Raw genomic sequence first — 48,173 nt, 5'->3', positions numbered from 1 at the left:
TCCCGGCTCCACGGACTCGCCACAGCCCTCGTGACCGAAATGCCGCACACCCTCGCCGCCCTCCAGACCGGACAGCTCAACGAATGGCGCGCCACGTTGCTGGTGAAGGAAACGGCCTGCCTGTCCGCCGAAGACCGCTGCGCCGTGGACGAGGAACTGGCCGCCGACACCGGAACCTTCGACGGCGCCGGAGACAAGACCATCATCACCGCGGCCCGGGCCGCGGCCTACCGCCGCGACCCCCGCTCCGTCACCCGGCGGGCGGCACGTGCCGCCGAGGAACGGCACGTCAGCCTCCGCCCGGCACCGGACACCATGACGTATCTGACCGCGCTGCTCCCCGTCGCCCAGGGCGTGGCCGTGCACGCGGCCCTGTCCCGGCACGCCGACACCCTCCGCAACGCCGGGGAGGAGACCCGGTCCCGGGGCCAGATCATGGCCGATGCCCTCGTCGAACGGACCACCGGCACCCCGGGCGGGATCACCGGGGTCGAAGTCCAGCTCGTCATGACCGACCGCACCCTGTTCCAGGGCGACGCCGAACCGGCACGCCTGCCCGGCTACGGCATCGTCCCCGCCGCCTGGGCACGGACAATCCTCACGGCGGGCGAACCCCGCCAGGACCAGGAACTCAAGCTCTGGCTCCGGCGGCTCTACACCGCCCCCGGAACCGGGGAGCTTGTCGCCGCGGATTCGCGGGCGCGGCTCTTCCCGGCAGGCATGCGGCGCTTCATCCAGGCCCGCGACGAGACCTGCCGCACCCCCTACTGCAACGCACCCATCCGGCACTTCGACCACATCATCCCCTGGCGGGACGGCGGCACCACCAGCCTGGCCAACGGCGCAGGGCTCTGCGAAGCCTGCAACCACACCAAAGAACTCCCCGGCTGGACAGCACAAACCCGCACAGCACAAACCCGGACGGCACAAACAAGCCCCGGGACACGGCACGAACTCGACATCCGCACCCCCACCGGCCATACCTACCAATCAACAGCCCCACCCCTGCCCGGAACCAGACTGACAAGAAGCACCGACCCGCCCGATACCGCGCCGTCACATTCCAAAGGCCACCGACGGCGACTACGTCACCAAGCCAAGGCGCTGAAATACGCCCATCTCACGGAACTCCAGGCCGCTTGAATCACTCGGCTGCGTCCTCAAGGGCGGCGGTTAAACTACTGCTTTCCTTCACCCGTCGGCCCGGAAGAGTGCCTCGGGGAATCCGTACAGAAGTCCGTACCCTCGGCTCGCTCGTGTCCACCGCCGGCGTGCGGACTCATGAACCCGCGGGCTTCATCCGTATCCTGCGCAGGGCGGCTACCGCGAACACGACGGCGAGCGGCAAGGCTACGACGACGGCGCTCAGCCATGCCCCCGTGCCCTGCCAGCCTTGGACGGCGGCGTTGAGTGCCTGTACGCCGGTCGCCGCGGCGCCGAGCAGGAAAGCCGCGGCTGCGAGCGACGGGACGAGCCCCGCCGGAAGCTGAGCTTCACGGGGCAGGAGCCGCCATACGAGCAGAAGGATAAGGCCCAGCACACCAAAGACCACACGGTATTCGACGACCTCGCCCCAGTGGTGCTCGGCGGCGGCCTGGGCACAGTCGAGGCCAGCATAGGGTGCCTGAAGGACCGCGCACCTGGCGGCCGTGTAGGCGACGCCGGGGAGATCGCCGGCCACGAAGCCCGCGCCCCAGATCCGGCCGAACAGCTCCGATACGACGCCGCTTACGCCGACGGCGATCGCGCCAACAGCCGTGAGGCCGACCAGGGGGCGCAAAAACGCGCGCAACGGCAGCCGGGGGACGTCTCGAAGGGCCGGGCGCAGGACCGGCGTCACGGTGCCGACTGGTCCGAAGCGGCGGACAGCCTCGCGCTCGGCGTCCTCGGGGTCCAGGCCCTGCCCACGCAGCCGGGCGGCGCATTCGCGCAGATGCGCCTCGGTCTCAGCGAGGAGTCTGCGCGCCGCAGCGGGGTCGCCGTCACGCGCGGCCACGAAGAGTTCGTCGAGGTATGCATCGATGGGCCCCTCTTCGGCCCCGGCGCCGCTCCCCGCGTTCACGACGCCGCCCCAAGAACGCCCTGCACCGCCACCGAGAAGCCTTTCCATTCCTCCACCATGCGGGCAAGCTCGGCGCGCCCGGCCCCGGTGATCGCATAGACTCTTCGGCGGCCGCCGGCGTCGTCCGCCCAACGGCTCGAGACGCACCCGGCTGCCTCGAGCTTGTGCAACGCGGGGTAGACCGAGCCCTCCCGAAGCTCGAGCCGCGCTCCGCTTCGCTCGTGAACGCGCGCGATGAGCGCGTAGCCGTGTGCTTCGCCCGCACCGAGCGAGCCAAGCAGCAAAAGGTCAAGCTGTCCATTCACTGAACTTCGTCCCATACCTAGAGAGTCTAGGTATGGCGGAGAGGGCTGACAAGCTACCCCTTGAAGACCGGTGCGCGCTTCTCCTGGAATGCCCGGAAACCTTCGGCGTAGTCCTCGGTCTTACAGAGTCGCGCTTGTTCCTTGTTTTCCTCAGCCATGGAGGCCCACAAGCCAAGCCGTTTGTCGCGGATATGGGCCACGAGCTCCTTGCTGGCCGTGAAGGCACCGGTGGCACCTGCCGCCACCCGCTCGACGATGATCCGTGTGGCCTCCAGCAAGGCGTCGTCCGGCATGACCCGGCTGAACATTCCCTCGGCCACAGCCTCGGCACCGCTGATCAGGTCCGCGGTGTAAATGAGGTCCAAGGTCCGGTGCATGCCCAGCCGCTCCGTGAAGTACCAGTGCCCGCCCGAGTCCAAGGTGGCGCCCAGCTTGGCGAACGGCGAGCCGAACTTGGCGGTTTCCGCCACGTACACCACGTCCGTGGCGAGCAACAGGCCGAGCCCGACGCCGAGGCACGCGCCATGCGCCGCGGCGAACGTCGGGGCGGGGAAGGCTGCCATCTTCTTGAGCAATGGCTCCACGAGCCCGTTCAAGTACTTCTTCGCGTCGTCGTTCTCCGGCGTCACGCCGGCAATGTCGCGTCCCGCGCAGAAGGCGCGGCCCTCTCCGCGCAGGAGCAGCGCCCGCACCATCCCCCGGGAGGCGGCGGCAGCGGCGTCGTCGTACGCTGAATCCAGTTCCACGAGCGCTGCCTCGTCAAGGGAGTTCAGTTTTTCCGGGGCATTGAGGACAATTTCGGCGATGCCGTTGGCGATGGAGAGCTCGATCATTCGTATATTCCTTAGACGTCGAAATCGACCGTGACAGATTCACTGGTGGGGTGGGACTGGCACGTCAGGACGTAGCCCTTGTCCAACTCATCCTGCTCCAAGGCGTAGTTCTCGTCCATGCTGACCGTCCCAGAGACCAGTTTGGCGCGGCACGTGCCGCACACGCCGCCGGCGCAGGCGAACGGAACATCCGGGCGGACACGCAACGCCGCGTTGAGAATGGACTCCCGCGCGTGGGTGGGGCTGGCGACATCGCCGGTCAAACCATCCAGCTTGAAGGTGATCTTGAACGTGTCCTTCGACTCGTCCTCCACAACGGGACGGCCGGCATTGCCCTCCGGGCGGTCCGGGCGGCCGGTGGTGAAGAGCTCAAAACGGACGTGCTCGGGCGCAACGCCACGCGCAGCAAGGGTATCCCGGCACAGCTGGACCAGCTCGAACGGCCCGCACAGGAACCATTCGTCCACGTCCTCCGCGTGGATGGCGGTGCTCAGCAATTGCTGGAGCTTCTCGGCGTCGATACGTCCCGTCATGAGCGGCGCAATACGCTGCTCGCGAGACAACACATGGTGCAGCGCCAGGCGCGAGGGGTATTTGTCCTTCAGGTCTGCCAGTTCCTCGAGGAACATGACGTCCATCGCGGCCTTGTTGGCGTAGATCAGGTCGAAGCGGGTCTCCGGGTTCGCGGCCAGCAGCGTGCGGGCGATCGCGATCACCGGGGTGATGCCCGAACCGGCCGCGATGGCCACGAACGATCCTGCGTCGCCGAACTCACCCGCCATGTTCTGCGGATTGTTCATGGAGTTCATGACATTCTGCTGGACAGTCTTGCCGTCCTTGCCATGCTTGGAGATGAACGCGCCCATGGGACTCATGACGTCCAGGGTGTCGCCGGCCTTGAGTTCCGCGTTCGCCCACGTGGAGAAGATGCCGCCCAGGTCCTTCTTGATGGCCACGCGGATCTCGCTGCTGCCGTCCGCGAAGCTGCGCGGCTCTGCGCAGATGGAGTAGCTGCGGCGGACCTCGTGCGGCTCCCCGTTCTCGTCAGGAAGCGTGGTCCGCAGCGCCACGTACTGGCCGGGAAGGTAGTCGTACTGGCCGGCGAGCTCCGGCGGAACATCGAAGGTGACCTCGATGGCGTCTTCAGTCAGGCGGCGGACTTCCGAAACGCTGAGGGAATGAAAAGACGCACGACGGCGGCCGGTGGCCTGCGCTTGTTCGGCTGCGGTCTGGCGGACAACGGGCATGTCGGATTCCTTACAGGACTTTGAAGTAGTCGAACGGTTCCTTGCAGTCCTGGCAGACGAAGAGCGCCTTGCAGGACGTGGAACCAAAGCGGGTGAGTTCCTTGGTGTTCAGCGAAGAACACTGGGGGCATTTCACTGCGAGGTTGAGCCGGACCTTGCCGGCATGTCCCCCGGCTGCTGCCCTGCCGCTTGGAGGTGCGATGCCGTATTCCTGCAGCTTGGCCTTGCCGTGCTCGGTCATCCAGTCCGTGGTCCAGGCCGGGGCCAGGACGAGCTCGACATAGACGCTCGGGTAGCCCTCGTTGTGGAACGCGGTCTTGAGGTCCTCGCGGATGGCGTCCATCGCGGGGCAGCCCGAGTAGGTCGGCGTGATGGTGACCTGGACCGCGGGGACCAGCCCGCCGTCGTCGAACAATGTCACTCCGCGAAGGATCCCCAAATCCTCAATGGTGAGGACGGGAATCTCCGGATCGCAAACCGTGGCCGCAATCCCCCAGGCCTTTTGCTCGGCGCTTTGCTTGGTCCTGGCGCTGGTGTCCTGAACGAACATGTCCACCACCGTCACCAGCTTGCACCGGGATGTTCGCGGGCAAGCACCTGCATCTCGGCGAGCATGTAACCCAAGTGCTCGGAATGCTTGCCCTGGCGGCCGCCACCCGAGGCTTGCGGGATGCGCTCGAGATTCAGTTCCTCATCGAGGCCGGCTTCGCTCAGGATCTCGCCCGTGAGCTGGTCGAAGTCCGCGCGGAGGCTGGAGGGCTGAACGCCTGCTCCGCTTTCCGCGAGGCGGGCCGTGAGCTCGTCGTCTTCGAAGAGTTCCTCCACATACGGCCAAACGAGCTTGAAAGCCCGGACAATACGACGGCGGGACTCTTCCGTGCCGCCGGCAAGCCTGAGGACCCATTGGGCGCTGTGGTCGCGGTGGTAGTCGACCTCTTTGAGGGCCTTCGCCGCGATGGCCGCGATGGTGGCATCCGTGGATCCGGTCAGCCGCTTGTAGAGCTCGAACTGGTAGTAGCTCACGATGAACTGCCGGGCGATGGTGACGGCGAAATCACCATTCGGCTGCTCGAACAGGTGGGCCGAACGGAACTCGTGCTCGCGGCGGAAGTACGCCAGGTCATCCTCGGACTTGTCCCACGCCGCACCGGCATAGGTGAGGAAGGAACGGGCATGGCCCAGCTGGTCAAGCGCGATGTTGCCCAAGGCGACGTCTTCTTCGAGCTCGGGGGCGCGGGAGATCCAGTGGCCCAGGCGCTGGGCGAGGATCAGGCCGTCGTCACCGATGCGCAAAGCGTATTCCGCAACGTCCTCGCTCGGCTTGACCTGGCCCTTGCGGATTTCGAGGGCGATGTCCTCCGGGCGCAGGGCGTTCCCGGGGGTGATGCGCGTGGCGCTGGCCGAACCGTCTCCGGAAGCACCTGCACCCTTGACGCCGACGGAGATGTCGCCGTGGCCCTCGATGGCGAAGTCTTTGGTTTCGTTTTCGGTGTTTTCGGGGGCGGTCACAGGTGCTTCACGCCTTCGCTCTTGGTGTAGTACGTCGCGTGGCGGTAGTCCTTGCCCTGCGGGGACTCGAAGAAGGAGCCCTTGGAATCCGGATCGCTCGAGGAAATGGCATCGGCCGGAACCACCCAGATGGACACACCTTCGTTGCGGCGCGTGTACAGGTCGCGGGCGTTGCGCAGAGCCATCGCCGCGTCAGGTGCGTGCAACGATCCGGCGTGGACGTGGGACAGGCCGCGGCTGGAGCGGACGAAGACTTCCCAGAGGCTCCAAGGAGTTTCGTGGGGTTCGTTGGCTGCGTTGGCCTCTGGCGTGGCGGGGGTTGCCGGGGAAGTTGTCATGCTGCGTATTCCTTTTCTGCTTGCTTGCGCGCGTATTCGGCGGCCGCTTCGCGGACCCAGGCGCCGTCGTCGTGCGCTTCGCGGCGGCGCTCAAGCCGCTGCGCGTTGCAGGGACCCTTTCCGGCGAGAACGTCTTTGAACTCGTTCCAGTCCAGGGGGCCGTGCTCCCATTTCTTGGTTTCTTCGTTGAAACGGATGTCCTTGTCCGGGAGCGTGAGGCCGAGGACCTTGACCTGCTCGACCATCATGCCGACGAAGCGGCTGCGGAGCTCATCGTTGCTGAACCGCTTGATGTTCCAGGCCATGGACTGCTTGGAGTTGGGTGAATCGTCGTCCGGCGGGCCAAACATCATCAGTGCCGGCGCGTACCAGCGGTTGACGGCATCCTGGGCCATCTGCTTCTGGGCGGGCGTGCCGTGCGAGAGTTCAAGGAGGATCTCGAAACCCTGGCGCTGGTGGAACGACTCTTCCTTGCAGATGCGCACCATTGCGCGTCCATAGGGGCCATAGGAAGCACGGCAAAGGGGAACCTGGTTGCAGATCGCGGCACCGTCCACCAGCCAGCCGATCGCTCCCATGTCCGCCCAGGAAACCGCGGGGTAGTTGAAGATGGACGAGTAGCGGGCCTTGCCGGCGATCAAGTCGCTGGTCATCTTGTCCCTGCTTTGGCCGAGGGTTTCCGCGGCCGAGTAAAGGTACAGGCCGTGGCCTGCCTCGTCCTGCACCTTCGCCATGAGGATGGCCTTGCGCTTGAGGCTCGGGGCCCTGGTGATCCAGTTGGCTTCCGGCTGCATGCCGATGATCTCCGAGTGCGCGTGCTGCGAGATCTGGCGGAGCAGGGTCTTGCGGTAGGCCTCCGGCATCCAGTCGCGGGGTTCGATGCGCGAGTCCTCGGAAATGATGCGGTCAAAGTACGCCTGACCGGCCTGTTCCCGCTCAAGCTCTTCGGGGGACAGCTCAGCGGGCACAGACTGCAGATTCTGCGATGCCATGGTTGCTCCTAAATATTTACCGACCGTTCGTTCAGAATATGCGGAAGGCGCGAGATGCGTCAAGCGTCCGGGTTGGTCGGGGTGCAGCGCGGGCGTGGGCGTCGACAGGACCCTCGCTCACATATATGGCCAACTGTCCCGACGCTCGCTCAGATATGTGCCCATCTACCACGACGCTCGCTCACGTATAGCGCCATATCGTGGAACGCCCGCTCACATATAAGGCCAACTACCGCGACGCTCGCATATAAGGCCAACTACCGGGACGCTCGCTCGCATATATGACCAAATGGCCGAACCCTCGCTCACATCATGTGAGCGAGCGTCCGGGATGGGCACGGCGCAAAGGCGGAACGACAGCCCGACGGCACTGCCGCCGTCGGGCACTAACGAACCGTTTGGGGGGCGAGCCGCGACGCTCGCTCACATATATGGCCAAAAGCCCCGACCCTCGCTCAGATCATCTGAGCGAGCGTCGGCCGAAAACGCCTCAAAGGTGAGCGAGCGTCCGAGGGGGGAACGACGTAAGGGCGGGACGACAGCGCGACGGCACTGCCGCCGTCGGGCACTAACGAACCGACGGCGGCGACCCGACTGGAACGCTCGCTCAGATCATCTGAGCGAGCGTCGGCGGAAAACGCCTCAAAGGTGAGCGAGCGTCCGCGGCGGGCACGACGCAAAGGCGGAACGACAGCGCGACGGCACTGCCGCCGTCGGGCGCTAACGGACCCCCGAGGCCGGTTCCCGGACCGGGTAACGCTCCCGCCGTGCAGGTAGCCCGCCGCGTAAAGTAGAGTACCCGCTACTCGTGACCGGCCCTAGAGCCAGCGGCTTCAATGGAACTCAGTTGGTCTCAAACGCAGTTCCTGGTCTCTGGGGGTAATCCGTATGTGTGTTTCCTACAGTCTTGTTGTGTCCTTTTCGCGTTCCGCAGCGACGGAGGCAGTCCGTTGAGCTCCGGGATGGAATCCGCTGCCACGTTCGCAGGTTCGTTGCCCGGGCTGATCCTGATGGATTTGGGCCAGGCAATGGTGGTGGTTTGCGTGTGTTTCGACATGGTCCGTGCCATGTCCGTGCCACGATCGCATCGGCGCTATGTGGCCAGCACCATTTTCAGGACCCTGGCGGTACCGTCGATTCTCGTAATGGGCATCAGCGTGCTGGCTAAGGCAATCCAGTTGTCTTGGGCGGACGTGGCCATGGGTGTTTTCGTGATGGTGATGATCATCTTCCGCTGGCACCACGACAAGGACGAGGACAACTGGTGGAAGGGCAAAGGCAAGAAGCTGGCCCGCTGGGCACGGAAGCAACTGGCGCCGCGACCGGCCTTCGCCCCAGTGTCGGCGTCGGCATAAGCGGCCAGCCGGACGCTCGACGCTCGCTCACACATATGTGAGCGAGGGTCTTGGGATTTGGTCATATATGTGAGCGAGCGTCCCAGTCGAGATGCCGCCTTAGTATGGGACCGGCCTTAGTACAGCGCGGACGCGTCCGTCCGTGAAGGATCCTGGGGCGGACCAGCCGGCAGCGCCACAGTGAAGGTGCTTCCACTGCCAGGCTTGCTGCTGCAGGAGATGCTGCCTCCGTGGCGTTCCACGATGGACTTGGTAATGGACAGCCCAAGGCCGACACCTGGAATCGCGGCCTGACGGGCAGCGTTGGTCCGGAAGAACCGGGTGAAAATCCTGGCCGACTCGTCCGTGGTCATGCCCATTCCCGTGTCCTTCACTTCAAGCTGGACCCATCCGTCGTTCCGCTCGGCCCTTACCGTCACCAGTCCGCCACCAGGGGAATACTTGATGGCGTTCGATACCAGATTGTCCAAGGCCTGCCCCAGCCTCAAGGGGTCGGCGTTCGCCCACAGGGGCGCCGGGACGTCGGCGACAAGGCCCACGTGGGCGGCGTCGGCCTGCGCCCGGGCAGAAACCAGGCTATTTTCAACCAGCCCTGCCAAATCCGTGCGCCGCAGATGCACGCTATCCACGGCCGCAGCTGACAAGAGGAGGTCGTCCACCAATGCCCGGAGCCGCTCGGCATTCCGCTCCGCAATCTCCAATCCGCTCCTTGTCGCTGGTGGGAGTTCCTGGGAGCCGCGCAGCACAAGATCGATGTTGCCGAGGATCGATGTCAGCGGCGAACCGAATTCGTGCGAAACGTTGGCAACTAATTCGTCCTTGGCCGCAAGGGCATCGACAACGTCCGTCACATCCTTGAAAACGATGACCGCGCCACCAAAGCCGCCGTCAATGTCGCTTTTCATACCTCGCGCGGCCGTAGATATGGCCCGTTGTTCGGTACCGGCGCCGAACCAAAGGAGATAATCGGAAAATGTCTCCCCCTGAATGGCCCTCCGAACAGGACCCTTTTCGGGCGGAACCGGCGTTCGGCGGTCCTGGCCGAAAACCAGCGGAACTTGTTCGGCGGGTCCCCGCGGGTCTTCCGCCGGCATTGCCACCCGCAGGAATGCCTTTTGTTGGTTGTTGATCAGGAGGGTCTCGCCCTTCGAATCGACGGCGACAATTCCGACGTCGATCGTGTCCAGGATTGTCTTGAGCAGCGTTTCCCGTTCCCTGCTGGCGGCCAACAATTGCCGCAGGGCCTGATCCCTCTGACTTACCCGTCGTTGCTGGAGACGGGCATTTGAGCCAGCCAAACGAATGGAGACTGCCATTGCGAACATCATGAGGGGCAAAAGCAGCACTGAAGAAATGTCTGATGAGCTGGGACGGGGCAAGTGGGAAACGACTGGCGGAACCGCGATGAGGAAAGGACCCACAAAGCTGAGGACCAGGCTTGTCTTGGAAAGCATGCCTGAGGCAGACAGCCAGATCACGGGAAAGATGGCTAATGTGATGAGTCCTGGAATCGCGCTGAAGGCGCCGTTCCGCGTGAACCAAAGGGCAAAAAAATCCAAAATAGGGATTGCCAGGCCTGCGCTCGGCGCCAATCGCTCCCATGGAACCAGCAGGCAGCCCAGGAACAGGACGCCGTGGAGCAGGACTCCCGTGACGAACAACCAATTTTGGATTAACCCCGGCCAAAGAGTGGGCGCCGCGATGGCCAAGCCCGCGATGATGAGGGTTAGTGGCAATTCACAGACTGCCAGCCGGGCGCGGGGCGTGAGCTTTCTGAAGAAGCGGGCGGCCGCGCGGAAAAATGGCTGCTCACTCAAAGTCGAGACCCTTCGTTGGAGATTCGCGAACCAATTACTGCTCCACGCGATTCCCGAAGGAAGCGCCCGGAGTCCACTATTCCCCCAAGGAACCACAATACGACGCCTCGAACGATCAAACTGGAAGTTCGGAGCAGCGCTTAATCCACATATTAGATGCCAGATGGCTTTAATGCTTGTATCGTGAGTATTTGGGTGGCATTTACCGCATTGCGCTGGGCTGTGCGGCGATGTGCACCCTCAAGGATGTCCAATGAGCGAGCCTGGGGTAGCTGTAGTCATTGAGGATGACGACGATGTACGAAATCTGGTTGACGCCATCCTCAAAGAAGCTGGATTTGTGGTGCATTCTGCCGCCACCGGACGCGAAGGCGTCGAAGTTGTTAGGGATCACCACGCCTCCGTGGTGACGCTCGACGTCGGGCTTCCGGACATGGACGGCCACGAGGTCTTGCGGCGAATTCGGCAATTCAGCGACGCATATGTGGTGATGCTGACGGCCAGGCGCGATGAGCCGGACACATTGACGGCTTTTCTCACCGGCGCAGACGATTACGTCAAGAAGCCGTTCCTGCCCCGCGAATTGCGGGCCCGGGTCACCGCCATGATGCGGCGGCCGCGCACGGAAGGCAGGCTTGCGTTGCCGGAGGAGGATCGCGGGGGCGGTTGGGGCGGTTACGACGGCGGTCCGGCCGGGGGCGGTTCGCGTGCCGGTTCAGCCGGGGCCAGTTCAGCCGGGGCCAGTTCAGCCGGGGCCGGTTCAGACACGGCCGAGCAAGCGGTGATCAAGCACAATGGCCTGGCCCTGAACTACAAATCACGCACAGTGACTCTTCAGGGTTCCTCCCTGACTTTGACGCGAAGCGAGTTCGATCTGCTCTTCGACCTGCTCCGGGCCAACGGGGAAGTACGGACGCGTGCTGACCTCGTGAGGGCGGCGCGCGGTGACTACTACGACGACGATGCGTACATCAGCGACGCCGACGAACGGGCTGTTGAGACCCACATCGGGAACCTCCGCCGAAAACTCCGCGAAGATCCACAATCGCCGCGCTTTCTACAGACTGTCCGAGGAGTCGGGTATCGACTCACTCCGAAAAGATCGGACTAAGCGTTTACGCCCGGCCGGCGAACGTCAATCGTTCCGGAGTACGTAGCTGTCCTTTAGTTCCTGGACCGTCAGGTGCCCGCATTCTGCAACTTCCTTTAGCAGCGGCCGGGCCTCACGCAATTCACTTTTTCGAATGCGTTCCTCCAGCTGTGCTGCCAGTACCGCGAGGCGAACTCCGCCAACCATGGTGGACGACGTCCGGAGGCTTAGCACCGCGTTGAGGGCAGCCGCGACGTCACCGCGCTCGACGGCGGTCGCCAGGATTTCGTATCGCCTCGCCCAGAGTTTCGCGAAGTCGCCCGCAAAGGTACGCGCGATCAGTGGATTGTCCACTTGATCTTCCAGGAGTTGGAATTCCGCGAGGTCCAGTATGGGATGTTCGGCCAGCGGGACAGCAGGCCGCGCGCTCGAGTCATCAGATGAGCCGGGATGGCTCGGATCTGAATCCTCGTTGACCTCGCTGGAACCTGAACTGAACATAGCCCAATGCTACTTTCTGAATTCCGGAAAAACCGAACTTATGCTTATCTTAAGGAAATCTTAGGCCTTTCTTGATTTAACTCTTTTCCTCGCGTACGGCCAATTCGGACAATGCGAGATTTGGCTCAGCCTCCGCTGAAGGTGGTTATAGCATTGATCACAGCCGGCCCCAGGATGGCGATGAACAGCACTGGGAAGATAAAGAGCAGAAGCGGGAAGAGAACCATCACCGGAAGCTTCATCGCCTTCTCCTCGGCCCGCTGGCGGCGCTTCACCCGCATCACCTTCGCCTGGACCCTCAGGACCCGACTGATGGCAATGCCGTAGGTATCCGCTTGAATTACTGCCTGCACGAAGCTTCGGATCTCAGGCACGTTAGTGCGTTCTGCCAGTGCCAGATAGGACTCGCGGCGGCTTCTTCCAACCTGCATGTCCTGCAGCGTCCGCACCAACTCCTCCGCGAGCGGGCCCTTTCCATTTTCTCCTGCGCGGGCCATGGCACCTTCAAAACCAAGGCCTGCCTCGACTGAGATCAGCATTTGGTCCATGGTATTTGCGAGTTCCAATTGCATGGCCTTTTGACGCTCCTGCCCTTTGCTGTACAGCATTAGGTCCGGAATAAAGTAACCAAGCAACGCAACAAAAATCCCCACGAGCTTAAGTATTCCGCTCGAGCTGTTGGCACTGATAAAAAGGCCAAAAAGTGCGCCGCACAATCCAAGGAAAGGCTTGGCCGCTAGGACGCGTCCCAAAGGGAGCGACGGCGGACGGCCGGCCAGTGCAAGCAGCCGATCCAGCTTCTGGACGTAGCTTCCAGGGGTCAGTCGGTAGCCGATGAACTCGAGTGCGCCGCCACGACTTTGTGGACCGGCGTCGGCAATGGTTTCGCCCCTTGTCAATAGCACCCGGACGGCACGTTGGGCTTTGCGGTCAACCGAAAGGAAGGACCAAGCAAGGTAGGCAATTGGCAGGGACACCAGCAGTAAGGACAACAGGAGTGAGGGATTCACGCGTCACCTCAAAACTTCAAGTCGATGATCTTGCGCATCCAGAGACCGCCGATGGTCATGAGAATGACTGACAGCACAATCATTCCCCAACCGAGCGGGTGGGTGAACATCACGTTCATGTAGCCGGGGTTGACAACCAAGAGCATGGCCACGATGCCGAAGGGAAGCGCCATCAGGATGTATCCCGAGAACTTGCCCTCCGCGGCCAAGGACTTGATATGTCCCTTGATCTCGCTGCGTTCGCGTATGGTCTCGTTGACTTGGTCCAGGACCTCCGCAAGGTTTCCGCCCACCTCGCGGTTGATTTGAATGGCTTGCGCTATCCACACAAAGTCCTCGCTCCGCATTCGATCCGCCGTATCGTTGAGCGATTCCTCGAGATCGCGGCCAAGACTCGTCTCTGTAATGATCCGGCGCATTTCCTCTGCCGTGGGGCTGGCCGATTCAGAGGCCGCAGCGTCGATGGCACGAAGTATGCTGTGCCCGGCCCGCAGGCCGCCGGAGAGTAGTTGGAGGGTGTCACCGAGCTGAGCATCGAATTTCCCGCGCCTTTTGCCGGCCAGAGAACCGAGGAAGAGCCGCGCCACGAAGGGTGCCGGGATAAAGAACAGAAAGGCCACCACCGGGCCGCCGACAATGAGCCCGATCAAGGCACCCACGAATGCGCCGGCAATCACGAGAATGAAGAATTCCGCTTGGCTCATTCTCAGTCCGGCATTCTCCAGTTCCTCACGGTTGAAAAGCCGGACGTTGCGCCTGGTCAGGACCCCATGAAGTACCTCGGCGGTAGAACCAGCAAAGCGCGTCAGTTGGGAACCGGAGCCTTCTTGGTAGGGCCGTCTCTGATCCAGCGGAACTTCCGGGGTTTTCGGCAGGATCACGGCCACCCCGAAGAGCAGGATGGCTGAAAGCATCATGGCCGTTCCGGTCAAGAGGATCATGTTTCCTTCACGTCCTTGCTGCTGTTGCCAAGGGAGCGGCAAACACCCCGGGAGAAACGCGAATGCCCAAGTCATCGAACCGGTCGATGAACCGCGGACGGATACCCGTCGGGACGGGCCTTCCAAGAAACATTCCGTGGGCGTCGACACCTGCCGAGTAGTCGAAAACAAAAGCGTCCTGGAGGGTGACGATGTCGCCTTCCATGCCTTGAACCTCCGTCACATGCGTAATTCGGCGCGTTCCGTCCCGTAACCGGGAGATTTGGATGATGAGATTCACGGCGGACGCTATTTGCTCTCGGATTGCTCGCAACGGCAGGTCCATGCCCGCCATGAGCACCAGGGTTTCGAGGCGCGCCACTGCGTCGCGAGGGGAATTTGAGTGCACTGTAGAGAGGGAACCGTCGTGACCGGTATTCATCGCCTGCAGCATGTCGAGGGACTCTCCGCCGCGGACCTCGCCGACGACGATCCTGTCCGGGCGCATACGAAGGGAGTTCCGGAGCAACTCCCTGATGGTCACTTCGCCCTTGCCCTCGGTGTTCGGCGGCCTGCTCTCAAGCCTGACAACATGTTGCTGTTGGATCTGCAGTTCTACGGCGTCTTCAATCGTGACGATGCGGTTGTCTTCCGGAATGAAGGAAGAAAGTACATTCAACAACGTGGTCTTGCCGGTTCCGGTACCTCCGGAAACAATGATGTTCAGTTTCGCCTTGACGCAAGCATTGAGGAGCTCGGCCATCTCAGGCGTGAGCGTGCCGAAATCGATCAGGTTCCTGACGGTCAACGGTATTTTGCTGAATTTTCGGATGGTCAGCGACGAACCGCCCACAGCCAGCGGAGGGATCACGGCGTTGACACGGGACCCGTCCTCAAGTCGCGCGTCAACAAGCGGAGATGACTCGTCGATCCTGCGCCCCACCTTCGAAACGATGCGTTCAATGACCCTCCTGAGATGGTCCTCGGAGCTGAATCCGGAGTCCGTGAGGATCAGTTTTCCTTTTCGTTCGACGTAGATCTGGTCCATCCTGTTAACCATGATTTCGGTGACCTCTGGGTCGTCCAGCAATCGTTGGAGCGGCCCATAGCCAAGGACGTCGTCCGCCACGTCCGCCACGAGCCTGCTGCGCTCGTCCGCGGACAGCGGGACCTGCTCTGCGTCGATGATCCGGATGAGTTCTTCCCGGGCAGTTGACCGCAACTCCTGTTCGCTGACGCTCGAGTCGTTGAACCTCGCCCCGAGCCGCTCGAACAATGCGGTGGCGGCGCGCCGCTTGAGGGCAGCGAAGGCGTCCACCGGTTGCTGGGCTCGAGGCTTTGGCGAGTCCGGTAGGTCGGACAGCTTCATTGACGTGTGGGACTTTGAGACGCTGCCAGGCTTTGGCCTCACTTGCTGAGTGGACTCAGCGAAGGTCGGTTTAGGAGACAGCGCGCCAAGCCCAGGGTTTCCGGAGGACGCTTCGGCCTTGTCCTCGGCAGCATGCAGGCGTTCGGACAGCTTCATCAGACCACTACCCTTCTGTGCAATTTGCGCTGCGCCGTGGCACGCCACGTGGGATTGAAGCGCTCTACGAGTTGCTTGAGTCCTTTGACGGCCGGATCCTTCACCGCGTCCTGGAGCACGGGAATGCCGCGGTTGGTGGAAAACGCCACGGCTTTCGATCGAGGGATGCTCACGTCAACCGGAGCACCGACGGTCGATTCGACGTCCTGCACCGAGAGACCGGACTTGGAATCAGCCATATTGAGCACCACGTGCCGGGTTTCCGGCAAGAGGTTCAGCCTACGGAGAATGTCCAGGCCGGAACGGAGGCCTCGGACGCTTGGAACGTCCATGCCAGTCACCCAGACGGCGTCCGAGCATTGTTCGAGGGCAGCGAGCCCGATCTCGGGTAGCCCGGGCGCAGTGTCCACCACCACGTACTGGAACTCCTGGGCCAACTGTTCGAGGAGCCGGCCCACCTGTTGCGGCGTGATTTCGTCTGCTTCGACCGGGTCCTTCGGCGCGCACAGAGCATAGATGCTTGCCGGGTGGACCGTCAGGAAGGCCTTGAGTACAAGAGAGTCCTGGCTGGCCGACGGCGTGACGGCGTCGGTAACGGTGTGTTCCGGATTGAGGTAGAGCCCGGAGGCGACGTCGCCGAATTGCAGGTCCAGGTCCACGATCACCACGCTCATTGGCGCGATCTTTCCCAGCCCCACGGCGATGTTCGTGGCGATAGTCGTTTTGCCCACGCCGCCCTTGGGCGAAAAGACGCCGATCACCAAGCCTTTCGGGGAGCCTGCTTGCTTGGGTTCCATGGTGCGCTGACGGCTGGCGAAAGACTGGCACGCGCGCTCAAGCATGACCCGGATCTGGGCCACATCCGCTGCCGGGCTCATGATGTCGCGAATGCCGGACCGCATGGCTTGGAGGACGAATGCGGGATCCAGTTCACTGACAAGGATCACGCTCAACTCCGGCAACTGCACATCAAAAACCGTGGCCAGGCGAAGAGCATCCTCCACGGGCACACCGGGTCCCAGAATCAACACCTCAAGTTGCTCCTGACTGAGCGCCCCGAACAGTTCTGCCGGATCAGCCGGCAAAATGCTCGTGAAGAAGGTCTGCACGCTTCCGGGCAGGCCGCCCGCAACAGCTTGGCGCAGCCGTTGATCAAAATCGGTGTTGGGCGTTATCAGGACAAAACGGCTCACCTGTATACCCCGCTCTGCTGGATAACGGTGGGGCCGCTGTCTTTGGCATCCAACGGCTCTTTGCTCAGCCAGATCTTGGCGTACTCGGCGGCGAAGACAATCTTGGCTGCGTCCACATCACTTACCGCAACCGTGAGCAAGAGGGCACCGGTGGGAAGGCTTGTATCGCCGGAGTTGGCCGCGGCACCAGACCCGGGAGCCGGCGTCGGCTGCGGGCTTGCGGTCGCTTGGGGAGCGCGCTGGACCGCGGTCAGAAGAACCTTGGGGATGGTCAATTGAGTGGTCCCTTTGTCCGTCTTCGAGTCACTTCCGCCGCTGGATATGGAGATGAAGATGCCAACATGGTCGCCAGGAACGAGTCGTCCGCCGACCACCCGCTGGGGTTCCAATTGGAACGAGACCTCCTGTAGCCCTGCCGGCACCTTGACATCCCCAGGAGTCTTGAGCGCGTCCGGCGCCACCAGTCTTTCCGAAACCAGCGTCTCGCCAGGGACGAGGTCGACGGCGGCCACCTTGCCGGTGGAGTCGGCCAGAGTGTGCAGGGCTGACTGCGGGACGGCCGATTGCGGAAGCTGCTGGGTGGCCAGGGAATCCTTCATGGCATCCACAGAGGTGCCAGCCGGGATGGCTGTCTTGACTACCAACACGTCAACCGGCGTCAGGTTCTGGACTGCCCGTTGATCCGCGCCTTGAGCGTAGGAGAAGACGAGAATCACCCCGACGACGGCGAGCAGTGCCGCTGCCGATCCGGCCAACAAGCGTGACTTCACTTACTACTCCTGTGCTCGAAGAATGGATGAAAACTAGGGGGTGAGGCGCACAATGGTGGCCCCGTAGGCGTCGACCGGGCCCAGCGTGTAGCCGTCGGCCAGCGAGACATACTTGACGAAGCTTCCGATGATTCCACGGCAATTTCCGGTGCAGGCAAGAGCGTTGGAGACATCGGAATTCGTGTTATGGAAGCTGTCCGGAAGACTGTTGTTGCCGCTGAACTTCCACCCCGTCACTTTGAATGCGGCGAAGGACACCAGATGGTAAACGGCCCCGCTTCCGGTACCTGTGACGGCGTCGAACACCGGAAGCAGGACCACGACGTCGCGCCCAGCGGTGATGGTGTCGGCCCACTTTTGAAGAGTGGCTGAACAGTTACCCGGTGCACTGTTACCCGGAGCGCTGCCGCTTTCGCTGACCGCAAGGTTAACCGTGCCTCCGCACGCTCCCGCATCCTGGGTGATCCAACCGTAGCCTCCTGCTACAAACGCGCCCGAGGGGCCGTACAAGCAGCCGGGGTTTGCGTTGGAACCGTGATCCTGAAGGAGCTGGAGGGCTCCGCCAAGGAACCCCTTCACCTGGCAGACGGAATAGGCGATGGGAAAAGGGGTCCGTCCAGCGAGGGCGCTACCCCACTGGACACTCGAGGTGGTCACAACATCGGTTGTGGCAAAGCCAAGGACGCGGGCGAAGAAGAGCGAGACGGCGTTCGGCGCGCCACCCGACTGCTGGGCTCCGGCGGTCACACTTACTTTACGGTTGAGCAGGTCCAGGCTGATCGATTTGATATTGCCCAGGCCGTTGTTGGCGTTTTTGTTTGCCAGGTCAATAGCTACCGGCGACGTGATCGAGCAATTCAGATCACTCGTGTTCGCGGCGCATTTCTGCGCGATCGCGAGGGCGGCGGCGTCGGATCCGTTCTGTACTTGAGCCCTCTTCGAGTACAGCATTCCTGCATCCACGGCGAGGGCGGCAAACCCGAGCAGCACCACCAGCGAGAGAGCGACAAGGACCGCGACCGCACCGCGCTCGCCGTCGTCCCCGCTCCTCAGCCGCTGCATACCATGACTCCTACTCCTTGCATGGGGAAAGGCCCCGCGATTCCCGTGAGAGTGCTGAGGGTGTACTTGATGGTCACGGACATCTGGGCACCGGACGTGCAGCTGGCCGGGCTGAAGGTGAAGTTCGTGTCTGCCAACCCCGGGTTCAACGACACGGCGGCGTTCTTCGCCGCTGTCTTGGCAGCCGTTTGGTCGTTAGAGATTGCCATGACGCGAACTCCTTCGCGTGCTGCGTTCGAGAGCGACACCTGCACGTTGTAGACCCTGCCGAATTCCATGATGCCCAGGAGCAACATGATGAGGACCGGTGCCAGGATGGCGAACTCGACCGCCACTGCGCCCCGCTCTGATGCCCTCGGCATGATGTTGCCCTCCCAGAGAACAGATAGTTCGAATCAAGCAGAGTGGCGGCCGCCTGAATGCCGCCGCCACTCGGGAATTGCTTGGTGTGCCCCGACTTGCCGGCCGGGGCACTTTATGGTGCGGCTCCTAGGCGCAGCTGCCGGTACCCCCTGAAGTGGTGGCAGGCGTCCAGGCCTTGCCGCTGACGGAACACTGGACCTGGGAAAACGTCTCCCTGACGGTGCTGCCCAGCAGCGTCACGGCCGCGATGATCACCACTGCGATAAGGGCGACCATGATGCCGTATTCGACGGCGGTCGCTCCGGTTTCGTCACGCCCCGCGTGAGAAACGGACTTTAGGAAAGCGGAAAGCATTGAAGCTCCTTGCTGTCTGGTGCGAACGAGGCGGACCTTCTAGGAGCACACGTTCGTGGTCGAGTTCCAAGTCTTACCGGCCACTGAGCACTGGACCTGGGAGAACGTGTTCTTGACCGTCCCACCCAGCAGGGTGACAGCGGCGATGATAACCACTGCGATGAGGGCGACCATGATGCCGTATTCGACGGCGGTGGCGCCCTTTTCGTCACGACGGATACGGGATGCGGCATTGGAGAAGAAAGCAAACATGTGAAACTCCTGAGCGAGTTGGGGGATGTGGGCTGGTCCAGCACCAGCTCACAAGCAACTTAGCAACGCCCGACACCCCATGGAGCAGTCCTTGGGACTTCCTGTGGCAAGACTTGCGATCCTGCGCATTTCTTGGGCTAAACCTAGGGAAACCCTGCGATCCTGGGCTTCCCCGCCGAGCGCGATCAGACGTGGGAAAACAGCGCAACGGGACCCCCGCCGTCGGGCCCGAACTGACTGTCCGCGGCATCCCCCTTCGACGCTCGCTCACATATATGGCCCTTTGGCGGAACGCCCGCTCACAAGATGTGAGCGAGCGTCCGCCGAAAAACGCCCCAAAGGTGAGCGAGCGTCCGGTCGGGAACGGCTGCAAAGGCGGGACGACAGCGCAACCGGACTCCCGCCGTCGGGCCCGAACTGACCGTCGCCGGCAGACCCGCGACGCTCGCTCACATATATGGCCCTTTCGCGGAACGCTCGCTCACATATGTGCCACTCTGACGGAACGCCCGCTCATATCATGTGAGCGAGCGTCCGCCGGAAACACCACATAAGTGAGCGGGCGTCCGAGGGGGTTAGGCGGGTGGGTGCTCGACCGTCACGGTGCCGGCGTCGCCGTCGACGGTGATTTGTTGGCCGCTCGTGAGCCGCTGGGTGGCGACTCCGGTGCCGAGCACAGCGGGGATGCCGTACTCCCGCGCCACGATGGAGCTGTGGCTCAACGGGCCGCCGACGTCGGTGACCACGGCAGAGGCCATGGCGAACAACGAGGTCCACGCGGGAGTCGTGATGCGGGCAACCAGGACCTCACCGGGCGACATCTGACCGAAGTCCTGCGGGCCGCCCAGGACGCGCGCAGGGGCACTGACCCGGCCTGCACTCGCGCCGACGCCTTTGATGACGTCGCCCTGTTGCTCCTGGGAGCGTGCCGGCATCATCGATTCGAAAGCGCGCTTCATCCAACGGGTCTCCGGCAGCAGTTGCGGGGCCGACGCCTTGGCCTGGCCCCGCCAAAGCATCTTGCGCTCCTCGACGACGTCGGCACGGACGGGGCGCGCCGCCCCCGTAATTGCCACCGCCACCGGTGCGAGGGGCTCGGTCGTGACCGGCGGTTTCGGCGCGGCGAGGCCGAACTCGACGGCGCTTTGCAGCTCCTGCTGGCGCAGCCAGAACACGTCGGCGGGAGCGGCGATGACGCCGGAGTAGACCAGCCGTTGCCCGAGTTCGAGCAGCATCCGCCGGATCAGCGGCCAGGCGAGCCCGACGTCGGCCAGGGCATCTTCGCGGATCGGTGCAGACTTCTGCGCCCACCGGAGCAGACGAATGAAAGGCGCCCTACGACTCCGCCCGAGCCGGGTCCGCCCAAGCCGGGCAAGCATCCGCTCGGTTTGGTCCTCCCGCCGGGCGGCCGAGAGCCGCTGACGCTCATGCGGGTCGTTGCCTTGTCCCCGCAGGTAAAACTTCACGGTGTCGAGCAGCGCCGAAGGATCGTCTGCCGGCACCGGGCTGAGGAAGTCCAGGTTGTAGACCGCGTGGCCGAACCGATCGAGATGAGCCTGGAAGCGCGGATGCCACTGCTGCCAAAGGGCCGGGTCCATGCCGGCGGGCGGGAGCCAGCTGCGCTGCGACTCGGCCAGGGCCGCCGTCGGTTGATTGAGGATCGCCTGGGTCAGTCCCTCAACGTCACGGGCCCAGGTCGCGAGGTCGTACAACGATTTCTCCGCGCGGATGGGCTCACTGTCGAAGCCGAGGAGAAAAGTCTCGGCAGGGGGATCCCCCGCGCGCCGGATGAGTTTGTCGTAATACGCCCGGAAGGAGATTTCGCTCATGGCAGCGATCGGAATGACTGACTCCACAGCCGTGTAGTACACGGTTCCGGCGTCCAACAACGTCCGGACACCCGCAAGCAGTTCCTCTCCCGAAAGCTCCCCCACGGACTTGGACGACCAGTCCTCGAGCACCTGCTTGTAGCGGGGATGCGAGAAATTCCGCCAACCATCCATGCCCATGTGCGCCTTGCCGCGAGCCAGGGCGACCATGGCCGCCGGCGACTTGCCCATCATTCGCCACATTGCCGAGCTGAGGAAGTAGTAGTAGGCGTACCCGTTGATGGTGGGCAGTCCAACGTCGCCATCCCTGACGACCTCACTCCCGACGGCTTCGTTCATCAGGGCCTTGAGCGAACGGGTGACCGAGCCGTCAATGAGGTCGGCAAACAGCGGCGAGAGAGGGTCCGGCAGTTGTTCCACGATGCTCGCCCGGAAATAGAGCCCCTTCGGATAGGGCAACGGCCAGGTGTCCGGAGTGTCAGCTACGGGTTCAGGCAGTGCCGTGATGGGCCGGGATTGCAGCATGAAGAAATTGCCGTCGGCCCGTGCCCATTCGATGTCCTGCGGAGTGCCGAAGTAGTCCGAAATCCGTGTTCCATGGCGGGCCAGCGCGGCGGCAGCTCCGTCGTCGAGGACGGCCTGCTTCCGAAGAGCCGTGGGGACCGGGCGCTCCGTCGTCCCTCCCTGGTCGTGGGCGCGGTCCGCTGCAGCGGCGTTGGCAGCGGCGCCCTGGTCGGCGGCGCCTTCCGCGTAGACGGTCATGACTTCCTTGTCGGCCGTCCGGCGCGAGAGCACGCGGCCGGTTCCGGCTTCGACAACAATGTCATCCGTGGTGACTGTTCCACTGACCACGGACTCCCCCAGGCCCCACGCGGCACTAATCGCGATCTGGTCGCGGCGGCCATTGGCGGGGTTGGCGGTGAACATGACCCCGGCCGCCTCGGCCTCGACCATCCGCTGGACCACGACCGCGAGGCGAACATCTCCCGGTGCGATGCCTTCACGCTCCCGGTAGGCCATAGCCCGCGCCGTCCACAAGGAAGACCAGCAATCAATGACTGCCGCATCCAAGGCTTCCGCCCCGCGGACGTTGAGGTAGGTTTCCTGTTGCCCGGCGAAGCTGGCCGAGGCGAGGTCTTCGGCCGTGGCGGACGAGCGCACCGCAACGGGCACGCCGTCGTCGCCGTCGCCTGGCGCGCCGGAGCCGCCGTCGGGCGCGGGCACGTCGTCGTCGCCGCCGGGCGGCCCGGAGTCGCCGTCGGGCGCGATTGCGCCATCGGCGGCGCGGAGGCCTTCGTAGGCGGCGGCGAGCTCGTATGCGATGGCCGCAGGCATGCTGCCGCCGGTGAAAAGGTTCCGGATTGCGGCCGAGGCGTCCTCGTAATCCTGCGGCGTCGCCTCCGACGGCAGGGCCGCCAGTTCCTGGATGCGCGCCTCAATCCCATTGGCATCCACGAAGGCCTCATACGCGGCGGTGGTCAGCACGAACCCCGGAGGGACCGGGAGCCCGGCGCGAACCAGCTTGCCCAGCCCGACGCCCTTGCCACCAGCCACGGCGACGTCGCCTGCTTGCACATCGGCGAAGTTGTAGATGTACGTCATGACCGTCGCTCCTTGTCGCGGAGGCGCCCTCATCGAGCCTGGCTCACAACATACTGCCACGCCGTCGAGCGAGAGGCGATGGCTGGGCCGACCGGCTTCCTACTGCTGGTCCAACGCGCGTTTTACCGCCGCCTGGTCGCAAGCCTGGAGAACGCGAATGAACTCGTCCATTGCTTCCGGGCCCTCATCGGTGTCTGCCGCGCGAACAAGGTGCGAGGCCAGGATTGCGACCTTGACGTTCGTCATGCTGCTGCAGCTCACGAGCAGTTTGAAGGCGGCGTCGGAGCTGAGGAGCAACCGCCCCATCAGGATGCCGCGTGCTTGGTTGATGACGCCCCGCGTAGCATTGGCGCCCGCGACGGCGTCGCGCGCCGCTTGCTCGGTTTCCCGCCGCAGCGTGGACGTCAGGTCGATCGTGGACCCCTCGAGCACGACGGTCCCCGATGGGCCCAGCTGCGCGTTCCCCGCCGTCAGCACGCGACGGACATGTCCCTGCGCGTCAATGATCCGGTGGTAGATACAGAAATGTCCGCCCTCGCGGAACACTTGAGCCAGGATCTCCATGGTCCGCGGCCTGTCCTCAGGGTGCTTGTGCGACATCAACAGCTCAAGCGTGGGCACTACTTCCCCTCGCTGGTAACCGTGGAGATTGAAGAGCCCGTCGGACCATTCAGCTTTCCCCGTGAGAGGGTCAAAGAGGAAGGTTCCGGCCAGAAAGCCGGGGGCGCCCAGTGCACTCGAGTACGTATGGGGGCTGTCCAACATCGCGCAAAGACTCATTTCCTAAGCGTGCTTATCAATTCAGGTCCAGAATACAGCGCGCGCGACGGCGGCCCGAACCGTCGGCGCTCCGGCCCACCCGCGCCCCGGGGCTAGTTTCCCAGCCGGACGTTTGTAGCGCCGGTACGGGAAACAAGCCCCGGTACGCGTTCACTTAAGCGCCGGTACGGGAAACAAACCCCGGTATGCGTTCAAATTAGCGGGTTTAGTCCTTCACCACCACCTTGCCGACCATTCCAAAGTAGTCGTGCAGTGCGCAGATGTAGTCGTACACGCCTGCCTTGTTGAACGTCACTGTGAATGTCACGCCCGGCGGCAAAATGCCCGAATTGAGCTGTCCGCCGGTGTAATTCGTCGGATCGCCCAGCGGCGGGAACGGGTTGGCTGGCTCGGCACCGAAGGTCACAGTGTGCGGCTCACCCATGCCGTTGTTCACGAAGCTGACTTTCTCACCCACGTGGATGACCACTTTGGGTTCGATGAACCGCATGACCATGGCGACGCCGTCGTCGGCTCCGGCAATCACCGTGTGGCTGTCCGCCTGGTCGCGGGCGTCGCTCCATAGCTTGTAACCGTCACGGACGATGGCCCGTTCAGCCCGCTCTACCCGGTTGTTGTACTGCTCCTGGCTGAACGGATAGTCCGTGCCCTTGGCCCGCACGTGGACCGTGCCCTTCTGTCCTGCGCCATGAACCAAGCAGTAGTACGTGAAATCGCCGGTATCCGGGAACGTCAAGGTGTAGGAACCCACTTCGGCGAACCCACTGTTCGAGACGTTCGACATCACACCGGAGTTGTAATAGGAGTGTCCGTCGTAGGACGTGCCGCCCTGCGCTGATATGTAGAGGGGGCTGAAAGGATCAAAAGGTTGGGTGGACTCGATGGTCTGCCCTGCGGCCAGGAAAGTGACCGTATGGATTTCGGCCGCGTTGGCCTCCCAGGTGACCTTGTCACCTGCATTGATGAAGATGTTCTTCGGCAGGAAGGACATTCCCTGGATGGCCTGGTCCGACGATTCGGAGCCGACCTGGACAGTCCACGTCCTTGCGGATTTGCCGCTGTCCGCCGACGCTGTGCCGCTCAGGGCCACCGGCAGCACCAGGGCAAGGAGCAAAATCATGAGCGCTCGAAGGCGCGGCAATAGAAGGGGTTTTGGATGAGCAGTCATAAGACTCATTCCTTAGGAAAATCTTTGCTGACCGGCTGTTACAGCCTGGAAATTTTGAGGCGCCGGAGACCATGGCGTCGTTTGACGGTGACTCGGTTTCCTTGAACTTCCCTATGAACTTCAGCTCGCAGCTACTGCCCATCCCCCGCATACGGTGCGGCGCCACGACGTTGGGGCCATGCAGGAACCTCCCTTGCTCGCAAGGATAACGTCCAGCTCCGTGGGCTAAGACCCGCATTACGGAACCGAAAGGACACGGCAAAGCCGGCCCGTATGAAGGCGAGAGATTTATCTCTCATCGTGCTCCTTGAACGTTATTTTGTCGAGACACCGTGATTGCAGACGGGCAGTTTTTGTGGCCGAAATGAGGCCTTGCCGGATGCGTTTTTAACCCACCTGAGTGATACGTTCCGGACATGAACGGACGACGGCGACTGTGGCTTGCGGCGGGGCTGGCGATCCTGCTGGCCCTTGTGGTGATCATTGCCGCGGTGATCGGCGGATCCAACAGGACCTCGTCCGGACCCTCGCCCTCAAGCGCCTCCTTACGCCCAACGGCCAGCAGCACGCCGTCGGCGACTCAAACCCATGCGCCCTCGGCGGCGGCGCCGGCCCCGCCGACAATCCCGGAGCTTCCGGCGGCGCCCATGAACGTCCTGGTGATCGGCAGCGACAGCCGCGCGAATGCCAGGGACCAGAACAACCAGACCGTCACAACGGGCCAATCATCGGACCAACGCTCGGATTGCCTGATGCTGATCCACGTTCCGGCGGACCGGCAAAAGGTCTACGGCATTTCGATCATGCGCGACAACTGGGTGAACATCCCGGGTTATGGCGCATCCAAAATCAACGCCAGCCTTGAAGTGGGAGGTATTCCCCTGGTGGTCCGGACCGTCGAGACGCTATTGGGTACGCATATAGACCACACCGTCATGCTGGATTTCCAGGGCTTCAAGGTCCTCACGGATGGCTTGGGCGGGATCGACGTCAATGTCACTCTGCCCTTCACCGCCAGCTTTGACACCCATCACGTCTTTATGGCCGGCGTCAATCACTTGGACGGGGAGGCAGCGTTGGAGTTCGTCCGCGAGCGCTACTCGTTCGTGGACGGGGACTACCAGCGCGTCCGCAACCAGCAAACGTTCCTTCGGGCCCTTCTGAGCAAGCTAAGGGGCGGAATCCAGACTCCCGCTGCCGTCCTCGGTCTGGTCAACTTCGCCACGAACTACCTCACGGTGGACCAGGGATACGACCCGGCCTCTGTCGCCATCCTGGCTTACGGACTCCGCACCGTGGATCCCCAGGCCTCCGTCTTCTTCACCCTGCCCACTGCGGGCACGGGTACTTCCCCGGACGGACAATCGATCGTGCTGCCGGACTACGCGGGAATTGGAGAAGTGGCCGCGGCACTGCGGGACGACACACTCCCGCAGTATGTCGCAGCTCACGGCTACTGAGCCGGCCACTCAACACTCGCAGAGATCTTGATTGAATATTTAACTAATCTTCGAGAAAAGCTTGCGGGATCCTTGCCGCTTCCTAAAATTCCTGCCGGAAAGTAGAGGTCATCGGGGGCAAGTCAGAGAAATCCCGGCCCAATGGGCCTCAAGGAAACGGAAATCATCATGGGTCTCAACCTGAAAACCACCACTGGCAAAGTCATTGCTTCCCTGGCCCTGGTCGGCACGGCTGCCGGCGTGGCAGGACTCGGAACCTACGGTGCCTTCACCTCCAGCACCTCCGCCAGCAACACCGTTGCCTCCGGCATTGTGAACATCGCCCTGGGCGCATCCGGCACCACGAACCGGCTTAGCGTCGCCGCTTCCGGCCTGGTCCCCGGCGACACCGTGCAGCGCGTAGCCACCCTGAGCAACGCCACAGGAAACCAGGCCCTGTCAGCGATCACCCTGACTACCTCGGCCTCCCCGACCTCCTTGCTGGACACCAGCACCACCATGGGCCTGCAGGTAGCCGTGGATGAGTGCTCCGTGGCATGGACCGAGGCCGGCACCGCCCCTGCGTACACCTACACCTGCGGCGGCACCACTACTTCGGTGCTGGCTTCCCGTCCGGTGATCGGCTCCAACGTGTCCCTGGCCAACCTGACCGCGGTCACGGCCGGACACACCGATAACCTTCGGGTCACCCTGACCCTGCCCTCCACGGCCGACAACACCCTCCAGAACCAGAGCAGCACAATCGCGTTCAACTTCACGGGTACCCAGCGCACCGCAACCAACCAGTAACCACGCCGAGTAACCACGCCCCAACCCCAAGCCAGCCCTCCGCCGTCGAGCCCCCCCTGAAAACGACGGCGGAGGGCCTCCCACAAGAATGGAGACCCAGCCATGACCGCATCACCGGTCCGCCAGCCGCGGGTCTCATCGAGGATTGCCCGGGCCATGGTCAGCGCCATCACGACCACCCTGATGGTGGCGGCGGTCGCTGCGTTCCTGTTCCTCGCCGTCGGGCCCCGCGTCCTGGGCTACCAGACCAGCACCATGCTCACCGGCTCGATGTCGCCGCTGATCAACCCCGGGGACGTGGTTGTCACGGTTCCCGTCGCGGTCCAGAACCTGAAGGTCGGGGACATCATCACGTACCACATTCCGGTGGAGGACCAGCGGGTGGAGACCCACCGGATCATCGACCTGGCAGTGAACAGCCAAGGCACAGCCACTGTCCGCACAAAGGGCGACGCGAACAACGGCGCCGACCCCTGGACAGCAACGTTGGCTGGTGGCCAGGTTGACCGCCAGGTGTTCACCGTTCCGTACCTGGGCAATGTGATCCGCGCTCTCCGTGATCCCGTTGTCCTGAAGGTCCTGATGTATGGCGCTCCGGCCGCCCTGGTTGTCATGGTGCTCGTCTCGATCTGGCGGAAAAAGCCCGAAAACGACGGCGCCGTAGACGCCGGAGCCACTGGGGATGCCGGCGCTGGGCGGGCCCTGCCGGCCTTTGATCGCCGCCCCCTCAAGCGCCTTGCCAGGGAGATGAAGAGCAAAGAGGCCGCTGAGAAGTTCGCGGCCGCCTACGCCAAGTTGCTGCCGCAGCGGGTCGACAAGATCAGCCACGCCCTCAGCACCGGGAACAATGACCTGGCCATGGACGCGGTGCTTAGCCTGAAAACCAGTTCCTCGATGGTGGGCGCGCTCCGGATGGAACAGCACTGCGTCAGCCTCGAACACGCCCTGGTCATGACCGATCACACCGCGGCGATCCAAGCGGGGGAACTCGTACGCCAGCACCAACCCCAGCTGGAAAAAGCCCTGGGCGGCCACACCGCACGCCGCGCCGCATGAAACTATCTTCACAGAACCGAACCGGGTGCCCTGCCCCTTCCGCACGAAAGCGGTAAGAATGGAATGGACCCCCGGGCCTGACAGAAAGCCGCTGACCTTGCGTAGAAGCCGGAGCACCGCCGACGTCGCGAAGACGCCTGCGTTGGGCCGGGTCGCCGCGGTCCTGGCGGCGGCTGCGGTATTGATCTTCGCTCCCGGTATCGCCCAGGCAGCGTTTACTGGAATGGACTCCGCTTCAACCAGCGTAGGGACGATGTCGCTCCCCGCCCCGACCGGAGCAAGTGTGACGGCAACCTGCGTGTCACGCAGCCTTAGCATCGTTGTGACTAGCTACGGAACGGTGCCCCGCGCCACCTCCTACGATTTCACGGTGACGAACCCCGGCGGCGGCAACGTGCAAACGTCCAATGGAACATACACCAAAGCCGTTGCAGCAAAGGGGACGTGGACCTACCAGATCCACGGGCTGTACCAGGCGTCGCCCACCAATGTGTGGACGGGTCAGCCCTTCCAAGGAACAGTGGTGTGCTGACCGAACGGCCGCTCTCAGCGAAATCAGTGGTGGCGCGTCGGTGGCCCTCTATAGAGTTGCCCCATGAGCCAGCCTGTCACCCCTCCCGTTCCCCCCGTCGCCAAGAAGGTGCCCACCACCCGCGAGCACCACGGCGATGTTTTCGTGGACAACTACGAATGGCTGCGGGACAAGGAATCCTCCGAGGTCATTGAGCACTTGAAGGCCGAAAATGCCTATCAGGAAGCCGTCACCGCACACCAGAAACCGCTGCGCGAGGCCATCTTCCAGGAAATCAAGGGACGTACCCAGGAGACCGACCTCTCGGTTCCCAGCCGCAAGGACGACTGGTGGTACTACACCCGCTCCGTCGAGGGAAAGGAGTACGGCATTCATTGCCGTCTCCGGGCCGCGAACACCGGCGATGCGGTAGCCGACTGGACGCCACCGGCGGTGGAACCCGGCGTCGAACTCGAGGGCGAAGAAGTCCTGCTGGACGGCAACGTAGAGGCGGAAGGCAAGCCGTTCTTCTCCGTTGGCGGCACGGCCGTGACGTTGGATGGCAACCTCTATGCCTACGCCGTGGACAACTCCGGCGAGGAACGCTTCACGCTCCGCATCAAGGACCTGCGGACGGGCGAACTGCTGCCCGACGTCATCGAGAACATCTTCTACGGAGTAGCCTTCTCCCCCGACGGAACCCGGATCTTCTACACCGTGGTTGACGATTCCTGGCGCCCGTACCAGGTGAAGTCACACGTCCTGGGCACGCCCGTCAGCGAGGACGAGGTGATCTACCAGGAGGACGACGTCGCCATGTGGCTCGGCTTCGAGCTCTCCTCCGACCGGCGGTACCTCGTGCTGAGCATCGGCTGCTCGGAATTCAGCGAGACGCGCCTGCTGCGCTTTGACGACTTCGACGCCGGCCTGTCCACCGTGATTTCCCGCGACGAACACATCCTCTACGAGGCCGAGCCGTTCCTCCTCGATGGTGTTGAGACCATCCTCCTGACACACAACAAGGACGCCATCAACTCCATGGTGTCCATCGCGGACATGGCCGAGTTCGCCAAGCCGCTGTCCGAGCAGCACTGGCGCACCGTCGTCGAGCATTCCGACGCCGTTCGCGTCAACGGGGCCGGCGTCACCTCGACGCACCTGGTGGTGGCCGTACGGCAGGACACGATCGAACGCGTGCAGGTGCTGCCCCTCGCCGGCCTGGGAACCCCTGCACAGGGCGCCGCCGTTGAGCCTGCCTTCGACGAGGAGCTGTACACGGCAGGGGTGGCGGGTTCGGACTATGAAGCCCCGGTGATCCGTATTGGATACACGTCGTTCTTCACGCCGTCGAGGGTGTACGACTTCGTACTGCCCACCCCCGCTCTGCCGCAAGGCGAACTGCTGCTGCGCAAGGAAAGCCCGGTGCTGGGCGGCTACACCGCATCCGACTACGTGGCTACCCGGGAATGGGCGACGGCGGCGGACGGCACGCGCGTACCGCTTTCCGTGCTCCGTCACGCCTCCGTTAGGCAGGACTCGAGCGCTGCCGGCCTGGTCTACGGCTATGGCTCGTACGAGGTCAGCATGGATCCCGGCTTCGGGGTGGCCCGGCTGTCCCTCCTCGACCGCGGAATCGTCATGGTGATCGCCCACATCCGCGGCGGCGGCGAGCTCGGCCGGCGCTGGTACGACGACGGCAAGAAGCTCAACAAGAAAAACACTTTCACGGACTTCATCGCAGCGACGGACTGGCTCGCGTCCTCCGGTTGGGTGGCGCCGGGGCGGATCGCCGCCATGGGTGGCTCCGCAGGCGGCCTGCTCATGGGCGCCGTGGCCAACCTTGCACCGGAAAAGTACGCGGCAATCGTGGCCGCCGTGCCATTCGTGGATGCGCTCAACACCATCCTGGACCCGGAACTGCCGCTCTCCGCGCTCGAGTGGGAGGAATGGGGCAACCCCATCACCGATCCCGAGGTGTACAAGTACATGAAGTCGTACACTCCGTACGAGAACATCCGCGCCGTTTCGTACCCGCGGATCGCCGCAGTGACCTCGTTCAACGACACCCGCGTGTTCTACGTGGAACCAGCGAAGTGGGTCCAGGTGCTACGCTCCGAGACCACCGGTACGGCGCCCATCGTGATGAAGATCGAGATGGACGGTGGACACGGCGGGGCCTCAGGACGATACGTGCAGTGGCGCGAGCGCGCTTGGGACTATGCCTTCGTCGCGGACTCGCTCGGCGCCGTCGAACTACTGCCGGGGGCAGGGCTCAAGTAGCGTTCTCGATAGTAAGCTCTCCCGTGGGGGCCGAACCGAAACAGTAGGAGCGTCGTGGAGAGTTCTGTGACCAACGCGTCGTCGCCAAACCGTGCCTTGGTGGCCGACCCCGACCCGGTGCGTCACGCAGAGACGGTTGCGGCGCTCGCCGCGGCAGGTTTCCTGGTTCGCTCAGCGCACGACGCCGGTTCGCTCGCGGCTGCGCTGGAAAGCGAACCGAGCGACGTGCTGGTGGTAGACAACGATCTCCGCGAGTTCCTTCCCCGGAACGGCGTTCCGGTTTTGCTCCTGCTGGATCCCGAGAACGAGCTGGATGTCGCAGCCCTGGAAGGGTGGACGATTGCTGATTTCACCTACCGGGGCCAGCCTCCCGCATTTCGGGTGCACCGGGCCCTGGTATTGATAGCCCGTGCCGCCGAACGGACGCGCCGCCGTTCGGAGGCCGAATCGCTGAGGGAGAGCCTGCGAAAAGTGTCCGCGGCGATCCGGTCCACCATTGATCCAGGGCTGATTGCCCGGCATCTGGTGGACGGAATCGGCGAGGCCCTGGGCGCAGAACACGTCTGGTTCACCACGTTCCCGGACACCCGGGTGCCGCAGGTGAGCGCCGAATGGAACGCTCCGGGCCTGGTACCGGGAGTCCTGCCGGACGAACTCACCGACGGCACTGCCACGTTCGAATTGGCGGAGCGATTGTGGGCGGAAGCCGAGGTGCAGCCGCTGCCGAAACGGGCTCCCGCGGGTGGTGCGGCCGCCGCGGGGAGCGCCGCTGGTGCGGGGGCGCTGGGTGGTGCGGGCGCGCCGTCGGCGTCTGTTGTGGTGCCGGTAGGCGAGGGCGATCTCGTTCTCGGGGTCATCTGGATTGCCCGCCCGGACACGGCGCAGGAATGGACCCGGGCAGAAATAGGCCTGATTCAGCACGTCTCGGGGAACTTGGCGTATGGCCTGATGCAGAGCCACCTGATCGGCGCACAACAGCAGGTCATGTACAAGCTCCAGGAACTCGACCAGGCGAAAACCGACTTCCTCACTACGGTGAACCACGAACTTCGAACCCCTTTGACGTCCATCACGGCCTATCTGGACATGATCCGCTCCGGCGCCGGAGGACCTCTTCCCGCAGGCGTCGAGCGGATGGTCGACGTCATTTCGCGAAATGCCGAGCGGCTCCGACGGCTGATCGAAGACATGCTCACCGTCTCGCACCAGGACACCTCCGGCGACCTCCAATTGAGCCGGGTGAATGTGGGCACCCTGCTCAGGCTTGTTGTCTCGACGTTGCAGCCGCTCGCCGACTCCCGTTCACTGTCCTTGACCGTGATGCACGCGCCGGGAACCATGACTGTCCAAGCCGACGAAGCCAAACTGGAACAAGTCTTCGCCAACATCATCAGCAACGCGATCAAGTTCACGCCCACCGGCGGACACGTCGCCGTGAGCAGCGGGATCACCTCGGACCCCGGGACGGTTCCCAGCGTGGTGGTCCGCGTGGAGGACACCGGCGTCGGGATTCCCGAAACGGAAATCGACCAGGTATTCACACGGTTCTTCCGCGCCTCCAACGCCTCCACCGCGGCCATCCCCGGAAGCGGGCTCGGCCTGGCGATAGCCCACGACATTGTGGAACGTCATTCCGGCCGGCTCGACGTCGAGTCCGCCTTGGGCGTGGGAACCACGGTTTCAGTTCAGCTCCCGCTGGCATCGGAGAGCTGAGCGGGACTTGCACTGACCCGGGGGCCTGTAGCGTCCTCACCATCATTGAATTGGGAAAGCGCTTACGACACGGCGAGTCGCGTCATTCCGGGCCTCAGCAGCGGCAAACATGGGGAGGACGGTACCGAGAGCCATGGAGTGCCGCGGCACTCAACCGCGCTGCCGCCGTCGTGACCTTCTTTGAATTGGGAAAGCGCTTACGACACGGCAAGTCGCGTCATTCCGGACCCCGGCAGCGGCAAACAGGGTCAGGAAGGTCAGGTCGCGGCGGCGGACAGCCCAACTGCCCAGGATCCCGACGGCGGCCCTTGCCTCTGGCGGCGGCCGTTGCGTCCGGAGCTTGTAGCGGCCTCCCCGTCTTTGAATTGGGGAAGCGCTTGCGACACGGCGAGTCGCGTCATTGCGGGCCTCAGCGGCGGCAAACATGGGGAGGACGGTACCAAGAGCCATGGAGTGCCGCGGCACAAAAAACACCGCCCCTTGGCGGTAGCCCGGGGGCGGTGTTAGGAATTGCTGTCGTCCACCCAAGTAGGCAGCAGCTGATGCCGTTATGAGGCGTCTAAACGACATCTAATGCGTGGGCCCACGCCGCGAGGGTGGCGGTGGGGACTAGTTGGGCCACCAACCGATCTGCGCGTAGTGGACCGGGTCGCTCACAACAGGGACGGTCGTGACCGTCGTTACTGTGGTGCTCGTGGTGTCGTGCTTCGGGGCGGCGTTGGCAGGAGTGACAAATCCGCCAATAGCGAGCAGCCCCGTCATGAGAAGTGTTGCGGCGAATTTTTTCATGCAGTGCTCCTTTGAGCCGTGAAAATCCGAAGTTGACTTTCCCAGCGTAAAGAGCCTTGTTAAAGGTTCCCTTAAGAACGCCTCAGTTTTCGGATGTCTTTGCAGCCAGGCGGTAACCGACGCCGCGCACAGTTTCCACCCAGCGCGGCGACTGGGCCGAATCGCCGAGCTTCCGCCGCAGATTGGCGATGTGTACCTGGATCGCGCGCTCTTCGGATTCGCTGACATAGCCCCCGGTTTCGTACTCCTTGGCATGGAGCCAGCGGGCAAGCCCCGTGGTGCTTCGGACTACGCGCCCGGCCTCCATGAGGGCCTGAAGAAGGTCGAACTCGGTGCGGGTCAATTGGACCTCTTCCGTGCCCACCCTGGTTGTCCGCGTGGCCACGTCGAGGTAAAGGCCGTTGTGTTCCAGCCCTGATGGCTCAGCCGCCGGCTGCACGGGCGTGGGTGCGGTTGGTGCGTTCGGCGCCGAGGCAGGCGGCAGCTCCGCCGTCGTGGTCCCTCCGGAACCGCTCAAAAGCTTGCTGCCGCGGGGCCGGCGAAGGAGCGTCTCAACCCGGGCCAAGAGCTCGCGGGGGCGGAAGGGCTTGGTGACAAAGTCGTCAGCGCCTACGGCCAGCCCTTGCAGTGTGTCCACTTCACGCGCGCGGGCTGTGAGCATGATGATGTAGGCGTCACTGAACTCGCGGACGCGGCGGGTGACCTCGATCCCGTCCATGTCGGGCAGGCCAAGGTCCAAGGTGATCACGTCCGGGTTGTGAAGGCGGACCGCATCCACGCCATCGACGCCGTTCCCGGCCGCGTAAACCTCCAGGCCCGACGCCTCGAGGACGGCATGGACCACCTCACGGATGTCATCGTCATCCTCGATTACTACAGCCACGCCCGATGCGCCCACGTCAGGATCCCCATCTCTTTTGCTCAGCCCACCTTAACACCAGCGGTACCCGCTATTCTCGCGCATGTCAGCGTAAGACCCGCTTTACTCGTGCTGGCGGGTCCACGAGGGTCGCCGCAAGCAGTCATTTGATCTGGAGCTCACGCCTCACGAACGCGATAAGAAGGCTCCGCGACGTTTCCACCGGAAGTGATGAACCCCGCGCATAGCACTGGACTGCGAGGCCATCCACCATGGCGGCCGTTTCAATCGCGAAGCTTCGAGGGTCGTCGCAGACGAAGGATCCCTCGCTGACGCCACGCTCGGTAATCTCACGCAGGGCGCTGCGCCAGCCGTCGTAGTGTTCGCTCATCCAGCGTCCGTAAGCTTCGTCCCTGGCCGCAGCGGACCAGAAGTCGAACCAGATCAGCCAGTGCCGGCGGGAGTTCGCGTCGGTGCCGAACATTCCCTCCAGGAAATACAGCAGTTCCCGCGTGGGATCGCCGGACCCTCTGGCGCTCTCTTGGAGCGGAACGTAGAAGTCCGCGGTTTCTGCCTTGACTACTTCCATCAGGACTTCGTCGAGACTCTTGAAATGGTAGGTGATGGTCCCGGGTGACACCCCGCAGGCTTTTGAAATGTCGCGGATAAGGACATTGAACAACCCCTTGTCCGCGATCAGGTCCCGTGCGGCGTCAACCACCAGCTGGCGCCGAACTTCAGTAGGGTGCCGCTGCCGTTCGCCGACAGTCTTGGCACGGGGCCTCTCATCGTGGTCCTTGGCGGTAGTTGTCATGTCGCTCGTCCTCGTTTCCCCTGTTCAGGCCGATGTCCGACTGATGCGCTTCTCAAAAGTCTTTTCAAAGAATAGTTGCTCGTTCTTGAACGTCTTGACTTCGTTGTGCAGTACATAGTGGTCCTTGCTGGCAGTGACCGTAGCGTGGGTCTCGATCCTAACTCCCCAGTCCTCGCGCTGAAGGGAGACGTTCCACATGGACTCAGCCCGCGCCGTGAGAGGATCGTTTCCCGACATCGAATACCGCTCAAGGGCTTCTTCGCCAAAGTTCAGTCCGTCCGGGTAGATCCGGTTTCCGCCGTAGTTCGGGTCCACCGTCAAGGTCCAGGACTCCGATTGCGGCTCGTACCTGACCTCACGTTCGGGGCGTGCGGCCGCGACAGGTCCAGGCTTGATGTCCAAACCCGGCGCTTGCTCAGCCTCCTCGAAGACGATGTCGCGGCTTCCAATGGCGGCAGGATCAAGGTCATCGAGCGTCAATACGCTTTGCCCGGCGTCCACGGTCACAGACCCTTGTTCACCATGCGGCCAGATCCAAGGCCAGTACGTCGTGGCCAGGGCGAGCCGGAGCCTGTGGCCAGCCGGAACCTGCCACGACATGGAGGTGAACTCGATCTGGGCGTCCACGAATTGACCCGGAATGAGCTCGTCCGCCTCGTCCATCCCGTTGCGCTTTGCCAGGTTGATGGCCCCGCGGGTGATCAGGGTGGACGATCCGTCCGGCCCGACGTCGCAGAGCCGGGCAATCACATTGGCCCGCGGCGTGCTGCTGTTGACCCGCAGCATGAGCCGGGCGTAGCCAAACAGGTTGATGTCCTCCTTCAGGACCGGCGTCTCGAATACCACCGATCGCCCGTCCTCGGCTCGCTGGTCCGGCGGCAGATCGGACAGATTCCCGAAGGGGAACCACCGGGCGGCGTCCACGCCGTTGTGTTGCGGAGTGTCGACGACGGCCATCCCGGCGGCGTCAGTTGCCAAGCTGCGCAGATCCGAGGCCAGGTTGAAGTGCCGCTGCCCGACGTCGGAGGACGGCCAACCGTCCAGGCCCACCCAGGTGCCCGCTCGCTCGGGGTAATGGGTGGCGGGCCGTACGGAGTCCTGGTGATAGGCGCGCAGCGCGGGCTCAGCCATGACCTCCGATTCGATGCCCTTGAGCCAGTAGTCCCACCACCGCAGGGTCTCCTGCAGGAAGCCGATGGTGGGACCGGGCGTGCGCTGGATGTCCGGGTATTGATGGGACCATGGGCCGATCAGCCCTTGCGCGGGGGCCTCAAGATGCTCCAACAACCGAAAAACCGTGTTGCGGTACGGGTCAGCCCAGCCCCCGACCGCCAAGACGGCCGCCGTGATCTTGGAGTAGTCCTCGCAGACCGAACCGTGGCGCCAGTAGTCATCGCGTTCCTGGTGGTCCATCCAGATTTCGGAGAAAGGCTGGAGGGCTTCCAGCCTTTCCTTCCACATCGTTTCCCAGGCGTCGCCAACCCGCCAGGGCGCTGGAGGGCGGCACTGGAACGCCAGCATGGTTCCAGCCCAGGAAGTCATGTCGATGCCCAGCATCGCGCCGCCGAAGTAGTGCACGTCGTCGGCATAGCGGTCATCCGTGGAACAGACCGTGACGATGGCCTTAAGCGCCTCCGGCTGCTCCGCCGCGAGCTGCAAGGCGTTGAATCCGCCCCAGGAGATTCCGAACATTCCCACTTTGCCCGTGCACCAGGGCTGTGCGGCCAGCCACTCGATGACCTCAACTCCGTCCGCTTGTTCCTGCGGGTGGTATTCGTCGAGCATGACGCCTTCGGAGTCTCCGCAGCCGCGCATGTCCACACGGACCGAGGCGTAGCCATGGCCCGCATACCAGGGGTGGCGCTGCGCGTCACGCGGTGCGGTCCAGTCGCCGCGTCGGTAAGGCAGGTACTCCAACAGTGCAGGCACGGGCCGTGAGGCCGCGTCTTCAGGAAGCCAGATAGTGGCAGCCAGCTGGACGCCGTCGCTCATCGGAATAAGGACGTGCTCCATGACGGTGACGGAGCGGGGGAAGTCCGTGCGGATCTTCACGGGTATTTCCTTTCTGAGGAGCGGCTCTTTCGAGTGCAGCGCTAGAGGGCAGGGATGCTCGGACGGAGTTCTGACACGTCCGCGTGGCACTTGATGTTGTGTGTGTCTGAAACCTGGATGGTGGGCGGGACCACCGTGCGGCAAACGTCGCGGACAATCGGACATCTGCTGGCAAAGGGGCAGCCAAGTTCGGGCGGGGCGTCAGGGATTTCGTCCCGGACTGCTTGCGCTTTGGCCTTATGGTCATCGCCGAGTTCGATCACCGAGTCCAGCAGGAGCCGGGTGTATGGATGGGACGTGTCAGAGAAGATCTCCTCCACTGTGCCGTCCTCGACGATGCGTCCGAGGTACAGGACCACCACGCGGTCCGCTACCGACCGGACGACGGCGAGGTCATGGGTGATGAAAAGGAAGCCGATGTCTTTGTCCCTGCTCAGGGTGTCCATCAAGCGCAAGATGGAAGACTGCACCGAGACGTCAAGCGCTGACACAACTTCGTCCGCCAGCACAAGGGACGGGCCGGCGGCGATAGCCCGTGCGATGCCAACTCGCTGGCGTTGACCACCCGAGAGCTGGCCTGGCAATCGCTGCGCGAAGCTGGCCGGGAGCTCCACTTCTTCCAGGGCCCGCTCCACGGTGGCTCCTTTGACGCCGAAAAGCTTCAAGGGCCGCGCAATAGCCGTCCGCACCGAATGCCTCGGATTTAGCGAAGTGTCGGCGTTTTGGAAGATCAACTGCACGGCTTGGCGGAGACTCTTGGGGCGACTGGACACGGTCCGGGCCAGATTGCCACTGCCCCTCAGGTGGTTTGCAGACTCGTCACCAGACCCGGTGAGGGACATCTGTCCCCTTTCGCTCTTCTGCAAGCCCGCAATAGCGTTGGCGATGGTGGACTTACCGGAACCGGATTCGCCCACGAGCGCCACTATCTCGCCGGCGTTCACCTCAAAACTGACATCCTGCACTGTGGGACCCGTGCCGGGAACTGGCTTCTTGCGGTAGTCGATAGTCAGGTCCCGGACGCTCAGCACGGGCTTGGCCTCCCGGGGCGGAGTCCGGATGTACAACTCCACGGCACCTTCCCGCACGGTCCCGGCGTCGATGACTGCCTGATCCATTCCAGGCGGAATGCCCGGGGTGTCAATCCGCGGCGCACTGTCGATCAAGCCGCGCGTGTAAGCATGTTGCGGCTTTGCGAGGACGCTTCGAGTCAGGCCGGATTCCACAACCGCGCCTTTGCGGAGCAGGGCAATGTCCGTGCACATCTTGTCAATGACGCCCAAGTCATGGCTGACCATCACCATGGACATGCCCATCGTCTCCTGTAGCTCCGTGAGGAGGTCGAGGATGGCGGCCTGCGTGACCACGTCAAGTCCAGTGGTCGGTTCATCAAGTACCAGAAGGGACGGATTGGCGGCGAGCGCCATGGCAATCCCGATGCGCTGTTGTTGGCCGCCGGAAAACTGGTGCGGGTACCTGTCCAGAGCTGGCCCCGGGTTGGGGAGCCTGACCAGCCCCAGCAATTCCTCGGCCCGGTCCCGCTGGGCCGCTTTGTTTCCCTTGAGATGGTGAAGGACTTCGGCGATCTGCTCTCCGATCTTCATGGTGGGAGTCAGCGCGTTTCCGGCGTTCTGCGGGACCATCGCGACCTCAGCCATGCGAAGGCGGCGCAGCTCTTGCGGGACGAGTGCGAAGACGTCCTGGCCTGCCACGTGAACGGACCCGTTCGACACGAAAGACGTGCTCCGAAGGGAGCCCAGCAGGGCACTGGCTAGCGTCGATTTCCCGGAACCCGACTCGCCCACCAGGCCTAGAACGTGGCCGCGCTTCAGATGCAGGGTCACGTCTTTGAGGACGTCCACCTGGCGGTTTCCCGAGAGGTAAGAAACGCTGAGGTTCCGGATCCGGACAATGTCCGTTCCGTTGAGGATGGTTGCTTCATCAATGGTGTTGGCGGCATCTATCGTCACTAGCCAAGCACCTCCTTCATTCGGTCAATGCCGAAGCTCTTGGCAAGCCCATCGGCCGCGAGGTTGAGTCCAACGATCAGGGAGGCCAGGGCCGCGATGGGCGACAGTGTGGCCAAGGGCACCACGGCCATCAAGTTTCGGTTCTCGGCCACCATGAGGCCCCAATCCGGCGTCGGAGGGCTGGCGCCGAAGCCCAGGAAGGACAGCGAGCTGATGAGCAGCACCACCCAGGAGGCCCGCATGGCGAACTCGACAAGGATGATGTCCAGGACATTCGGGAAGACTTCCCGGAAGAGAATGGAGAACATCCCCTCGCCCCGCGCCTTGGCGGCGGTGATGAAATCCTTGGGCATCACGTCCATGGCTGCGGCGCGCACAATACGCGTCACCCCGCCTGTGTAGACGACCACAACCGCCAAAATGATCACCCAAGGACCCGTACCGAAGATGGTCACCACCACCAACATGGACAGGATTGCCGGGACGGCCAGCACCGAATCCAAGACCCTGGTGATGATGTCATCCACAATGCCGCCACAGTATGCTGCGATGCCCGCGATGACGGATCCCAGCAAAACCGTGAGCCCAGTGGCAGTGAAACTGATAGCCAAGGCATACTGTCCACCAAACAAAGTCCGCGTGAGGGTGTCCCGGCCAAGAGCATCGGTGCCCAACAAGTGAGCCGCCGAGCTTTCTTGCAGGGCGCTCATGGCGTCCGTGGCGATGGGATCATAGGAAGTCAGCACCGGGGCCAGGACCGCCACCACGATATTCACCATCACCAGGGCGAACCCGAAGGTCGCCGTCCGGGACTTCAGGATGGACCGGGCCGCTCGTCCAAGGCTGCTCGCGGCCTTGGGGGCCGGGCCGTTGGGTGCCGGTGCCGCCGTAGTCATTGCGCTCATTTGCTGCTCCGTGTCATTTGCTGCTCCTCGGGTATCTCAGCCGTGGATTCAGCAGGAACGCTGCAAAGTCCGCCAGCAGGTTACACACCACATATGTCAACGCGCTCATTACCGTGATCAGCAAGATGGTGGGAAGGTCACGTGTCTGGACAGATCTGATCATCAGGGTGCCGATTCCCGGATAGTTGAAGATGCTTTCCACAACCACCACACCGCCCACCAGCCAAGCTATATTCATGGCGATCACATTCAAGGTGGGCAGCATGGCGCTGGGCAGCAGGTGCTTGAAGACCACCCGGGAAGTCGAGTTGCCTTTCAAGATCGCTGTGCGGACAAACTCGCTGTCCATGACGTCGATCACCGAAGTACGCATCATCCGGATGATGTAGGCCGCAAGGACGCAGATCAGCGCCCCGGCAGGAAGCCAGACAGACGGCAGAAGCTCCGCGAGGGAGGCGTTCTGCCCTGCTATCACCACTGCCGGGAAAATCGGGATGTAGATGGAGAAGAGGAGAACCAGCACGGTAGCCACCACAAACTCCGGAACGCTCATCCCCACGAGCGCCAACGTGGAAATCGAGATGTCCGGCCACCGGTCGCGGGTCAGGCCGGCAACAAGACCCAGCACAAGGGAGAGCAGAATGCCGATCACGATGGTGATGCCGGCCAGGAGGGATGTGTTCACCAAGGCGGAGCCCACTTCTCCCGCGACGCTGCCACCGCCGACGAGGGAGTTGCCAAAGTCGCCGTGCAACGCCTTGCCCAGCCAGGTGAAGAAACGCGAGACAGGCGGCTCATCCAGACCGAGTTGTTGCCGCATAGTGGCCACGGCCGACGGCGTGGCGTTCTGGCCCAGCAACTGGGAGGCCGCGTCTCCCGGCAGAGACTGGATGGCACTGAAGACCAGCACCGTAGCCAGCAGCACCGTGAAGACGGACCAGCCCAATCGCTTGGCGAAAAACGTGACCATTATGCACGCAGCCCGATGTTGATGTAGTCGAACTCGAAGCCGTGCTCGCTGTAATTGACTACCTGCTTGCTCAGCCCGGTGATCCGGTCGGAGAAGAAAGGAGTGAGGGATCCGCCGTCGTCGATCAGGATCTTCTGCGCGTCCTGGTAGAGCGTCTTCCGCTTGGCCGCATCCACAGTGGCGCGCGCCGCGTCCAGCGTCTGGTCGAACGTGGCGTTCGAGTACGCCGTCTCGTTGTACGAGGATCCGGTGCGGAAGATCTGGTTCAGCAACTGGTCGATGGGGCGGCCCGTGTACCAGTAAGTGGTCATCAATGGCTTCTTCATCCAGACGTCGGTGAAGTAGGAATCCGCAGGAGAGTTCGTCACGGCCAAGTTGATGTTGGCGGCCTTCATTGAACTCTGCAGGGCCAACGCGAGCGGCGACAGCACCGGATCGTAGCTGGAGGTGTAGATGGGCACATCGAAATGGTCAAAGCCCTTTGCCTTCAGCAGGGCCTTCGACTTATCCGGGTCGTAGCCCAGGCCATAGTCGAGGTAGTAGGCCTCGGAGGGCGGCACGGGGTTGTTGTGCGCGACGGTTCCGTTGCCCTGCACCGCCAGTTTGAACACCTCGTCCGGGTTGTAGGCATGGGCAAACGCGCGGCGTATATCCGGATCCTTGAATTCCGGGCTGGTGTTGAGCATGGGTACCGGATACCACTGGGCGTTCTTCACGCTGGAGACAGTTGCTACCGAAGAGGCCGAAACTGTCTTTGCCGTGGCGAAATCGAGGTTGGTCTGGGCCACGAGGTCAACTTGCCCGGCCAGCAAGGCGTTCACCCGAGCCTGGGTGTCGGCGATGGAGGAAAACTCGATCCCGTCCAATGCCGGTTTGTCGCCGAAGTAGTTGGGATTACGCACGATGGAACCGGGCCCTGCCGCTGTGAAACTCTTCAGTTTGAACGGACCAGTGCCGATGCCGCTGGCACCGATGGCGGCCGCGGAACCGGCCGGAATGATGTAGCAGTTGTACCCGGTGAGCAAACTGGCGAATTCGGCGTTCGGAGACTTCAGGGCAAATACCACGGTGGTGGCATCCGGTGCCTTGATGGAGTTGCCATCGACAAAGGGGGAAAGCACACCGGCCTGCGGAGACTTGGTGGCCGGATCAAGGATGTGCTGAATCGAGAAAATGACGTCCTGGGCGGTGAACGGCTTGCCGTCGTGCCAAGTCACACCCTTGCGCAGTACAAAAGTCCAGCTCATCGCATCTGCGGACAATGTCCACGACTCGGCCAAGTCCGGAATGAGCTCCCCCTTGGCCGAAAGCTTGACCAAGCGGTTGTAAAGGGCACCCAGATACTCGTAAGCGGACAAGGAACTGGCAGGGTCCAACGTTTCGGCCTTCGATGCCGGCGGCCGGGCGATGCGCAACGTCCCGCCCTGGCGAGCAGCGCCGGTCGCGGCACCCGTGGTCGACGACGACGGGCTGACCCCGCAGGCTGCGAGGACCGCGGGGGCCAGCAACAGGGCTGAACCGGCGAGAAGGGTGCGCCGGGACAGCCACCCTGTTGGTGCTTCGATCCGTGAATCCATGGTGCTGAATCCTTATCTTTATTTCTTCCGCGAACGATCTAATTCATGTACTGTACGAATAAATCGTCTGGGAGAGCAATAGTTCTCCGAATAATTTAACCGCCCTGAAACAAAGGGCCGTTTCGCCGGAAAGGCCCCGATTGTGACCGGATGGTACCGAAGACCAGATGTGCTGATGGTGCTGTCGTCCGCGCCCACATACGTGGCGACCCGCGAGGCCCTGAAAGTTATAGACCCGCAGGACCTGACGCCGCTGCGCTACTTGGGTGCCGCCGTCGTGCTCGGCGTGGCCTTGCTGGTCCGACGGCAGCGACTTACGCTGCGGGGTCGTGACATACCGAGGATGCTGGTGGCGGGACTGCTGGGGTATGCAGGCTTCGGCCTGCTCCTGAACCTGGGGCAGACGACCGTTCCAGCCGGAACAACAAGTCTCCTACTAAACATCTCGCCCGTTTTCGCGTTCATCCTTGGCCATCTCATGTTGCGGGAGAGAACGTCCAGCCTGGGCTACTGGGGCATGCTCCTTGCGGTGGCAGGCGTCGTAGTCATTACGCTGGGCGATTCCGCGGCTGTCGGCTTCAACGGCGACGCCCTGTACATCGTGGCGGCAGCCCTTCTCCTGTCAGCATTCCTCATCATCCAACAGCCCCTGTTGGCACGCGTCGCTCCGCTCGAAGTGGTCTTCTGGGGATCCCTCATCGGCGGGGCGGCCACGCTGCCGACCGCCCGATTCGCAGTGGCGCCAGCGGAGTTCACGTGGACTGTTTGGTTGGCGTTGGCTGTGCTCGTGGTGGTCTGCACGGTGGTGGCTTACGGTTTCTGGAACGTCTCGCTGTCGCGGACCAGCGTGGCAGAGGGCGGTTCGCTCCTGTACGTTGTGCCAGTGCTTTCCCTGCTGCTCGGGTGGATTTTGCTGGGCGAAGTCCCCAGTATCGCGTCCCTCCTCGGCGGCACGGCCGCTTTGGCCGGCGTCATCCTGCTCTCCCGGGCAACCGCATCAATCGCAACCCGGAAAGAACTGGAGCCCGCACCATGACCGTCCCCCGATTCGAGGAGGAATACGCCGAAATTCCCCTCTCTGCGGCCGCGTCCGCCAAGCTCGCCGACATCGCCGCCTCCGTCACAGCGGACGTGGGGGCATTGCTGACAACCGTCTCCCTCTGGCGTCCTGAGACCAGGGACCTGGTCCGGGTGTTTACGACCATGCCGGAGCTCTACCGGGTGGGTGGGATCTCAAGCGAACTGGGCGAAGAGTGGCTCCAACACTGCGTCGTACACCAGGAATCATTCCTCGCTTCCGAGCAGGAAGCCATCGACTCGGATGCTTTCGAGCACCAGGATGTCCTAGGCGCCCTCAATCTCGGCGCAGCTATCAACGCAGTGATCGTCGACAACGGTCAATTCCTTGGCTGCCTCAATCTGCTGGACGTCGCAGGGGCATACTCGGAGCCGTCGGTGCGACGCGCTGAGACGTACGCCGCGCAACTCGTGGAGACCCTGGCGGCTATTTCCGGGCGCGCCACTCCGAGTCGAGCATGGCGTAGATGACTTCGGTGGACCATTGGCCCTTGTAGTGCCAGTTGTCCACGAGCTCGGCTTCGCGGCGCATCCCAAGCCGCTCGCACAATCCCGACGACGAGGTGTTCAGGGCATCGAGCTTGGCGTCGATCCGGTGGAACATGAGAGTCTCAAAACCCAGGCGGAGTACTGCCTCCGCGGCCTCGGCGGCGTAGCCTTGGCCCCGGCTTTCCGGCGCCAGGATCCAGCCGATTTCGGCCTGCCCCGTGCCCGGCAGCCACTTGAGGACCACTTCGCCGAGCAACCCCGGCAAGTCCGCACGCTCGATGGCAAGGCACACCCAGTCGCCCTCTTGCTCGAAAGTGAAGTTGGCGTAGCGGCCCAGCGCTTCCATGGACTGGGTGAGGGTCAATTCCTGCCGGAGCAGGAATCGCGCAGTCTCGGGCAATGACTGGTAGGCGTGGAATCGCTCCAGGTCGGTGGCCTCGAATCTGCGCAGGACAAGCCTCGGAGTCCGGATGGGAAGTTCGATAAGCGGCATTCCTCGAGGCTACTACGCGCTCCTGTTACAGGGATTACTCCGTCCCGCCGGGCGGTCGCCTCTTGACAGTTCAAGCAAACTGGGATTACCTAATGAACATTCGGTAAATAAAGCTGGAGGCAATGACGCATGGTTGAGACCACCCTTTCTGGCGCAGCGCAGCACCAGATCCTCAAGAACGACTACGCCTCCGAGTGGATGGGCCTGGAAGTCCTCAAGGTCGACGACGGCCACGCCACCGTCCGCATGAAGCTCCGGCAGGAAATGCTCAACGGCTTCGGAATGGCCCACGGCGGAATGATCTTCGCCTTCGCGGACTCAGCGTTCGCCCTCGCGTGCAACCCGGCCAACCCCTCGCCGTCGGAAGCCGACACCATAACTGTCGCCGCCGGCGTCGACATCAACTTCCTCAAGCCGGCCTATCAAGGCCAGGTAATCACCGCCGTCGCGAACCGCCGCGCCAACAACGGACGCAGCGGCCTGTACGACATCCAGATCTTCGCGGCCGACCCAAGCGAACCTGCCGCCGTCGGTTCGACCGAAGATCCGGGCAGCTACGGCGAGCTCATCGCCGAGTTCCGTGGCCGCAGCCGCACCATCTCCAAGAAGTAGGAAGACCATGACACAGAACACCGTCGCCGCTCCCGACGCACCGCTTAGCACCGCACAGCTGGATCGCGAAGAAACCATTTCCCGCGACGAGCTCGAGGCCCTGCAGCTCAGCCGCCTCCAGCACACCGTGGCCTACGCCTACGATCGCGTGCCGCTGTACAAACGCAAGTTCGACGACGCCGGCGTCCACCCTTCCGATCTCCGCGAACTGTCCGATCTCGGCAAGTTCCCGTACACCACCAAGGAAGACCTCCGCCAGGAATACCCCTTCGGCATGTTCGCCGTGCCGCAGGACGAAGTGGCCCGCATCCACGCGAGCTCCGGCACCACAGGCCGGCCGACCGTCGTCGGGTACACCAAAAACGACCTCGCCAACTGGGCCACCCTCGTGGCCCGCTCGCTCCGCGCGTCCGGAGTCCGCCCCGGCATGAAGGTCCACAACGCCTACGGCTACGGCCTGTTCACCGGCGGCCTCGGCGCCCACGCGGGGGCCGAAGCGCTGGGGTGCACTGTCATCCCGATGTCCGGCGGCCAGACCGAACGCCAGATCCAACTGATCCAGGACTTCAAGCCTGATGCCATCCTGGCAACCCCCACTTACCTGCTCACGATCGCCGACGCGATGGCCCACATGGGTGTCGATCCGGCGTCGACCTCGCTCAAGTACGCCGTGCTCGGCGCAGAACCGTGGACCGAGGAAATGCGGCACGAGCTCGAGACCACCATGAACATCAAGGCCTGCGACATCTACGGGCTCTCCGAGGTCATGGGCCCGGGCGTCGCGGGCGAGGCCGTGGAGACCCAGGACGGCTGCCACATCTGGGAAGACCACTTCCGCCCTGAGATCATCGATCCGTTCGATCCGTCCCGCGGGGAAAGTGCCGTACTGGCCGACGGCGAACCGGGCGAACTCGTCTTCACTTCGCTCACCAAGGAAGCGCTGCCGATCATCCGGTACCGCACCAAGGACCTCACCCGCCTCCTGCCCGGAACCGCCCGTCCCGCGCACCGCCGCATGGGCCGCATCACCGGGCGCAGCGACGACATGATCATCCTGCGCGGCGTGAACCTCTTCCCCTCTCAGATCGAGGAAATCGCCCTGCGCATCCCCGAGCTCAGCCCGCACTTCCAGCTCGAACTAACCCGCCCCGAGGGCAAGCGCATGGATTCGCTGACGGTCAAGATCGAGCGGCGCGAGAACGTTTCCGTGGAGGCGGGCACGACGGCGGCACACGCCTTGCGCGAGCAGATCAAGATCCACGTGGGTTCTTCGTGCGTCGTGGACGTTGTGGAGCCGGGTTCGCTCGAGCGCTCCAACGGCAAGCTGCGCCGTGTCTACGACATGCGACCCAAGAGGTAACGTGGCCCGGCGCGTGCACGAATCAACCCGGCGCGTGCACGAATCAACCGACCGTTCATGAGAAAATGGCCAGCATGCCTAGTGAAACAGCAACCAAGCGGGGACGCCCCGGATACGACCAGCAATCAGTGCTGCTCATCGCCGTCGACGTCTTCAACCGCCACGGTTACGACGCCACGTCCATGGGCATCCTGGCCGAAAACCTCGGGATCTCAAAGTCGGCCATCTACCACCATGTGCCGTCCAAGGGCGATCTCCTGAAGCTCGCCCTTGAGCACGCACTCGGTGGGCTCGAAGCCATCCTGGAACAGCCCGAGGCGATGTCTGGTCCTGCTGATTCCCGGCTTGAGTTTGTCCTGCGGCAGACCATCGCCGTGCTGGTGGACCGGCTTCCGTTCGTCACACTGCTCCTGCGGCTCCGCGGCAATACCGACATCGAGCGCGACGCCCTGGAACGGCGTCGTGCCTTCGACCACAAGGTGGCCGCGCTGATCTCGGCAGCCCGCGAAGAAGGCACCCTGCGCCAGGACATCGACCCCCGCACAGTGACCCGGCTCCTGTTCGGAACCATCAACTCGATCGTGGAGTGGTACAAGCCCGGCGGCTCGCTCTCTCCGCAGCGCCTGGCCGACGACGTCATCACCATGGCGTTCGACGGTCTCCACGCCTCGGCGTAGCCCCCGGCTTCCCCGCTCCTCCCCCAAAACGCTCGCTCACATATACGGGCCTTTTCCCCCAACGCCCGCTCACATGTACGGCCAATTGACAGAACGCGCTCTCACTAGAAAGTGAGAGAGCGTTCTGTGTGGTGTTCGCGAGTGCTTTTCAACCGATCAGAGCTGGTATTCGGCCTGGGCCCCCAGGCTTTCATGGACGCAGAGGATGTTGTTTTCCGTGTCCATGAACCATGCGCAACGGTCGGCGTCGGTGGTACAAATGTGGTGTTCTGTCTTGAGATCCGGGAGGTCGTAATCCCGGAATTCGACGCCGCTCGCCTCCATTTCGTCGACTGTCCGCTCGATGTCATTGACTTCAAAGGAAAGGGCAGTGTGCGATGAGTGCATGCCGTCCTTGATGGGCATCAACTGCAGCATGGGACCGCCGTCGATGCCGAACAAATCATTTCCATCCCAGGTCCTGCCGCGATGAGGGAGGCCGAGTTTCTCTGCGTAAAAGCTGCGGGCTCGGTCAACGTCGTCAACGGGCAAGACGGTTGTGGCTGTCCTGAGTGCTAGGTTCATTTCGCCACCTCCTACGCAAAAAATCTTACGCCGGGCGGGATCGGAAAGACCTTGCGAATGAGCGAGCGTCCCGCCAAACACCCACATAAGCGAGCGAGCGTCCGCCGGAAACACCCACATAAGCGAGCGAGCGTCCGCCGGAAACACCCACATAAGCGAGCGAGCGTCCGCCGGAAACACCCACATAAGTGAGCGAGCCGGAAATTGTCAAGCTGTGTGGAGTCACTGGGCTAGTTTTTGGGGTGTTTTGGTCTCGGGCAGGTTGATCCCGACGTATTG

At 63.2% G+C, this 48,173-nt stretch carries 47 protein-coding genes; 15 read left to right on the top strand and 32 right to left on the bottom strand.

Annotation, left to right across the window (positions count from 1 at the left end; all coding sequences use genetic code 11):
* A partial coding sequence (locus AB0O52_RS21430) for a DUF222 domain-containing protein (RefSeq protein WP_364542095.1) occupies positions 1–1,143 on the top strand: 1,143 nt, incomplete at its 5' end.
* A 136-nt stretch (positions 1,144–1,279) separates the two neighbouring features.
* Here AB0O52_RS21430 and AB0O52_RS21425 read toward each other — a convergent pair.
* From AB0O52_RS21425 to paaA, 8 genes are read right to left on the bottom strand one after another with little or no spacing between them, the layout of a single operon-like run.
* Entirely contained in the window at positions 1,280–2,110 is an 831-nt protein-coding gene (locus AB0O52_RS21425) for a permease prefix domain 1-containing protein (protein ID WP_364542092.1), read from the bottom strand.
* Entirely contained in the window at positions 2,059–2,382 is a 324-nt protein-coding gene (locus tag AB0O52_RS21420) for a helix-turn-helix transcriptional regulator (protein WP_364542089.1), read from the bottom strand. The genes AB0O52_RS21425 and AB0O52_RS21420 overlap by 52 nt, the downstream gene beginning before the upstream one ends.
* Before the next feature lie 38 nt (positions 2,383–2,420).
* The gene (locus tag AB0O52_RS21415) at positions 2,421–3,200 is read right to left on the bottom strand and encodes an enoyl-CoA hydratase-related protein (RefSeq protein WP_364542087.1); all 780 of its coding nucleotides are present in this window, start codon (positions 3,198–3,200) and stop codon (positions 2,421–2,423) included.
* A gap of 11 nt (positions 3,201–3,211) precedes the next feature.
* On the bottom strand, positions 3,212–4,447 hold the full coding sequence (gene paaE, locus AB0O52_RS21410) for a 1,2-phenylacetyl-CoA epoxidase subunit PaaE (protein WP_364542084.1): 1,236 nt from the start codon (positions 4,445–4,447) through the stop codon (positions 3,212–3,214).
* A gap of 10 nt (positions 4,448–4,457) precedes the next feature.
* Positions 4,458–4,997, bottom strand: coding sequence for a 1,2-phenylacetyl-CoA epoxidase subunit PaaD (paaD, locus tag AB0O52_RS21405; protein ID WP_364542081.1), 540 nt, complete (start codon positions 4,995–4,997; stop codon positions 4,458–4,460).
* A gap of 11 nt (positions 4,998–5,008) precedes the next feature.
* Entirely contained in the window at positions 5,009–5,956 is a 948-nt protein-coding gene (gene paaC / locus AB0O52_RS21400) for a 1,2-phenylacetyl-CoA epoxidase subunit PaaC (RefSeq protein WP_364542079.1), read from the bottom strand.
* Positions 5,953–6,294 (bottom strand): 1,2-phenylacetyl-CoA epoxidase subunit PaaB, encoded by a 342-nt coding sequence (paaB, locus tag AB0O52_RS21395; protein ID WP_364542076.1) that lies wholly within the window; start codon positions 6,292–6,294, stop codon positions 5,953–5,955. The genes paaC and paaB overlap by 4 nt, the downstream gene beginning before the upstream one ends.
* Positions 6,291–7,286 (bottom strand): 1,2-phenylacetyl-CoA epoxidase subunit PaaA, encoded by a 996-nt coding sequence (paaA, locus tag AB0O52_RS21390; protein WP_364542073.1) that lies wholly within the window; start codon positions 7,284–7,286, stop codon positions 6,291–6,293. Before paaA ends, paaB begins: the two co-directional genes overlap by 4 nt.
* Positions 7,287–8,248: 962 nt before the next feature.
* Between paaA and AB0O52_RS21385 the strand changes: the two genes are divergently transcribed.
* Complete coding sequence (locus AB0O52_RS21385) at positions 8,249–8,641, top strand: hypothetical protein (RefSeq protein ID WP_364542071.1); 393 nt, start codon at positions 8,249–8,251, stop codon at positions 8,639–8,641.
* Between the two features lie 116 nt (positions 8,642–8,757).
* On the opposite strand, the gene AB0O52_RS21380 is transcribed toward AB0O52_RS21385, so the two are convergent.
* Positions 8,758–9,957: a HAMP domain-containing sensor histidine kinase gene (locus tag AB0O52_RS21380; protein WP_364542068.1), complete on the bottom strand. Its 1,200-nt coding sequence runs from the start codon at positions 9,955–9,957 to the stop codon at positions 8,758–8,760.
* On the opposite strand from AB0O52_RS21380, the gene AB0O52_RS21375 reads away from it, so the two are divergent.
* Together AB0O52_RS21375 and AB0O52_RS21370 are read left to right on the top strand one after the other, a co-directional pair.
* Positions 9,944–10,645: a hypothetical protein gene (locus AB0O52_RS21375; RefSeq protein WP_364542065.1), complete on the top strand. Its 702-nt coding sequence runs from the start codon at positions 9,944–9,946 to the stop codon at positions 10,643–10,645. The genes AB0O52_RS21380 and AB0O52_RS21375 overlap by 14 nt on opposite strands.
* Positions 10,646–10,711: 66 nt before the next feature.
* Positions 10,712–11,569 carry a response regulator transcription factor gene (locus AB0O52_RS21370; protein ID WP_364542063.1) on the top strand — a complete coding sequence of 286 codons (858 nt, stop codon included), beginning with the start codon at positions 10,712–10,714 and terminating at the stop codon, positions 11,567–11,569.
* Positions 11,570–11,593: 24 nt separating this feature from the next.
* On the opposite strand, the gene AB0O52_RS21365 is transcribed toward AB0O52_RS21370, so the two are convergent.
* The 13 genes from AB0O52_RS21365 to AB0O52_RS21305 form a co-directional block, all read right to left on the bottom strand.
* Positions 11,594–12,049, bottom strand: a complete 456-nt coding sequence (locus tag AB0O52_RS21365; RefSeq protein WP_364542060.1) for an Hpt domain-containing protein — start codon at positions 12,047–12,049, stop codon at positions 11,594–11,596.
* Between the two features lie 125 nt (positions 12,050–12,174).
* Positions 12,175–13,059 carry a type II secretion system F family protein gene (locus AB0O52_RS21360; protein WP_364542058.1) on the bottom strand — a complete coding sequence of 295 codons (885 nt, stop codon included), beginning with the start codon at positions 13,057–13,059 and terminating at the stop codon, positions 12,175–12,177.
* An 8-nt stretch (positions 13,060–13,067) separates the two neighbouring features.
* Positions 13,068–14,000 (bottom strand): type II secretion system F family protein, encoded by a 933-nt coding sequence (locus AB0O52_RS21355; protein WP_364542056.1) that lies wholly within the window; start codon positions 13,998–14,000, stop codon positions 13,068–13,070.
* A 7-nt stretch (positions 14,001–14,007) separates the two neighbouring features.
* The gene (locus AB0O52_RS21350) at positions 14,008–15,504 is read right to left on the bottom strand and encodes a CpaF family protein (protein WP_364542053.1); all 1,497 of its coding nucleotides are present in this window, start codon (positions 15,502–15,504) and stop codon (positions 14,008–14,010) included.
* Entirely contained in the window at positions 15,504–16,697 is a 1,194-nt protein-coding gene (locus AB0O52_RS21345) for an AAA family ATPase (RefSeq protein WP_364542050.1), read from the bottom strand. The genes AB0O52_RS21350 and AB0O52_RS21345 overlap by 1 nt, the downstream gene beginning before the upstream one ends.
* The gene (locus AB0O52_RS21340) at positions 16,694–17,467 is read right to left on the bottom strand and encodes an RcpC/CpaB family pilus assembly protein (protein ID WP_364542047.1); all 774 of its coding nucleotides are present in this window, start codon (positions 17,465–17,467) and stop codon (positions 16,694–16,696) included. The genes AB0O52_RS21345 and AB0O52_RS21340 overlap by 4 nt, the downstream gene beginning before the upstream one ends.
* A gap of 33 nt (positions 17,468–17,500) precedes the next feature.
* Positions 17,501–18,529: a Tad domain-containing protein gene (locus AB0O52_RS21335; protein WP_364542045.1), complete on the bottom strand. Its 1,029-nt coding sequence runs from the start codon at positions 18,527–18,529 to the stop codon at positions 17,501–17,503.
* Entirely contained in the window at positions 18,517–18,891 is a 375-nt protein-coding gene (locus AB0O52_RS21330; RefSeq protein WP_364542042.1) for a TadE family protein, read from the bottom strand. Before AB0O52_RS21330 ends, AB0O52_RS21335 begins: the two co-directional genes overlap by 13 nt.
* Before the next feature lie 127 nt (positions 18,892–19,018).
* Positions 19,019–19,246 carry a Flp family type IVb pilin gene (locus AB0O52_RS21325; RefSeq protein ID WP_364542040.1) on the bottom strand — a complete coding sequence of 76 codons (228 nt, stop codon included), beginning with the start codon at positions 19,244–19,246 and terminating at the stop codon, positions 19,019–19,021.
* A 39-nt stretch (positions 19,247–19,285) separates the two neighbouring features.
* Entirely contained in the window at positions 19,286–19,498 is a 213-nt protein-coding gene (locus AB0O52_RS21320) for a Flp family type IVb pilin (RefSeq protein ID WP_364542037.1), read from the bottom strand.
* Positions 19,499–20,073: 575 nt separating this feature from the next.
* Positions 20,074–22,929, bottom strand: coding sequence for a PEP/pyruvate-binding domain-containing protein (locus tag AB0O52_RS21315; protein ID WP_364542035.1), 2,856 nt, complete (start codon positions 22,927–22,929; stop codon positions 20,074–20,076).
* A gap of 99 nt (positions 22,930–23,028) precedes the next feature.
* Positions 23,029–23,709, bottom strand: a complete 681-nt coding sequence (locus AB0O52_RS21310; RefSeq protein ID WP_364542032.1) for a PAS and ANTAR domain-containing protein — start codon at positions 23,707–23,709, stop codon at positions 23,029–23,031.
* A 205-nt stretch (positions 23,710–23,914) separates the two neighbouring features.
* Entirely contained in the window at positions 23,915–24,877 is a 963-nt protein-coding gene (locus AB0O52_RS21305) for a plastocyanin/azurin family copper-binding protein (RefSeq protein WP_364542029.1), read from the bottom strand.
* A 416-nt stretch (positions 24,878–25,293) separates the two neighbouring features.
* Between AB0O52_RS21305 and AB0O52_RS21300 the strand changes: the two genes are divergently transcribed.
* The 6 genes from AB0O52_RS21300 (at position 25,294) to AB0O52_RS21275 (ending at position 32,686) form a co-directional block, all read left to right on the top strand.
* Positions 25,294–26,337 carry an LCP family protein gene (locus AB0O52_RS21300; protein WP_364542027.1) on the top strand — a complete coding sequence of 348 codons (1,044 nt, stop codon included), beginning with the start codon at positions 25,294–25,296 and terminating at the stop codon, positions 26,335–26,337.
* 141 nt (positions 26,338–26,478) lie between these two features.
* Positions 26,479–27,126, top strand: coding sequence for a TasA family protein (locus tag AB0O52_RS21295; RefSeq protein WP_364542024.1), 648 nt, complete (start codon positions 26,479–26,481; stop codon positions 27,124–27,126).
* Positions 27,127–27,228: 102 nt separating this feature from the next.
* Positions 27,229–28,182, top strand: coding sequence for a signal peptidase I (locus tag AB0O52_RS21290; RefSeq protein ID WP_364542021.1), 954 nt, complete (start codon positions 27,229–27,231; stop codon positions 28,180–28,182).
* Positions 28,183–28,240: 58 nt separating this feature from the next.
* Positions 28,241–28,714, top strand: a complete 474-nt coding sequence (locus AB0O52_RS21285; RefSeq protein WP_364542019.1) for a hypothetical protein — start codon at positions 28,241–28,243, stop codon at positions 28,712–28,714.
* A gap of 63 nt (positions 28,715–28,777) precedes the next feature.
* Positions 28,778–30,973 (top strand): S9 family peptidase, encoded by a 2,196-nt coding sequence (locus AB0O52_RS21280; protein ID WP_364542016.1) that lies wholly within the window; start codon positions 28,778–28,780, stop codon positions 30,971–30,973.
* A gap of 54 nt (positions 30,974–31,027) precedes the next feature.
* On the top strand, positions 31,028–32,686 hold the full coding sequence (locus AB0O52_RS21275) for a GAF domain-containing sensor histidine kinase (protein WP_364542013.1): 1,659 nt from the start codon (positions 31,028–31,030) through the stop codon (positions 32,684–32,686).
* 609 nt (positions 32,687–33,295) lie between these two features.
* On the opposite strand, the gene AB0O52_RS21270 is transcribed toward AB0O52_RS21275, so the two are convergent.
* From AB0O52_RS21270 to AB0O52_RS21235, 8 genes are all read right to left on the bottom strand, one after another.
* Positions 33,296–33,475, bottom strand: a complete 180-nt coding sequence (locus AB0O52_RS21270) for a hypothetical protein (protein ID WP_284755984.1) — start codon at positions 33,473–33,475, stop codon at positions 33,296–33,298.
* Between the two features lie 82 nt (positions 33,476–33,557).
* Positions 33,558–34,358 carry a response regulator transcription factor gene (locus tag AB0O52_RS21265; RefSeq protein ID WP_364542011.1) on the bottom strand — a complete coding sequence of 267 codons (801 nt, stop codon included), beginning with the start codon at positions 34,356–34,358 and terminating at the stop codon, positions 33,558–33,560.
* A 139-nt stretch (positions 34,359–34,497) separates the two neighbouring features.
* The gene (locus AB0O52_RS21260) at positions 34,498–35,148 is read right to left on the bottom strand and encodes a TetR/AcrR family transcriptional regulator (protein ID WP_364542008.1); all 651 of its coding nucleotides are present in this window, start codon (positions 35,146–35,148) and stop codon (positions 34,498–34,500) included.
* A 24-nt stretch (positions 35,149–35,172) separates the two neighbouring features.
* A complete protein-coding gene (locus AB0O52_RS21255) occupies positions 35,173–37,200 on the bottom strand; it encodes a CocE/NonD family hydrolase (RefSeq protein ID WP_364542005.1) in 2,028 nt (675 codons plus the stop codon).
* Between the two features lie 41 nt (positions 37,201–37,241).
* Positions 37,242–39,170: an ABC transporter ATP-binding protein gene (locus AB0O52_RS21250; protein WP_364542002.1), complete on the bottom strand. Its 1,929-nt coding sequence runs from the start codon at positions 39,168–39,170 to the stop codon at positions 37,242–37,244.
* On the bottom strand, positions 39,170–40,075 hold the full coding sequence (locus tag AB0O52_RS21245) for an ABC transporter permease (RefSeq protein ID WP_364541999.1): 906 nt from the start codon (positions 40,073–40,075) through the stop codon (positions 39,170–39,172). The genes AB0O52_RS21250 and AB0O52_RS21245 overlap by 1 nt, the downstream gene beginning before the upstream one ends.
* Before the next feature lie 13 nt (positions 40,076–40,088).
* Complete coding sequence (locus AB0O52_RS21240; RefSeq protein ID WP_364541997.1) at positions 40,089–41,045, bottom strand: ABC transporter permease; 957 nt, start codon at positions 41,043–41,045, stop codon at positions 40,089–40,091.
* Positions 41,045–42,622: an ABC transporter substrate-binding protein gene (locus AB0O52_RS21235; protein WP_364541994.1), complete on the bottom strand. Its 1,578-nt coding sequence runs from the start codon at positions 42,620–42,622 to the stop codon at positions 41,045–41,047. Before AB0O52_RS21235 ends, AB0O52_RS21240 begins: the two co-directional genes overlap by 1 nt.
* A gap of 142 nt (positions 42,623–42,764) precedes the next feature.
* On the opposite strand from AB0O52_RS21235, the gene AB0O52_RS21230 reads away from it, so the two are divergent.
* Together AB0O52_RS21230 and AB0O52_RS21225 are read left to right on the top strand one after the other, a co-directional pair.
* Complete coding sequence (locus AB0O52_RS21230) at positions 42,765–43,658, top strand: DMT family transporter (RefSeq protein WP_364541991.1); 894 nt, start codon at positions 42,765–42,767, stop codon at positions 43,656–43,658.
* Complete coding sequence (locus AB0O52_RS21225) at positions 43,655–44,170, top strand: hypothetical protein (protein WP_364541988.1); 516 nt, start codon at positions 43,655–43,657, stop codon at positions 44,168–44,170. The genes AB0O52_RS21230 and AB0O52_RS21225 overlap by 4 nt, the downstream gene beginning before the upstream one ends.
* On the opposite strand, the gene AB0O52_RS21220 is transcribed toward AB0O52_RS21225, so the two are convergent.
* Positions 44,127–44,681: a GNAT family protein gene (locus tag AB0O52_RS21220; RefSeq protein WP_364541985.1), complete on the bottom strand. Its 555-nt coding sequence runs from the start codon at positions 44,679–44,681 to the stop codon at positions 44,127–44,129. The two genes, AB0O52_RS21225 and AB0O52_RS21220, sit on opposite strands and share 44 nt — an antisense overlap.
* Positions 44,682–44,810: 129 nt before the next feature.
* Here AB0O52_RS21220 and AB0O52_RS21215 point away from each other — a divergent pair, with 129 nt between their 5' ends.
* From AB0O52_RS21215 to AB0O52_RS21205, 3 genes are all read left to right on the top strand, one after another.
* A complete protein-coding gene (locus AB0O52_RS21215; protein WP_364541983.1) occupies positions 44,811–45,293 on the top strand; it encodes a hotdog fold thioesterase in 483 nt (160 codons plus the stop codon).
* A gap of 7 nt (positions 45,294–45,300) precedes the next feature.
* Positions 45,301–46,653, top strand: a complete 1,353-nt coding sequence (gene paaK, locus AB0O52_RS21210) for a phenylacetate--CoA ligase PaaK (RefSeq protein WP_364541980.1) — start codon at positions 45,301–45,303, stop codon at positions 46,651–46,653.
* 74 nt (positions 46,654–46,727) lie between these two features.
* The gene (locus AB0O52_RS21205) at positions 46,728–47,330 is read left to right on the top strand and encodes a TetR/AcrR family transcriptional regulator (RefSeq protein WP_364541977.1); all 603 of its coding nucleotides are present in this window, start codon (positions 46,728–46,730) and stop codon (positions 47,328–47,330) included.
* Positions 47,331–47,486: 156 nt separating this feature from the next.
* Here AB0O52_RS21205 and AB0O52_RS21200 read toward each other — a convergent pair whose 3' ends face one another.
* A complete protein-coding gene (locus AB0O52_RS21200; protein ID WP_364541975.1) occupies positions 47,487–47,894 on the bottom strand; it encodes a VOC family protein in 408 nt (135 codons plus the stop codon).
* Positions 47,895–48,173: the final 279 nt, after the last annotated feature.

Source organism: Arthrobacter sp. NPDC080073 (assembly GCF_040686575.1).
In the GTDB taxonomy this organism is placed as follows: domain Bacteria; phylum Actinomycetota; class Actinomycetes; order Actinomycetales; family Micrococcaceae; genus Arthrobacter.
The sequence above is the reverse complement of the archived record's forward strand: the minus strand, read 5'-3'. Positions and strand labels throughout refer to the sequence as shown.

Coding starts and splice junctions, on each gene's coding strand:
- AB0O52_RS21425 (WP_364542092.1), bottom strand. CDS start 2,110: ATGGAAAGGCTTCTCGGTGGCGGTGCAGGGCGTTCTTGGGGCGGCGTC.
- AB0O52_RS21420 (WP_364542089.1), bottom strand. CDS start 2,382: ATGGGACGAAGTTCAGTGAATGGACAGCTTGACCTTTTGCTGCTTGGC.
- AB0O52_RS21415 (WP_364542087.1), bottom strand. CDS start 3,200: ATGATCGAGCTCTCCATCGCCAACGGCATCGCCGAAATTGTCCTCAAT.
- paaE (WP_364542084.1), bottom strand. CDS start 4,447: ATGCCCGTTGTCCGCCAGACCGCAGCCGAACAAGCGCAGGCCACCGGC.
- paaD (WP_364542081.1), bottom strand. CDS start 4,997: ATGTTCGTTCAGGACACCAGCGCCAGGACCAAGCAAAGCGCCGAGCAA.
- paaB (WP_364542076.1), bottom strand. CDS start 6,294: ATGACAACTTCCCCGGCAACCCCCGCCACGCCAGAGGCCAACGCAGCC.
- paaA (WP_364542073.1), bottom strand. CDS start 7,286: ATGGCATCGCAGAATCTGCAGTCTGTGCCCGCTGAGCTGTCCCCCGAA.
- AB0O52_RS21385 (WP_364542071.1), top strand. CDS start 8,249: ATGGAATCCGCTGCCACGTTCGCAGGTTCGTTGCCCGGGCTGATCCTG.
- AB0O52_RS21375 (WP_364542065.1), top strand. CDS start 9,944: ATGGAGACTGCCATTGCGAACATCATGAGGGGCAAAAGCAGCACTGAA.
- AB0O52_RS21380 (WP_364542068.1), bottom strand. CDS start 9,957: ATGGCAGTCTCCATTCGTTTGGCTGGCTCAAATGCCCGTCTCCAGCAA.
- AB0O52_RS21370 (WP_364542063.1), top strand. CDS start 10,712: ATGAGCGAGCCTGGGGTAGCTGTAGTCATTGAGGATGACGACGATGTA.
- AB0O52_RS21365 (WP_364542060.1), bottom strand. CDS start 12,049: ATGTTCAGTTCAGGTTCCAGCGAGGTCAACGAGGATTCAGATCCGAGC.
- AB0O52_RS21355 (WP_364542056.1), bottom strand. CDS start 14,000: ATGATCCTCTTGACCGGAACGGCCATGATGCTTTCAGCCATCCTGCTC.
- AB0O52_RS21350 (WP_364542053.1), bottom strand. CDS start 15,504: ATGAAGCTGTCCGAACGCCTGCATGCTGCCGAGGACAAGGCCGAAGCG.
- AB0O52_RS21335 (WP_364542045.1), bottom strand. CDS start 18,529: ATGCAGCGGCTGAGGAGCGGGGACGACGGCGAGCGCGGTGCGGTCGCG.
- AB0O52_RS21330 (WP_364542042.1), bottom strand. CDS start 18,891: ATGCCGAGGGCATCAGAGCGGGGCGCAGTGGCGGTCGAGTTCGCCATC.
- AB0O52_RS21325 (WP_364542040.1), bottom strand. CDS start 19,246: ATGCTTTCCGCTTTCCTAAAGTCCGTTTCTCACGCGGGGCGTGACGAA.
- AB0O52_RS21320 (WP_364542037.1), bottom strand. CDS start 19,498: ATGTTTGCTTTCTTCTCCAATGCCGCATCCCGTATCCGTCGTGACGAA.
- AB0O52_RS21315 (WP_364542035.1), bottom strand. CDS start 22,929: ATGACGTACATCTACAACTTCGCCGATGTGCAAGCAGGCGACGTCGCC.
- AB0O52_RS21310 (WP_364542032.1), bottom strand. CDS start 23,709: ATGAGTCTTTGCGCGATGTTGGACAGCCCCCATACGTACTCGAGTGCA.
- AB0O52_RS21305 (WP_364542029.1), bottom strand. CDS start 24,877: ATGACTGCTCATCCAAAACCCCTTCTATTGCCGCGCCTTCGAGCGCTC.
- AB0O52_RS21300 (WP_364542027.1), top strand. CDS start 25,294: ATGAACGGACGACGGCGACTGTGGCTTGCGGCGGGGCTGGCGATCCTG.
- AB0O52_RS21295 (WP_364542024.1), top strand. CDS start 26,479: ATGGGCCTCAAGGAAACGGAAATCATCATGGGTCTCAACCTGAAAACC.
- AB0O52_RS21290 (WP_364542021.1), top strand. CDS start 27,229: ATGACCGCATCACCGGTCCGCCAGCCGCGGGTCTCATCGAGGATTGCC.
- AB0O52_RS21285 (WP_364542019.1), top strand. CDS start 28,241: ATGGAATGGACCCCCGGGCCTGACAGAAAGCCGCTGACCTTGCGTAGA.
- AB0O52_RS21280 (WP_364542016.1), top strand. CDS start 28,778: ATGAGCCAGCCTGTCACCCCTCCCGTTCCCCCCGTCGCCAAGAAGGTG.
- AB0O52_RS21270 (WP_284755984.1), bottom strand. CDS start 33,475: ATGAAAAAATTCGCCGCAACACTTCTCATGACGGGGCTGCTCGCTATT.
- AB0O52_RS21260 (WP_364542008.1), bottom strand. CDS start 35,148: ATGACAACTACCGCCAAGGACCACGATGAGAGGCCCCGTGCCAAGACT.
- AB0O52_RS21245 (WP_364541999.1), bottom strand. CDS start 40,075: ATGAGCGCAATGACTACGGCGGCACCGGCACCCAACGGCCCGGCCCCC.
- AB0O52_RS21240 (WP_364541997.1), bottom strand. CDS start 41,045: ATGGTCACGTTTTTCGCCAAGCGATTGGGCTGGTCCGTCTTCACGGTG.
- AB0O52_RS21235 (WP_364541994.1), bottom strand. CDS start 42,622: ATGGATTCACGGATCGAAGCACCAACAGGGTGGCTGTCCCGGCGCACC.
- AB0O52_RS21225 (WP_364541988.1), top strand. CDS start 43,655: ATGACCGTCCCCCGATTCGAGGAGGAATACGCCGAAATTCCCCTCTCT.
- AB0O52_RS21220 (WP_364541985.1), bottom strand. CDS start 44,681: ATGCCGCTTATCGAACTTCCCATCCGGACTCCGAGGCTTGTCCTGCGC.
- AB0O52_RS21215 (WP_364541983.1), top strand. CDS start 44,811: ATGGTTGAGACCACCCTTTCTGGCGCAGCGCAGCACCAGATCCTCAAG.
- paaK (WP_364541980.1), top strand. CDS start 45,301: ATGACACAGAACACCGTCGCCGCTCCCGACGCACCGCTTAGCACCGCA.
- AB0O52_RS21205 (WP_364541977.1), top strand. CDS start 46,728: ATGCCTAGTGAAACAGCAACCAAGCGGGGACGCCCCGGATACGACCAG.
- AB0O52_RS21200 (WP_364541975.1), bottom strand. CDS start 47,894: ATGAACCTAGCACTCAGGACAGCCACAACCGTCTTGCCCGTTGACGAC.